Genomic DNA, 53,507 nt, shown 5'->3' with positions numbered 1-53,507 from the left:
TCCTCCAACTCCTGGAACGTCTGCGCCCGGTCCGTCGCATCCTTCAGCGCACCGCACGCGCGCACCACCGTGAGGAACGACTGCACGCCCACGTACGCCAGGAACACGGCGGCAATCACCGCCGCGGCCTTGGTGAACAGGGGCTCCGGCGCCGCCGCCAACACCACCCAGGACGCAATCGCTCCCGAGACCACGGACACGAAGAACTCCGGATTCAGCGTGTCCTGCAGCGCGGCCCCAATGCTCGCGCGCAAGGGGTCCAGCGACATGCCCACCGCGAGCGTCAGCCGGTCCAACTCACCGAAACCCGCCCCATCCTCCAGCAAGGACAGACAGTCCCCCGGAGCCTCATGCGCCCGGCACCACCGTCCGTACCCGTCCCGCAGCATGAACCCGAACCCCAGGTCCAGCTGCGCTCCCTTCTTCGCGACCGCGCGCACCACCCTCGGTGACCGCACCGTCAGCGGCACCTCCAGCACCAGCCGCGCCAGCGCCTCCTCGAACTCCCGAGCACTGACCGGCACGCGCCGGTCCCACGTGGCTGGGGCATACGTCCGCGTCCCCCGCTCCGTGCGCAACCGCACCGTGGGCCCGCTGGCGCAGCCCGTGAGCAGCACGACCAGCAGCCCCCACACCCCGGCCTTGCTCGTGCTCATCCGGTTCTGGCCCTGTGACACGCGTGACACTCCTCGACAGGTGCCTTCTCCGGCCCTTCCACCAATGCTATGCGCATCCCAGCAATTCATTTTTAACTTGAACATCTTGACTTCACTGGGAGCACATCTTGAAGCCTTCTTCCCTCCTCGTATCCCTGGCCCTGGCCAGCGTGCTGTCCGCCTGCGGCCCTGGCGAGGCGCCTGAACCCCAGTACCTGGGCAGCACCACGGCGGCGCTGGACTGCGCCGCGCTCAGCAAGCCCGTGTATCACCGGGTGCGTCCGTCCACGGGCGACAGCCTCCTCACCCTCAACGCGAACGAGGCCGCCAACGCGGCCACCACCTACGGCTACACAGACGACCGGGGCACGCCCTTCAAGGCCGCGAGTTCCTCCGGCACCGGCCTGTCCCCCGTCTACCGGCTCTACAGCCCCAGCCGGGGTGAGCACATCGTCACCATCGACGCCACCGAGCGCTCGAACCTCATCGCCTCCGGCTTCACCACCGACGAGGGCGTGGGCTTCTATGCCTCCAAGACGGCGGACGCGTGCCTCGTGCCCGTCTATCGCTTCGACAACCCGGGCCTGAAGAAACACCGCCACGCCGTCACCCAGGCGGAGCGCGACGCGCTCACCACCGCGGGCTGGACCAACGAGGGCATCCAGTTCTACGCCGCGCCCACCACGGTGGACACGAAGTTCACCTTCGTCGTCATCCCCGACACGCAGCAGGAGACGGTCTACGCCCCCACCCGGCTCACCCACCGCATGCAGTGGATCGCCGACAACAAGACGGCCCAGGACATCCGCTTCGTGATGCACACCGGCGACCTGATGGACTGGGACACGCCCGACCATCTCCACTACCAGCGCGCCAGTGATTCGTACCAGGTGCTCGACACCGCCCAGATTCCCTACGCCATCGCCCTGGGCAACCACGACACGGCGGCCGTGTGTCAGGGCGGCAGCGCGTGCCCCGGCAACGTCAACGCCAACCTGCGCAACACCACCACCTTCAACACGTACTTCCCGCTGTCCCGCTTCAAGGCCCTGGGCGGCGTGTTCGAGTCCGGCAAGTGCGACAACGCCTATCACACGTTCAACGCGGGCGGCCTGAACTGGCTGGTGTTGAACCTGGAACTGTGGGCCCGCACGAACGCCGTGAACTGGGCGAAGACCGTGCTGGCCCAGTTCCCCCAGCACAACGTCATCATCATCACCCACTCGCACCTGAACGGCAGCGGCGGCATCGAGCAGTCGAACGGCGGCTACGGCAACAACAGCCCCCAGTACGTGTTCGACAACCTCATCAAGCAGTACGCCAACGTGCGCTTCGTCTTCTCCGGCCACGTGGGCAACGCCGCCTACCGCACCGACACCGGCGTGAACGGCAACACCATCTACCAGATGCTCAACACGTTCCACGACGGCACCACCAATCCGACGCGGCTCGTGGAGGTGGACACCGCCGCCAACACCATCAGCACGCGCGTCTACGCGCCGCTGACGAACACGGAGCGGGCGGACGGTGCGAAGGCGTACAGCAACGTGAACTGGGTCCGCTGAGCGCGCCCTCTCGATGAGACACGCGAGCCCGCTTCCCCGTCGAGGAAGCGGGCTCCGTCATCGGACTCCTCCTCGCTCAGGGCTGGTTGGGATTGCCGATGTTCTGGAAGGGATTGAACGTGTACGTCGTGGAGAACTGCGACGACGGGCTGAAGTAGTACGCGGCCAGCTTCGCGGGGTCCTTGGCGATCTCCCCTCGCAGGATGGGGCCGTCGTTCTGGTCGTCCCAGCCCCAGGGCGCGTTCGCGGAGTTGGTGCCGCAGTTGCCCGCCACCAGCCCGCAGCCGCCACTGGTATCACCCCGGAACGTGCCGTCGGAAGAGAACAGCGTGGTCAGGTCGCGGCGCGTCCAAAGGCCGTCGGTCGGGCTGTAGATGTCGAGCAGCTTGTAGCGCACATCCGAATCCGTGGCGGACGACGGCTGCTCCGCCAGCGTGAGCGACGGGTAGTACTTCACGCCGTCTCCGACGATGTCGTAGTACGGCCAGGCTTTGAGGCCGTGGCCCTTGGCCTCCTGCGCGGTGATGGGGTGGGACTCCCCTTCGAAAGAGGCCATGGACAGCGTGCCGTCAATGGACTCCGACCCCGACCCGAGCGGACTGCCCGACGGCACGAACGAGTAGAAGTCCTTGTGCGCCACCGTCACCGCGCCCACGAGCGAGCCGTACTCACTGCCGTCGCGCTTCACGATGAGCAGCACGCCCTCGCCGTCGTTCTCGTGCTCGGTGTCGAAGATGGAGTCGGACCAGTCCCGGGGGTGGAAGAACGTGTAGAGCAGGTACCAGTGCGTGGAGGTCTCCACCACCGACTGGTAGGCGTGCGCGGTGAGCGCTCGCGAGTTGGTGTTGTCCCAGTTGTTCGTCCCGCTCCAGTCCCCGTCGAAGTCCACGCGGGTGATGAAGTCGGACTTGCCGCTGAGCGAGTGCGATCCCGTGACGTCCACGTCCTGGTAGTGGATGGGCGCCCACCGCTTCGTCAGCGCCGCCCGCGCCGCGGACGAACCCACGCCGTTCAACAGCGCCTGCCGGCCCTGTGCGAACACCTCCTCTTCTTCCAGCACGCCCTCACCGCAGGCGGAGAGCCACATCAAAGCCGTGGTGACGGCCGTGAACTTCAGGACAGGGGGAAGACGGCGCAGCGATGACCGCATGGGGGAACCGGCCTTTCCTTGCGAGGGGAAGGCGCTCATCAGACATCACCGTGAAATCTTTGTGAACGAAGGTTTGCTTGAACTTCCTGTCAAAGCCGTATGGCCTTGCGGGTGACCGTTCCGTCCGTGGGGCGGTCATTTCCAGGAAGGTGCTCCGTGATGAACATCCGTTCGTGGCTGGCGCTGTCGACGCTGGGATTGACCCTGTCCGCTCCGCTGGTGTTGGCGCAGCCGCGGTCCAGCCATGTCGATGCCACGTCCTACCTGTCGTCCCAGCCAGAGTATCTGGCGTGGCTGGAGCTGCGCTCGAACCTGAAGGACAACTTCGACGACATCTGTGGGGACACGTTCTGCGAAGGCGAGTACAGCAACATCCAGTCGCTGCGCTTCCAGTGTTCCGTCAACAGCGGGACGGGTGTCATTGGCCAGTGCGTCTGGGTGTTCGCCGCGAGCAACGAGGAGCTCAACCCGTCCACGGGTGAAATCTCCGTGCAGACGCAGACCTGGACCTGCCAGAGCCCGCTGGCCAGCGGCACCACGATGGCCTCGCTGCTGACGGCGCTCTCCGGGACCTCGCCCCTCTACGCCACGCTGCCCGGCACCAGCACGACGATCTACGACGGCCTGGTGGACTGCCTGTAGTCAACGGACGTCGTCAGACATCGCGACCGCGCGAGAGCGCTTCGAGCCTCCGCTCGACCTCCACATCCAGAGTGTGGAGGTCGCTTCAGGGCGGAGCGTCCTCGTGCTCACCGTGGGCGGCATCAGCGATTCCGTGCCGTACACCTTCGACGGGTGGGCAACACGACCCGCAAGATGGCGCAGGAGCGCTATGAGCTGCTGTTGCTGGAGCGTGCGCACAGCCGCCGTCGCTGGGAGAACCAGGAGGCCGATGAGGTGCTGCGCATCGTCGAGGCGGCTCGGTCCGCGGGGCGTCTCATGGGACCGGTGGGACGGGGCCTGCCCGAGCTGCTCGACCGCCTTGGTGTACGCCACAAGGGCAGGCTCCTGCGCGTGGCGCCAGGGACGCCAGGGGGCAGTGGCTCCGGACGATGTCGCCCCCCGGGGCCGCCGTTCGTCACCGCACGGTGGGGTCTCCGGCAGTGGACAACCGGGCGTCGGGCATGCCGGCGGAGCAATCCCTATCTTACCGGCGCCATCCGTCGGATACCGGACCGGCCTCCGTGGCAGGGGGTGAAACACAGGCCCTGTTTCTGGCAGAAAGAAAGACAACCCATGAGGGGGTGGGACCGCGTCCCCCCTGAAGGAGTCCCTGTCGCATGAGCACGATTCTCCGGACCCCACCCCTCGCTGGCGGCCGTCCCCCTCGTTGGGATTCGCGCCGCCGCGCCCCGCCAGCCTCCGCGTCCCTTCCCCCCGTGGAGAAGGTGAACCTGGCCCACGCCTCCACCGACCTGCCGGCGCCTGGCATTGCCCGGCCCGTGGGCACGCTCCACGGCCAGCCCGTGCACCTGGTACGGCTGATGGGCACCGGCCCCTGGTGCCGGCACGCCACCGGCGATGTCCTGTTCTTCGTCACCCGGGGCACCCTGCGTGTGGAGTTGCGCGAGCGCACCGTGGACCTGGAGGAAGGCGAACTGCTCATCGTCCCCCGCGGCGTCGAGCACCGTCCGGTCGCGGACGCGGAGGCGCTGGTGCTGATGTCGGCTCCATCGCCCGAAGGGGAGGCGGCCGGGCAGTCCCCCGCCCCCTGAGCGGCGTCCTGCCGCCCCCCGGCCAGGCGAGCCCCTGTCCTGCCCGGGCGCGGTGATTCCTCCCAGGGAACCCACGGCGCACTTTTGCCCTGAACGAACGGAAGGGGGCTTCCCGCGTCGGTTCACCCGCCGCTGGACGGCCGCCGCCTTTCACGAGGAGCGGGAGCCGCCATGCGCATCCACCACTTGAACTGCACCACGATGTGCCCGCCCGGCCGGCGGCTCATGGACGGGCGGCGCGGCTTCACCGGCCCGGCGGCGCTCACCTGCCACTGTCTGGCCTTGGAGACGCCGCGCGGCCTGGTGCTGGTGGACACCGGCTACGGCCTCAATGACGTGTACGCGCCCCGCGTGCGGCTCAACGGCCTGTTCCGGGACGTGCTCTGCCGCCCCGCCCTGGCGGAGGAGTCCACCGCCATCCGCCAACTGGAGCGCATGGGCTTCCAGGCCAGCGACGTGCGCGACATCGTCCTCACGCACCTGGACTTCGACCATGCGGGCGGCCTGGATGACTTCCCCCACGCGCGCGTGCACGTCCTGGCGGACGAGTACCGCGTGGCCACCGCGCAGAAGACCTGGCTGGACCGCGCGCGCTTCCGCCCGATGCAGTGGTCCAAGGAGACGCGCTGGGAGACCTACGTCCCCCACCGGGGTGAAGGCTGGTTCGGCTTCGACTGCGTGCGCGAGCTCACCGGACTGCCGCCGGAGATCCTGCTGGTACCGCTCGTGGGCCACACGCTGGGACACGCGGGCGTGGCCATCGACACCGGGGAGGGGTGGCTGCTGCACGCGGGCGACGCTTATTTCTACCATGGCGAGATGGACCTGGACCGCTACCGGTGCACCTCCGGCCTGCGCGCCTACCAGAAGCTGATGCAGAAGGACGGGTGGATGCGCTGGTACAACCTGCGCCGGCTGCGCGAGCTGGTGCAGCGCCACGGCGAACAGGTGACGGTGTTCTGCGCGCACGACTCGCTGGAGTTCGAGCGGCTGGAGGAGCGCGAGAAGCTGCCCGCGGACTTCCCCATCCAGCCCGGCCTCGTCGCCCCCGTGCCCTCGCTGCACCTCTAACGGGCGTCACTGGTGGAGCGGAGACGACTCCGCCACCGACGTCTCCTCCATCAGCCGGGGCACGCGCGGCAGGTCCACCGTGAAGGTGGCGCCCCGCCCCGGCACGCTCTCCACGCGGATGACGCCGCCGTGCGCCTCCACCAGCTGGCGGGCGATGTAGAGCCCCAGCCCGTAGCCGGCCTTCGTCCGCGCGGCGCGCTCCCGCTCGAAGCGCTCGAAGACGCGGCGCTGGGCCTCCGGCGCGATGCCCACGCCCTCGTCGCGCACCCGCAGCCGCGAGTGGTCCGCGTCCAGCGCGCATACCGACACCGTCACCGGGTGGCCCCGGCCGAACTTCAGCGCGTTGGACAAGAGGTTGGTCACCACCCGGTCCAGGCGGATGCGGTCCCACTGCCCCACCTGCCCCTCCTCCACCTCCAGCCGCAGGTCGCAGCCCGCCTCCACGGCGGCCTCCGCGAAGCGCTCCACCACCTCGCGCGCCAGCTCCCCCAGGTCCATGGGCGCCGCGTCCAGCAGCCGCTTGCCGGAGGACAGCCGCGACAGGTCCAGCAGGTTGTGGAGCAGCTGGCCCAGCCGCTGCGCCTGCCCGCGCGCCGCCACCAGTCCCTGGCGCACGTCCTCGTCGCTGCCGGCCGCCTGCGAGCGCTGCACCTTGCTGAGCAGCAATTGCAGCGCTTGCAAGGGATTGCCCAGGTCGTGCGCGGTGACGGCGATGAGGTCCACCGCCTCGCGCGCCTCGCGCAGGAGCCGCGTGTTCTCCAGGGCCAGCGCCGCGCGGCCGGCCAGCTCCTCCACCAGCACCTGGTCCGCCTGCGTGAAGCGGCGGTGGCCCCGGGCCGTCAGCAGCACGAAGGCGCCCAGCGTCTCGCTGCCCGCGCGCAGGGGCACCACCATGGAGGAGCCGATGGCGACGCGCTCGATGAGCAGCCGGTGCTCGTCGGTCTCCGCGGAGGCCGCCAGGTCGTCCATCTCCACCTCCACGTCCATCCGCGAGCGCCCGGTGCGCATCACCTCCCAGACGACCGGAGGCATGCCCGAGCGGGGCGGAAACCGCCGCAGCGCCTCCCACAGGCTCGCCTCGCGTTCGGGCTGCACGTGCGTCACCGCCCGGGGCCTCAGCTCGCCCGCGGGCGTGAGCAGGTAGAGGATGCAGCCGTCCGCCACCTCCGGCACCAGCAGCCGCGCCACCTCCGCCGCCGTCAGGTCGGGGTCCAGGGACTGGTGGAAGACGCGGCCGGCCTCCGCGAGCAGCTCCTGCACCCGCTCCTGGCGCCGCTGCTCGGTGATGTCGCGCGTCACCACGGAGAAGCCCTGGGGCCCGCCGTCCTCGTCGCGCAGCGCGGTGATGGACACCTCCGCCCAGAAGCGCGAGCCGTCCTTGCGCTGCCGCCAGCCCTCCGTGCGCAGCCGCCCCTCCTGGAGGGCCCGCGACAGGTCCCGCTCCGACCTGCCCGCCGAGGCCTCCTCGGACGTGTAGAAGACGGAGGTGGGCCGGCCTTGAATCTCCGCCTCGCTCCAGCCTTGGATGCGCTCGGCGCCCGGGTTCCAGCTGGCCACCCGTCCGCGCGCGTCCAGCAGCACCAGGGCGTAGTCGCGCACGCCCTCCACCAGCGCCTGGAAGCGGTGCGCGCTGGCCACCGCCTCGCGCCGGAGCGGGTGGAGCCGGCGGTGGAGCACCCACGCCAGCACCCCCGCCACCGCCAGCCCCAGCAGGGAGGCCAGGAGCAGCAGCGCCGTCTCCCACCGGTCCACCCGCACCGAGGACCGGTTCTCCACGGACAGCCGCTCCTGCACCCTGCGCTCCAGGTGGGCCTGCGCCTCGCGCACCCGCCCGTGGGCTTGGGCGAGCCGCTCGCGCGCCAGCTTCTGTTCCTGGGGCGTGGGCGTGTTCACGAGCGCGCGCAGGGCCGCTTCGTGCGCCTGCTCCGCGGCGCGCACCTCCCACACCAACGCCTCGTCCGCGGGAGTATCCAGCCGCGCGGCCAGCCGTTCCGCGGTGTCCAGGAAGCGCCGCCGTGCCTGCGCCGTGTCCCGGGAGAGCGACTGCCCGCCCGCCAGCAGCGAGCTGTTGGCCAGGGACACCTTGTCGCTGAAGGCCCGCCCCAGCAGCCCCACCTCCTGCAGGTCCAGGGAGCGCTCCATCACCCGCGACCGCACGGAGGCGCGCGTCAGCAGGAGCGCCACGACGGCCAGGACCAACAGGACGAGCGCCACCAGGAGGCTCGCCCCGAGCCCCCACCCCTCCTCCTGTCTCGCGCGCCTGGGACCTGCCGCCATGCGTCCCTTTCCCGCTGGACGCACATGTCCATTCGCGCCCCCGCGTCCATTCACGGTGGGGCCCTCCCTCCCTCGCGCCCACCCCCCTCCCTGGCCCGGCCGGTGTCCACCAGTGCGCGCCTTCCCGGCGGGCAGGGCGGGACAGTGACGCCTTTCCGACCGCCGGAGGCGCTCCGGGGCTTGCCGCCGCTTCGCGAGGACCGGACCGCTCCCCACCCTTGTCCCCAGGGCCCATGGCGGGTGGGTCCTTCACGGGCGGCGGGAACGGGGCATGGGGCGGACGGGCGGGTGGCCAGGCTGGGTGTTGCTCCTGGGGCTGTGGGCGGCGTGCGGCCGGACGCTGCCGGAGGACACGGTCTCCTCCAGGGTGGCCTCGCGGCCCCCGTCCCTCTGCGTGCCCATGACGTGTGAGTCCCAGGGGCTGGACTGCGGCTACGCCATCGACGGGTGCGGCGGCACGCTCCAGTGTGGCGAGTGCGCGGAAGACCAGGCCTGCGGCGGGGGCGGCGTGCCCAACGTCTGCGGCCCTTTGCCCTGCGTCCCCAGCAGCTGCGAGGCGCGCGGCGCCACCTGCGGGCCGCTCTCGGACGGCTGCGGCGGCGTGCTCGACTGCGGCACGTGCGCGCCCCCGGAGGTCTGCGGAGGCGCCGGCGTGCCCAACGCCTGCGGGCCTCCGGCCTGCGTGCCCACCACCTGCGAGGCCTCGGGCAAGAACTGCGGCCAGGTCGCGGATGGCTGCGGCGGCGTCCTGGACTGTGGCGCGTGCGGGCCGGACGAGACGTGCGGCGGAGGCGGCACCGCGAACGTGTGCGGCCGCGCGCCGTGCGTCCCCACCACCTGCGAGGCGTTAGGCAAGAACTGCGGCGCCGTGTCCGACGGTTGCGGCGGCGTCCTGGAGTGCGGCGCCTGCGGCGAGGGGCTCACCTGCGGCGCGGGCGGCGTGGCCAACGTCTGCGCCGCCCCGCTGTGCCAGGCGGCCACCTGCGCCGCGCTGGGGAAGAGCTGCGGCGAGGTGCTGGACGGCTGCGGCGGCGTCCTGGAGTGCGGCGCCTGCGCGGCCGACGCGACCTGCGGCGGCGCGGGTGAGGCCAACGTCTGTGGCGCCGGCACCTGCGTGCCCACGACCTGCGCGGCCCAGGGCGCGAACTGCGGCCGCGTGTCCGACGGCTGCGGCGCGGTGCTGGAGTGCGGAGGCTGCCTCGCGTCCAAGACCTGCGGCGGCGCGGGCGTGCCCAACGTCTGCGGCAAGGCCGCGTGCACGCCGTCCACCTGCGAGGCCCTGGGCAAGGACTGCGGCCAGGTCGCGGACGGCTGCGGCGGCACGCTCGACTGCGGCGCGTGCGGCGAGGGACTCACCTGTGGCGCGGGCGGCGTCCCCAACGTCTGCGCGGTCCCGGGCTGCCGGCCGGCCACCTGCGGCTTCCTGGGCGCGACGTGCGGCGCGGTGGTGGATGGCTGCGGCGGCACGCTCGACTGCGGCGCGTGCGCGGCGCCGGAGACCTGCGGCGGCACGGGCGTGCCCCACGTCTGCGCGCCTCCGGAGCCCGTGTGCGTGGACCGGGACCTGGGCAGCGCACTGCCGGTGTCGCTGAAGGGCTCCACCGTGGAGGCCCGGGACGACCATGCCGCCTCTTGCGGAGGCGCGGGCGCTCCGGACCGGGGCTACCTGTGGACGGCGCCCCGGGCGGGCACCTTCACCTTCGACACGGCCCGCTCGGCGGTGCGGTCCGTCATCGCCGTGTACGCGGACGGCTGCGGCGGCGAGGAGCTGGCGTGCGCCACGGGCGGCATCAGCTACGGCGGTGGGGCCCGGGTGGCGGTGACGCTGACGCAGGGCCAGCGGGTCCTGGTGACGGCGGACGCCGTGGCTGGCGGGTCCTTCACGCAAGGCGCCTTCGAGCTGCACATCGACGAATTGCGCGCCACCGAGGCCGGCGCCTCCTGCTTCGACGGCATGGACAACGACGGGGACCGCTGGGTGGACTGCGCCGACACCGAGTGCCGCGACGAGCCCCGCTGCAAGGGCCAGGGCTGCGCCCACCACGACCTGGGCAGCGCCCTGCCCGTCACCTTCCAGGGCGAGACGGCCCTCTCCGGCGACGGCTTCCAGGGCACCTGCGGCGCGCTGCTCCAGCAGGACCGCGCCCACCTATGGACGGCGCCCAGGGCCGGCACCTTCGTCTTCGACACCTCGCCCGGCAACGACCCGGACGCGGGCGGCCACGCCCTGTACCTCCTCGCCGGCTGCCGGGGCACGGAGCTGGGCTGCTCCGCGCACCCACATCCCACGACAAAGGGGGCCCCGGCGCTGAAGCTCACCCTGGCGCAGGGGCAGTCCGTGCTGGTGGTGGTGGACGGCATGGCCCGGCCGGACCGGGACACCCCCATCCGCTACACCCTCCACGTCACCGAATGGGTCCCGTCCGAGGCGGGCCACTGCCACGACGGCGCGGACAACGACGCGGATGGCCGGGCCGACGACGCGGACCCCGACTGCCGCTGACGCTGACGCTGACGCGCCGTGCCACAACCGGTGTCCCACACCTACCTTCTCAGCACATGTGAGGTGCTACGCAACTGATCGACGGCTGTTGCGATAATCCCCGCAAGACGTCAGCAGCCCTTCCAATCCATTCCTCGAACTCCGACGAGGGAGCCCCACATGAGCCTCATCAACCGCGCCCGCAATGCCGTCTCCAACACCATCCGCCAGGTGCAGCAGGACCCCATCAAGGCGGCGAAGGACATCGGGACGCAGGCGAAGAAGGGCTACGACACCTTCAACAAGGTGAAGACGGCCGTGAAGGACGGCTTCGACAACGTCAAGAGCCTGAAGACGGACGGCTTCAAGGCGACGCTGAAGGGCAACGTCGACAAGCTGGTCTCCAAGGCCACGGACCCGAAGACCAAGCTCGACCTCAAGGGCAAGCTGGGCATCGCGGGCGGCGCCGTGGGCACCATCACCAACGCCGCGAAGCTGGTGGGCCAGGCCGGCACGGCCATCTCCGACGTGCGCAACGCCGTGCGCTCCGGCTCCAGCGAGGACTGGAACAAGGCGCTGGGCTCCGTCGCCACCGCCGGCAAGACGGCGGTCAGCACCGTCAAGGGCGGCCTGGAGCTGGCCCGCGACGTGAACAAGTTCGGCAGCGCGTACAAGGCCGCCAGCGGCGCCTTCAAGGCCGCGGTCCCGGGCGCCGGCCCCAAGCTGGCCCGCGCCGCCGCCGGTGCCGCCGCCAAGGCCGCCTTCGAGGGTGGCGCTTCCTCCGCCATCAAGAACGGCGTGCGCACCGCCCTGAAGACCGCCGTCAGCGAGTCCGGCGTGGCCCTGAAGGCCGCCACGGGCACCGCGTCCCGCGCCGCCGCCCGCGCCGCGCTGTCCGAGGGTGGCAAGGCCGCCGCCAAGGCCGGTGCGACCGCCGCCGCCAAGGCCGCCGGGGGCACCCTGGCCAAGGCCGCCGGCCGCTTCGCCCCGGGCGCGAACATCGCCATCGCCGCCTTCGACACGGCGAACGCGGTCTCCACCCTGCGTGACCCGAACGCCAGCACCACCAAGAAGGTCACGGGCGTCATCACCGCCGTGGGCTCCATCGCCGCCGCCACCAACATCCCGGTGGTCAGCCAGGTGGGCGCCGCCGTCTCCGCCGTCTCCAGCTTCGTCGGCGGCCTGTTCGGCTAAGCCGGTGAAGTGACTGAAGGGCCCCGGGCGTTCGCCGCCCGGGGATGTCCCCGGGGGGGCGTTTTCTGGTAGGCACCGTGACCGAGTGAGACGCGCTCGTTTCAATCCCCTCTGGGACCACGGTCGATACCTGCCAGGAGGCCCTCCGGTGGCCACGAAGAAGAATCCTCCCGAGAAGCCGTCAGCCGCCCCCGCCGCCAAGGCACCCGGCCCGTCTTCCACCCCGGCGAAGCCGGCGAAGTCCGCCGCCGCCTCCTCCAGCCCCAAGCCCCCGGAAGCGCCCGCCGCCCCGGCGCAGGCCCCCGTGCAGCAGCTGGTGCAGCGGCTGCCCGTGGCGCCCGGCCTGGGCCACCAGGCGGACCTGCCGACGGTGAAGGCCCCGTCGCTGGAGAACCTGAACATCCGCGTGCCCGAGGGCGAGGACCTCACGGAAGAGGACCTGCTGGAGCGCTTCCACGAGCTGGCCCGCGCGAAGGCGCAGGTCCGCGAGCGCGCGGAAGGCGAAGCGCTGGCCATGGGCGACGACGTCCGGCTGGACATCCTGGGCTACGCCAACGGCCGCCTCATCCCGCTGAGCACCCGCATGGGCTACTGGATGGAGTTGGCCCCCCAGGTGATGCTGCCCGGCTTCGCGGAGGTCATCGCGGAAGCCAGCGTGGGCGACAGCGTGGAGGTGGGGCTGGTGCTGCCGGACAACTACCCGGCGGAGCAGCTGCGCGGCATGCCGGCGCGCTTCCTGGTGGACGTGCGCGGCGCGCGCGAGGTGAGCATGCCCGACACGGAGTCGGACGCGTTCCTCCAGCAGCTGGGCCGCGGCTCCACGCATGAAGAGGTCATGAGCTCCATCGTGGAGGAGATGGAGGGCGAGATGGCCGACATGCTCTGGGTGGACGCGCGCAACCGGGTGCTGGACGAAATCGTCGCCCGCGCGGACGTCACCGTGCCCAAGCCGCTGGTGGACGAGGAGATCCGCCGCCGCTGGCTGCAGGCGGAGGGCGAGGTGCTGGCGCAGAAGTTCTTCAGCCTGGAGGAGCAGCAGGAGGCGCTGGACGGCTGGCTGCACCACCCGGGCATCCGCGACGACGTGGAGCGCCGCCTCAAGATTGCCCTGGTGCTGCGCGCCATCGCGCAGCGGGACAAGCTCCAGCTCACGCCGCAGTATGCGCTGGAGCTGCTCAAGGAGTCCTCGGAGCCCTTCGGCATCACCGAGGCGCAGCTGCGCGAGTCCATGCTGGACCCGGCCGCGTCCGCGCAGATGACCGACGTCGCGTGGCACCTGCTCGCCGTGGAGCACGTGATGACGCAGGCGAAGGTGACCTTCGAGGGCGCCGAGGCGGGGCTCGCCCAGGGCTGACAGTCCCCCTGCCCTGCTCCGGAGCCCGGGTGGCTACCCCGCCGGGTTCTTGGGCGCGGGCGGCTCCTGCCCGGGCGCGATGAAGGCCCCCGTCGCGGGGTCTATCTGCCAGGCCGAGTACTGGTGCGTGAGCACGTCGCGCACCTGCCCCTGCTCGTAGCAGACCGAGTACACGACGAAGACCTCGTTCACGAAGTTGGGCCGGCCGTAGCGGTAGCAGTCCTGGTCGCCCTGCTTCTGGAGCGTGAGCGGGTGGCCCAGCAGGCCCCCGACCTCCTGGGTCGTCATCCCCGCGCGCAGCACCTTGATGCCGTGCGGCGTGACGACGGAGAAGGACGTTCCGTTTGCACGCCAAAGAGTGAAGAACCCCAGGGCGAGCACCACCGGCACCGCGGCGGCCACGAACCAGGTGAAGGTGAAGCGGTTGGACTTCTTCTTGGACCCTTCGCGGAAGGCCGTGAACAGGGCGTCCGGGGAGGTGTCCGCCGGGGCATCGTCCGGAGTGACCGGGAAGGAGGGATTGGGAGTACTCACCCTTCTTGAATGCCGTCAGTGCCCGCCGGATTCAAGCGATGGACTGCCGGGGAGTCCACAGGCCGTACGCCTCCCCGGCCACTGCAGGGGTCATCCGGGGTGGGATACGCCCGGATGTCCGGTTCCGGGCCAGGCGTGCGAGTTCACAATCGGCGCGGTGCGGGACTGCTACAGGGCACACCCTGAGAAACATCTCGAGGAGTCACACGTCATGGCGAAGCGCGCGGCCGCCAAAGGTACCCCCCAGAAGCTCGTGGACCGGGACGTCGTCCCCCCGGGCACGGAGGTGCCGGACAGCGACCTGTTCTTCAACCGGGAGCTGTCGTGGCTGGCCTTCAACGACCGGGTGCTGCAGCTGGCCGAGGCGCCGGATGTGCCGCTGATGGAGCGGCTGAAGTTCACCTCCATCTACGCGCGCAACCTGGATGAGTTCTTCATGATCCGCGTGGCGCGGCTGCACGAGCAGCTCACCGCGCGCGTGGGCCGCCTGGTGCCGGACGGCGCGTCCCCGGGCGACACGCTGGACAAGCTGCACACGGGCATCCTGGAGCAGGGCCGGCGCCACGCGGACTGCTTCGAGAAGGTCCTGCGCCCCGCGCTGGCGGAGAAGGGGCTGCGCATCCTGTCCATGAAGGAGCTGGACGCGGATCAACGCGCGCAGGTGGAGCAGCGCTTCCGAGATCAGATCTTCCCCGTGCTCACGCCGCTGGCCATCGGGCTGGGACGGCACTTCCCGTACATCTCCAACCTGTCCCTGAGCCTCGCGGTGCTCCTGCGTGACCCGGTGGCGGAGGAGGAGAGCGTGGCGCGGGTGAAGGTGCCCAAGGAGATTCTCCCCCGCTTCGTGCCGCTCAAGGGGGGCGCGCTCTTCGTGCCGCTGGAGGAGATCATCGCGCAGCACCTGGGGGACCTGTTCCCCGGGATGGAGGTCCTCAACTGGAGCCTGTTCCGCGTGACGCGCGACGCGGACTACACCGTGTCCGAGGACGCGGAGGACCTGCTCAAGGCGGTGGAGACGGAGCTCAGCCAGCGCCGCTTCGGGGACGTCATCCGCCTGGAAATCCAGGCGGGGATGAACGCGAAGCTGCTGGAGCCGCTGGTGGAGGCGCTGACGCTGGAGCCCCGGCAGGTGTACGAGGAGCACGGCCTCCTGGACCTGGCGGACGTGATGTCGCTGGCGATGACGCCGGGCTTCTCCGAGCTGCGCGACCCGCCCTGGACGCCGGTGACGCAGGCGCGGCTGCGCACGGACAACGAGTCCGCGGACGGAGGGGGCACGGTGATGTCCGCGATGCGCCGGGGCGACCTGCTGGTGCACCACCCCTACGAGTCCTTCACCTCCTCCGTGGAGCGCTTCGTGAGCGAGGCGGTGGAGGACCCGGACGTGCTGGCGCTGAAGCAGACGGTGTACCGCACGTCGGACAGCTCCCCGCTGGTGCCCGCGCTCATCCGCGCGACGGAGCACGGAAAGCAGGCGGTGTGCATGGTGGAGCTGAAGGCGCGCTTCGACGAGCGCACCAACATCCGCTGGGCGAACGCGCTGGAAGAGGCGGGCGTGCACGTCGTGTATGGGATTCCCAGCCTGAAGACGCACGCGAAGGCCATCCTCATCGTGCGGCGCGAGGGCGAGCGGGTGCGGCACTACGTGCACATCGGCACGGGCAACTACAACCCGAAGACGGCGCGGCTCTACACGGACCTGGGGTTGTTCACCACGGACCCGGACATTGGCGCGGACGTGGCGGACGTCTTCAACTTCCTCACCGGCTTTGGCCGGCCGCGCTCCTTCCGCAAGCTGCTGGTGGCGCCGCTGACCATGCGCGAAGGGCTGATGGAGGAGATCAAGAAGACCCAGGCGGCGCACACGCCGGAGGCGCCCGCGCGCATCATGATGAAGATGAACGCGCTGGTGGACCCGGGCATCATCCGCGCGCTCTACGACGCGTCCCGCGCGGGCGTGCGCGTGGACCTCAACGTGCGCGGCATCTGCTGCCTGAGGCCAGGGGTGCCGGGCGTGTCGGAGCACATCCGGGTGGTGTCCAACCTGGGCCGCTTCCTGGAGCACCCGCGCATCTACGCCTTCGAGCGGGGCGCGACGTCGCGGTGCTACATCGGGTCCGCGGACATGATGCCGCGCAACCTGGACCACCGGGTGGAGATATTGGCGCCGGTGGAGGACCCCACCCTGGCCGCGCAGGTGAAGGACGTGGTGGAGCGCTGCATGGTGGACACCAGCGGCGCGTGGGAGCTGGGCTCGGATGGCACGTGGCGGCGGCGCACCGCCACCATGTCCAACGACAAGCGCTCCGCCCAGGGTGAGCTCATGGAGCGCGCCATCCGCATGGTTCATATGCAGAGCGGGCGCCCCGTGGCCTGAGCGGGCCCCTACGGCTCAAATCTCGTGGTTCACCAGGTTGAACACCGCCACGCGGTGCGACTGGGGGAACAGCACGATGAACAGGTGGTTCCAGTCAGACGCGCCCGGGGCCACCAGGTACGAGCTGTAGAAGTAGCGGATCTGCACCTGCTCCGTGCCGTTGCCAATCTCCGTGAGCAGGTGCGGGTCCAGCGCGTCGAAGAAGAAGAGCGCGTCGGACAGCGTGCTGAACGGCACCGTGCCCCGGTCCTGCCAGGGGTAGTAGCTGTAGTCCTGCGACAGCGCGAACACCGACTCCACCGCGTCCGCCAGCGTGGGCGCCTGCGTCGAAGTCCACGGGAAGCCGTAGACGTCCAGCGTGCCGTCACACCAGTTGTTGTGCGTGTCGCACTCGTCGTTGCCGGCCTCCATGATGGACTCCAGCAGCGGCGTCGGGCCCTCCCACTCCAGCTCGATCTGGCTCAGCTTCGACTCCACCGTGCGCACGGACTGGGTGGACTCGGGCGCCGTCGGCGTGGGCTCCTCCGTCGGCGCGGGCGCGTTGTTGCACGCACCCAGGAACAGCGCGGAAGCCAGCACGGACCACTTCAGGGTGTTTCGCGACATGTGGACGACCTCGGGGGGATGAAGCGAGGGAGGCCCGCGTGTGCCACAGCCCCCTCCCCACCCTCAAGCCTCAACAGGTCTCCCGTGCACGTGTCACCGCGCCGTGACGCGCGGGGTTGGAAATCTTCAGCCCCGCTCGCCCAGGGCGCTCCGCGCGGCGTCCTCGCGGCGGTGGGCCTCCACCTCCGGGACCTCCTCCCAGCGGATCCACCCGGCGCGCGCCGCGTGCCTCGCGGCGGCCACCGTGTCGTCCACGACGACCAGCTCACTGCCCGCGTCGCGGATGTCCTTCGCGATGGCCTCCATCTCCTCGTCGCGCTTGGAGCCCCCCGGCACGTTGCGGATGTAGACGCAGCGGATGCGGTCCGGGTACTCGCGCACGATGGTGCGGTAGTGCTCCGCGTCCTCCTGGCCGCTGTCCCCAATCAGCACGAAGGGCAGATGCGACAGCGTCTCCAGCACGCCGCGAATCTTGTCCAGCTTGTGCCCGTGCCCCCCGCCCGGCGCGAAGCCGTGGCGAGACAGGCCCCAGTCGCGCAACAGCAGCGGACCAATGGGGATGCGGTGGATGGCGAGGAACTCGTCCAGGTGCTCGTAGAGGTTCCACGGGCTGCTGGACACGTAGAAGATGGGGTTGTCCGCCCCGCCGCTCGCGCCCGCCTGGAGCGCCGCGTAGAACGCGTCCACGCCCGGGAAGGGCAGCCGCACCCGGTGCTCCGTGAGGAACAGCGCCCACGCGCGCTTGAGCGGATCCGTCACCCCCGTGGCGATGACCGTGTCGTCGATGTCGCTGATGACGCCCAATTCCGCGCTCGTCCCCGCCACCCGCACCGGCGCGGTCACGCGCGGCACGCCTTCGGCCTCCGGCGACAGGAGCTCCAGCTCCACCATGTGCCAGCCGGAGCGCACGCCTTCAGGAGGCGGCACCCACAGCTCCAGGAAGCCCTCCTCGTCCGTCACGCCCTCCCAGCGCTTGTCCCCCCAGCGCACCGCCACGTGCGCGCTGGAAACCTCCCGCGTCATGTAGCGCTTGTAGGAGGCCACGGCGCTGCTCCACAGCGTGTGGCGCTGGCGCTGGGGCGTCACCTTGCGCTCCTCCAGCACGCGCGCCTTGATGACCACGCGCTCAGGGGTGCCGTAGCCCCGGTAGGGCAGGATGCGCAGCGGCGGGGCGATGCCCAGCCCCTTGCGCACGCGGCGGCTCAGCACGTCGTAGTGGGCATCCGCCTTGACGGCGAAACGGAACAGCAGCGGGTACAGGTCGGGCATGGCGGGTGCTCGCGAGTCTACCGTCCCCTCCGTCAATCGTGGCGGCCCAACGTCCGGTCCAGGTTGTATGCGGCGCTGATGAGCGACAGGTGCGTGAGCGCCTGCGGGAAGTTGCCCATCGCCTCGCCGGACATGCCCGTCTGCTCCGCGTACAGCCCCAGGTGGTTCGCGTAGCCCTGCATCCGCTCGAAGATGAGCCGCGCCTCGTCCAGCAGGTCCGGCCGCACGCTGCTCGCGCGTGTCATCGCCTCCACCAGCCAGAAGCTGCACAGGTTGAAGGTGCCTTCGCTGCCTTCAATCCCATCCAGCTTCTCGTCCGCCTCGTAGCGGAACACCAGGCCGTCCGACGTCAGGCCTCCCTCCTTCGGCGCCTTCCGGATGACGTCCAGCGTGGAGATCATCCGCGGATCCACCGGCGATAGGAAGAACACCAGCGGCATCAGGAGGTTCGCCGCGTCCAGCGATTCGTGCCCGTAGGCCTGGATGAAGGCGCCCTTCTCCTGGCACCAGCCCTTGTCCATGATCTCCTCGAAGATGGCGTCGCGCGTCTTCAGCCACTTCGCCCGGTCCGCCGGCAGGCTGCGCTTGTCCGCGAGCCGGATGGCCCGGTCCACCGCCACCCAGCACATCAGCTTCGAATAGACGAAGTGACGGCGCGAGCCGCGAATCTCCCAGATGCCCTCGTCCTCCATCTGCCAGTGGTCGCACAGCCAATCCACCAGCCGCCGCAGGTGCCGCCAGAAGTCATACGAGATGGGCGTGGCGTACTTGTTGGACAGGTACACGGAGTCCATCAGCTCCCCGTAGATGTCCAGTTGCAGCTGGTTCGCCGCGGCGTTGCCAATGCGCACCGGCCGCGCGCCGCCGTAGCCGCGCAGGTGATGCAACTGCTCCTCGTCCGGCACCCGGCTGCCGTCCAGGCGGAACATCAGCGGCAGCGGCCCGTCCCCGTTCTCCGCGCAGCGCTTCTCCACCCAGCGCATGAAGGCGGCGGCCTCCTCGTTGAAGCCGATGCGGATGAACGCGTAGATGGTGAAGGCCGCGTCGCGCAGCCAGCAGAAGCGGTAGTCCCAGTTGCGCGTGCCGCCGGGGGACTCCGGCAGGCTGCACGTGGGCGCCGCGATGATGGCCCCGGACGGCTCGAAGGTCATCAGCTTCAGGGCCAGCGCCGAGCGCTGCACCATCTCCCGCCACCGCCCCGTGTACTTGCACTTGGACACCCAGTGGCGCCAGTAGTCCACCGTGTCGCGGAAGAGCTTCTCCGCGGAGTCGTGCGTGTGCAGGTGGTGGTGGCAGCCCTCCACGCCGCCCTCGCGCAGGGTGAAGACCGCGGACTGGCTCTCCTTCAGCGTGAAGTGCGCGACGACGCCGTTCTTCTCCTGCTTCAGGGGAATGGGCGTCACCAGCTGCATGCTCAGGCCCTTGGAGATGAAGGCCGCGCCGCCCTTCACCACGTGCGTCTCATGCTCGTCCCGGGCGTAGTTGAACGCCGGGAAGCACTCCATGCGGAAGGACATCTCCCCGCGAACCACGCGGATGCGCCGCAGGACCTCGCGCCCCTCCGCCTTCGCCCCCTTCCCCAGGGGCATCAGGTCGATGAGCTCTCCCACGCCGTTCGGCGTGTAGAAGCGCGTCACCAGCACGTTGGTGTCCGGCCAGTAGAACTGCCGCTTCATCACCCCGTCCGGCTCCGGGGACACGCGCCAGTAGCCGCCCCTCTCCGGGTCCAGCAGCGCCGCGAAGATGCTGGGGCTGTCGAAGTGCGGATAACACAGCCAGTCGATGGTGCCCTCGTTGCCCACCAGCGCCACCGTGCGCAGGTCGCCGATGATGCCGTGGTCTTCAATGGCGATGCCGCCCCTCAGGTCCTCGTGGTGGGGATTCACCGGGCATGCTCCTGGAACGAGATGACGTGCTTGATGCCGCCCTTCGCCTCCGCCACCTTCGCGAACTCCGACGGCGGGTGGCGCTGGGTGATGAGCGCCTCCAATCTCCCCGGCCACTTCGCGCGGAAGCGGGCCAGGTCCTCCAGCGCTTCACGGAAGTCGCTGTCCGACGCGTTCACCGTGCCGAACATCACCCGGTTGCCCAGGACGAGCTGCCCCAGGACCTGGTCGCCTTGCAGCTCCAGCGGTTCCTCGCGCCCGGGCACGCCGGTGAAGATGAGCACGCCGTTCTCCTCCAGCACCTGGAGCGAGTCGAAGGCCACCTTCGACGCCCCCGTCGCCTCGTAGATGACGTCCACGCCGCCCAGCTGCTTCTTCAAGGCCTCCACCGTCACCTCCTTCGAGGAGAGGTACGGCGCGCCCACCGCTTCGGACGCGGCGGCCTTCTCGTTGGGCTTGGGGCTGCGCGAGTACACCGTCACGTCGAAGCCCGCGCGCATCAGCGCCATGGCCCCCAGCTGCGCCACCGGCCCCGCGCCCAGCACCAGCGCCTTGCCGGGGTTCAGCTTCCACGGCAGGCGGGACTGGATGTGCGCCACCTCGCGCAGGCCCTTCTCCGCGATGGTGAGCGGCTCGGTGAGCACGGCCACGCCGCGCAGGTCGTCGTCCGCCTTGTGCAGGTAGGCCGCGTCCTCCACGAAGTGCTCCGCGCAGAAGCCGTGCGCGCCCTGGATGCCGCGCTCCGTGTAGTCCCCCGTCACGCAGAAGTCCGGGTGGCCATGGCTGCACGCGGGGCAGCGCGTGTGCGGACAGGGCCTGCGCACCCGGGGCACCACCAGGTCCCCTGGCTTCAGGCCCTGCACGTGCGCGCCCACCTCCATCACCTCGCCCAGGCACTCGTGGCCCAGGATGAGGTGGTCCTCGCCCTTGGGCGCCGCGCCGTGGTTGCCCTTCAGGATGTCCTGGTCGGTGCCGCACACGCCCACCTCCAGCGTGCGCACCTTGACCTGGGTGGGCGAGTGCAGCCGCGGTTCGGGAACGTCGAGGACGCGCACCTCGCGCGAGGGGAACATGACGGCCACGGCCTTCATGGGTGGGGTGACTCCTTCCGGGCGAAGTGCTGAAGGTCCCAGGACAAGGGGTGCGGACTTGGGACCCATGTCGCAAGTGCCCGTCCGCCGCCCTGCGTTTCCCACCCGGCCCACCAGAGGGGACCGCCGCTGAACAGCCCGGGCCGCCCGCCTGCCTGGAGGGCGACACTCGCGGCCGCGTGAAAGCACTGCCCCCCTGGGGGCGCGCGGGTCTATAGAAACGGGCCGTGCGTGCGACCCCCGCCTCCCGACGCAGCCGCGCCACCGCCATCGGTGCCACGGCCTTCCTGATGCTCGCCCTGCCCTTCCTGGTGCTGGGGGTGTTCTTCCTCGGCCAGAAGGCGCGCATGGACCTGCGCTGTGAGCCCCAGGGCCCGTGCGTCCTCAGCCGCTCCAGCTGGCTGGACCAGGAGGAGGTGGGCCGCTACGCGCCCGGGGACATCCAGGGCGTGGAGGTGGCCCGCAGCCGCAGCACCCGCAAGGGCGCGGCGCCCATCTTCCGGGCCCAGCTGCAGACGACCTCCGGCGTCCAGCCGCTCGCCTACCAGTGGACGGAGTCCGAGCCGGAGGCCCAGGCCTTCGCGGACACCGTGCGGCGCTACCTCGCCGGTCCCCGCACGGACGCACTCGCGGTGTTCCAGGACGACCGCAAGGCGTCGCTGCGCGTGGGCGGCGCCTTCACCACCGTGGGCCTGGGCGTGCTCGCCCTGAGCCTGTGGCTGCTCTCCCGCACGCTGGCGCATCGCAAGGCGGAGCGGGCCGCCGTCTCCTGACGGACGACAATGCGCGCCGAAAAGCAGCCGACCGGGCGCCTTGGACTTCACTTCCTGTCCTACAGTGAAAGGCGCCTGCCCGCTTCCAGGCCCCTCCTGTGCGACCGCGGGGCAGGTGAATAGGTTGTGGCGAATGTTTCGACGCCTCATCGAGCGGATGCGGGGCCTGCGCCGGGCGGCGCCCTACCTCCTTCGGCCCGCGAATGTGGACGCGGACCGGGCGAAGATCTCCATCGCGCAGCTGGACCACCACTACTCCAACAAGGTCGTGGCGCTGAAGGACGTGAACCTCAACGTCCGCTCGGGTGAGTTCGTCTGCCTGCTCGGCCCTTCCGGCTGCGGCAAGTCCACGCTGCTCTACGCGCTCGCCGGTCACGTGGTGCCCACCGGCGGCCGCGTGGCCATTGACGGCAAGCCCATCCACGGGCCCGGTCCGGACCGGTTGCTCATGTTCCAGGAGGCGGCGCTGTTCCCGTGGCTCACCGTGCGCGGCAACATCACCTTCGCGCTGGCCGCCCGGGGCGTGCCCCGCACCGAGCGCCGCGAGCGGGCCAACGCCTTCATCCAGCGCGTGCGCCTGGAGGGCTTCGAGGACACGCTGCCCCACCAGCTCTCCGGCGGCATGAAGATGCGCGCCAGCCTGGCCCGGGCGCTCGCGGTGGACCCCACCGTGCTGCTGATGGACGAGCCCTTCGGCGCGCTGGACGCCCAGACGCGCGTGCACATGCAGGAGCTGTTGCAGTCCATCTGGCTGCGCTCCGGCAAGACCGTGGTGTTCGTCACCCACGACGTGCAGGAGGCGCTGATGCTGGGCACCCGCGTGGTGCTGATGGCGCCCCGGCCGGGCCGCGTGGTGGAGGACCTGGAGATTCACCTGCCCATGCCGCGCTCGCTGGAGGACCCATCCCTGGACGCGATGGCACGCGACATCCGCCACCGGCTGCGCGCCGCGGAAGAGCACGCCCCGGAGGCCCCGCCCGCGGAGCCCGTGCACCGCCGCACGCGCACGCCGTCCAGCCTGCCTCGCCCAAGCGTCGTGAGCAGCCGTTAGAGGGGACACCGCCATGCTGAAGTGGGCGCAGAAGCTGGGGATGATCGCGCTGCTCTTCGCGCTCTGGGAGGGGCTGTCCCGCTCGGGCATGTGGAACAAGCACCTGTTCCCCGGGCCGCTGGAAGTGATTCAGACGCTCATCGCCATGGCCCGCGACGGACAGCTGGGCGGCGCCACGCTGCGCTCGCTGGGCCGGCTGACGCACGCCTACCTCATGTCCGTGAGCATCGGCGTCCCGCTGGGGCTCTGCATCGCGCGGCTGTCCTTCTTCCGCAACGCGGTGAAGCCGGTGGTGATGGGCCTGCAGGCCCTGCCCTCCATCTGCTGGCTGCCCCTGGCCCTGCTGTGGTTCGGCCTCAACGACGCCGCCATCCTCTTCGTGGTGGTGATGGGCAGCGTGCTGGGCATCGCCATCGCCACCGAGGACGCGGTCAACGGCCTGGACCCGCAGCTGGCCCGCGTGGCCAGCACCCTGGGCGTGCGGGGCCTGCGCTTCTACTTCGGCGTGCTCCTGCCCGGCGCGCTGCCCGGCATCGTCACCGGCCTCAAGCTGGGGTGGAGCTTCGCGTGGCGCGCGCTGCTCGCGGGCGAGCTGCTCTTCGTCTCCGGCGGCCTGGGCCAGCTGCTCACCATGGGCCGTGAGCTGATGGACGTGTCGCAGGTGATGGCTGTGATGCTGGCCATCATCCTCATCGGAATCACGGTGGACCGCGTCCTCTTCCAGACGGTGGAGACGCGCCTCAGGCGCCGGTGGGGCCTGACGGCCTCCGTGTGAGCCTCAAGACGCTTGTGCACTCACGGGCATTGATAACAGGCGGGGAATCTCCATTAGCGTGACGCACCATGCATTCCGCGCGTCCGCTGTCCCTGCTCCTCGGTGTCTGCACCGTCCTCCTGGTGGGCGTCACGTCCTGCAAGAAGGACACGCCCTCCGGCGCCAACGCGCCCCTGCGCGTGGCCTTCTTCCCCAACATCACGCATGCGCAGGCGTTGGTGGCGAACTCGGAGGGGCTCTTCGGGTCGCAGCCCGGCATGGGCCACGTGGAGGTGCGGCAGTTCAACGCGGGCCCCGCGGCCATGGAGGCGCTGGTGGCGGGCTCCGTGGACGTGGCCTACGTGGGCCCGGGCCCCGCCATCAACACGTACCTCAAGGCCGGCAAGGAGCTGCGCATCATCGCGGGCGCGGTGAACGGCGGCGCGGTGCTGGTGGTGAAGAACGTGAAGACGGCCGCGGAGCTCAAGGGCAAGAAGCTGGCGACGCCGCAGCTGGGCAACACGCAGGACATCGCCCTGCGCACCTGGCTGAAGGCCCAGAAGCTGAGCATCACCACGGACGCGGGCGGCGACGTGCAGGTGATTCCCATCAGCAACCCGGACATCCTGGCGCAGTACCTCCAGGGCGCCATCGAGGGCGCGTGGGTGCCCGAGCCCTGGGGCGCGCGCATGCTCGCCGAAGGGGGCGGTCACATCCTGGTGGACGAGCGCGACCTGTGGCCGGACAAGCGCTTCCCCACCACGGTGGTGGTGACGACGAAGAAGGTGCTGGAGACGCAGCGCCCGCGCATCGCGGCGCTCCTGGGCATCCACGTGCGGCTCACCGAGCGCTGGCGCGCGGACCCGGCGGCCTTCGCCACGTCCGTCAACGCCGCCTTCGGCCAGCTCACGCGCAAGCCCCTGCCGGCGCCCGTGCTCCAGGACGCGTTCTCCCGCCTGGAGCCGAGCCTGGACCCGGTGCCCGCCGCGCTGAAGACGTCCGCCGAGCACGCGAAGTCACTGGGCTTCATCCCCAGTGACGACGTCGCGGGGCTCGTGGACCTGAGCGTCCTGGACGAGGTGCGCGGCGGCGCGAAGCCGAACTAGTCCTGCTTCTCCCCCAGGAGGGACAGGGCCACGTTGTCCGTCTCGTCCACCTGGTAGAGGGCCAGGACCTGCTGCCCCTTCTCCGGTTGCTTGTGGATGGTCAGGTTGGTCATGTCCAGTGGCACCACCGGACCGGTCACGTCCTTCACGTACAGGGTCATTCCGGATCGCTTCACCACCGGCCCGCTGACCTGACGCATCTTGTCCGGGTCCGCGGTGATCTGCCGCACGGGCAGGCCCGGGGAGACGATGCTCGGCGTCAGGGTGGGGACGGTGTCCCCGGCGTTGGACGGGCTGGTGCTCGCCCGCTCGGTGTAAATCCCCAGCATGTATCCGGATTGGTCGCCGTCCTTGGTGACCGTGGGTTCACTCGCCAGGGCGGGGCCCGCGCACAACAAGAGGCCGAGCGTTGGCGCGGTCCACGCCATGGCTCGCCAACGTCGGGGGAATCCGTGCATCATGGTGCCACCTCCGTGTCACGGGGGCGCTGCCCCCGGGGTCTGTCCCAACGTAGGGTGGGTGGCACTGAATGTTCAGCGGCGGAACACGGGCCGTGCGTGAGGCCGCTTCCCCACAGTAGGGTGGCGCGCACGCGAGCCAAGGACCGCTCGCATACAAATACGAGGCACCTTTGGCTGGACGTACCGACGAGCAGCACCGCATCGCTCTCTTCATCGACTTCGAGAACCTGGTCACCAACACCGGCATCAGCGCCAACAACTTCGACCTGCAGCCCGCCCTGGACCAGCTCCTGGAGCAGGGCAAGGTCGTCTTCCGCCGCGCGTACTGCAATTGGTCGCGCTTCGAGGACGCGAAGCAGCGCCTGCACGACGTGGGCGTGGAGCTGGTGGACGTGCCCCCCTCCACCCGCGCCGGCAAGAACAGCGCGGACATGCGCCTGGTCATCGACGCGCTGGAGCTGTGCTACGCGCGCGAGCAGATCGACACCTTCGTCATCGCCTCCGGCGACAGCGACTTCTGCCCGCTGGCGTACAAGCTGCGTGAGAACGGCCGCACCGTCATTGGCCTGGCCGTGCGCGAGGCCAGCTCCCAGATGTTCGTGCGGGCGTGCGACCAGTTCATCTACATGAAGCCCAAGAACCGGGGCGAGTCCTCGCACAAGGACAAGGACCACGGCGGCCGGGGCTCCAAGTCCGACGAGGGCAAGGGCGGCAAGCGGGGTGGGAAGGGCCACGACAAGGGCCACGACAAGGGCGGCAAGGAAGGCGCCGAGTCCAAGGGCGGCAAGCCCAAGGCGGAGGTGCCCGCCGTCGCGCGCGAGGTGGTGCAGAGCCTGCTGCGTCGAGCGACCGGCCCGCTCAACCCGTCACTCGTCAAGGAGACCATCGTCCGCAAGGAGCCCGACTTCGACGAGCGCGACCACGGCTTCTCCACCTTCGCGCGGCTGCTGGAGGCGCTGGAGCAGGAAGGGCTCCTGCGCCGCATCCAGCAGGGGCGCCAGGGTTACATCGTGGGCCCGGATTCGGACTTCGGCGCTCCGGCGCGCGAGACCAAGGGCGGCAAGGGGCGCCACGCCAAGGCGCCCACCCCGGTGGAGGAAGAGGAAGAGGAGCTGGAGTCCTATCCGGACCCGGACGACGAGGGGCTGTAGTCAGCCCTCCCGTCGTTGAAGCTCGGTGAAGCGAGCCTCCACTACGTCGCGCGCGGCGTGGTGGACTCGCAGAGGTGCTCCAGGAACTCCGGCAGCAGGCGGGCGGACATCACCCACAGCTTGCCGTCGCCCAGGTCCGCCAGGGACACGCGCTCCGCGTACTCCACGCAGGTGGCCTCCACGTAGTGGACGAACACCTTGCGGTCGCGCGCGCGGTACCACTCCGCCGCGCGGCCCAGCAGCGCCACGAACGCGTCCTGCACCTCCGGACGCGCGTCGTCCTCCAGCGGCACCAGGCGCACGCCGTCCAGCACGTTGAAGAGGTTCAAGCCCGGCTGCGCGGACTCGAACACCGCGAAGGCCACGGCGCGGCCTTCATGGCGGGCCACCACCAGCTCGCGCTCGCGGGACAGGCCCGCGTCACCCCAGCCGGTGCGCGTGGTCTCCAGGTCGAAGCGCTCCGGCACCAGGTCCAGCGCCTCCCGGTAGGCCTCCGGGCGGGTGCCGGCCACGCGGGCGAAGAAGCTGGCGCGCTCCTCCTGGGTGGGCGCGCCCAGGGTGATGTTCGCGGGCTGCGTCCAGGTGCTGTCCACCTCGCCCTCCATCAGGCGGAAGGGCACGAGGCACGTCTGGCCGGTGTGCGCGTACCAGCTGGCGAAGTCGAACTTCGTGTAGCGCACCCAGCGCACGTTCGCCTCGCAGTAGGCGAAGAACCACTTCACCTCCGGGTCCGCCTGGGTGGGCTCGTAGCCGCGCAGGTAGATGTCGCGCAGGGCCTCGCGCGCGGTGGAGCGGCTGCCCGGGGGCTGGTGCCGCGCCAGCTGGTGCGCCATCCAGCTGCCCGCGTAGGGCTTGAGCACGGACAGCGTGGCCTCCATGCCGTCCTCCGCGGGGCGCACCACGCGGTAGCCCAGCAGCGGCGCCTCCTGGAGCTTGTCCTGCGTGCGGGAGAACTGGTCGCGCAGGCTGGTGAACTTCTCCGGCTCCTTGCCCGGCAGGCGGAAGTAGCCGGAGCGCTCGAAGAGCTTCCAGGTGGCGTCGTTCCAGTCGCCCTCCACCTTGGTGGTGGGGTGGGCCTGGGCCTCCACCAGCGCGCGCCACGCGCGGGCCCCTTCGGCGTCCAGGGGCCGGACGCTCACGCCGCAGCGGCGGCCATGGGGCGTGCTGGAGATGTTGCGCACCTCCGCGCGCAGCCGCACCGGCGCGTGGCCCTCCAGCCCGACCTCCATCACCGGCAGGCGCAGGCCCGGGTACATCAGGTCCTCGCCGGGCTCGGTGAGGAAGGACAGGCCTTCGTAGGAGACATCCAGCAGGCCGCGGTGCACGTGCACCTGGGGCCAGAGCGGGTGGTCGAACTCCACCGTGCAGGACGCGTGGGCCTGCGTGCGGCGCAGCCAGCGGTGGCGGAAGCGCACCAGCGACGTGGGCGCCGGCATCAGGAGCAGTCCGCCCTCCACGCGCGCGGCGTCCGTCTGGAAGTGCACCACGCTGGAGTAGCCGAACGCCTCCAGGGTGAGGGGCCCGGGGGGGAGCACGCCTTGCAGGTTCCAGCCGAACGCGTCCTGGAGCGGCTCGAAGAAGGCGCAGGTGACTTCCGCCACGGCCTGCCCATCACGCGAGCGCAGCACGCCGCGGGCCTGGCGGGACGCGAGCGCTTCGCAGATGCGCGCGACGCGGTCCGCGTGGTCGATCTGCTCGCGCCACACGGGCCGCGTCTCCGGCGTGAGCAGCAGGCCGTTGTCACGCAGCGACTCCAGCAGGCCCACGATGCGGCGGCCCGCGTCCAGCGGCGGCGCGACGAAGCGCAGGCTCACCTCAGGGCGCATGGCGTTGACGCCAATCACCTCCGCGTCCAGCGCGGTGGCCCACCGCTCGCCTTCACCCACCACCACGGACGCGGCCTGTCCCTTGCGGGGCACCGCACGCGACTCCAGGTGGAGCGTCAGGTGCTCCAGCGACAACTGCACCAGACGGCCAGGAGAGAAGTCCGCGCCAAACGAGGCCGCCGCGCTGAGCTCGGTTCCCACCCGGTATCCGAGGAGGGCTTCGCGGCCGGCCGGCGCGTCGTGAGTGTCAGTGTGCATGCGGGGGCTCCCTGATGTCCTACGGGGCATGATCTTACGACGTCCGAAGAAACTGTGTTGTCCCCAGTTACGCGTGACCCGGGGAACTCGGATTCCCACAGAGTGGAGATCATTCATCCCTTCTGCACTGAGACCTTCGGGCCGGTGGGGCGGCCACGCGTTGGACTGTCGCGAATTGGTTTCTCACGAGTCGGGGATTTCCTTCACGGACAGACGCATGGCCTTCCGAGACAGGTTCAGCGCTGTCCCTCCCCTCGGGTCGTGCGGACCCCAGAAACACAGGGTGATTCCGACACATGGAACACGAGGGACATGTCGCATGTCTACTGGTGAGACATGACTAGCCTTGGGGGACGGAGGCCGGGGCGACACACGTCGGGGATGACTCGGCTCCCCGCGAGGCGTTATCCCGGGAGCACGCCATGTCCTCCGCCCTGTCCACCCTCTGTCTCCACTGCGGCATGTGCTGTGACGGCACCCTCTTCACCCAGGTGCCGCTGCGGCCCCCCGAAGCGGAAGCCCTGCGCCAGCGCGGCCTGTCGCTGGCGGTGAAGGAGGACGGCACGGCAGTGCTACCCCAGCGCTGCGCCGCGCTGGAGGGTCTGTGCTGCACCGTGTACGCGGAGCGTCCCGAGGCCTGCCGTCGCTACCGCTGCCAGCTGTTCAACGCGCTGGCGGAGGGAGAGGTGTCCCTGGAGGAGGCCAAGGGCGTAGTGGATACCGCGCACGCCAAGGTGGACGCGGTGGTGCGCGGTGTGGGTTCCGCTGAGGACGGAAGGGGTCCCGCGATGCGTCAGGCGCGGGTGGCCGCGGCCTCGCTGACCTTGGCTCCTGAGACACGAGAATCCCTGGCGCACGCGGAGGTGTACCTGGACCAGCACTTCCGGGGGCGCTTCCGCCGTTCGGGCGGTTAGCGTGGCGAGGTCCTGCTCTCCGACCGAGGTCCTGCTTCCATGAAGACATCCCTGCTGGCCGTGTTGTCGTCCGCCGCGCTGTTCACCGGTGTACCGGCGTTCGCGCAGAACAGTGAGTTCGTGAAGTCCGCGCAGGTGGACCTGGACGGGGACGGCAAGCCGGAGGCGGTGTCGCTCACGGCGGGGGAGGACGGGAAGTTCACGTTGAAGGTGGGCGGCGCGACGTTGAAGGGCGACGCGTCCGGCAACGAGGTCCCGGGATTCCAGGTGGTGGACCTGGACACGGGAGACAAGTGGAAGGAGCTGCTGGTCCAGACGCTGGGGGAGGTGGACGACGGCCACCGCTACCTCGTCTACGGCTACGACGGCCGGGCGGTGAGGCCGCTGGGGAACGTGCACGCGCTGACGGAGGCGAAGGGCAACGGCATCGTCCTGGTCGATAGGTGGATGGGCTTCTGGCAGAAGCGGGACAAGTACACGCTGGACCGCAAGGCGTGGAAGCTGGTGCACGTGCCGCAGGAGCTGTACGCGGTGACGTACGCGCCGGGCGAAGAGGTCACGGCCACGGTGAAGAAGTCCTTCCCGCTGACGCAGAGCCGCACGGGCTCCGCGGTGGTGGCCACGACGGCGCAGGGCACGAAGGTGAAGGTGCTGGCCGCGAGCGTCCCCGCGAAGGGAGAGGTCCTGTACCTGGTGAGGTCGTCGACCGGGCTGGTGGGCTGGGTGCCCGGCAACGTCCTGGTGGAGTCCACGGAGGGACTGCCGCTGGCGGGGTGAGTTGCCTCGCGGCAGCCGCTATTTCGACATGAGGTCAGCGGTCCGTCGCGCCCAATCCACCTTCTCCCTGACGAGGAACGCCGCGAAGTCGGAGACGCTTCGTTCCTGGAGGAGACGGTCAGCGGTTTGTTCAATGAGCTTCCCCAGGTCATTGGGTTCATTGACATACCTGACGCCGAGTGCCGGATAGGCGCCTTGATACTCCACCCGGATGAGGGAGATTTCCACGCCCCTCAGTTGATCCTTCAGCTCGGCTTGCAATCCCTGGACAAGCCACTGAAGCATCGCGACAGCGAACTCATGTTTGTCTGGACACGCTGTGAGCATTCCAAGACTTGAGGGTTCGATGATTTGGTAACCCTTGCTCTCGACGGACTCCGCTTGCATCTGGAACCTCCAGGGCCTGCTGGATTGGGACTTCGCGATGAAATGGACATCCGCGCGGACCTGCGTCATCCACTTGGAGCACGGATGCGAATCACATTGCGTGCTCCGCATCCGTCGCAGACCAGATACCTCTCGAACATTGCCGGGTCTCCGGGAAAAGGCACATCATGAACCCGCAGGATTCCGTCCCCCTTCTCCGGGCAGCGGACCTGGGCCCCTGGATTCTCCGCGAGGATCTTCCCCGCTTCAATCCAGGCCTTGCTCGTCTCAGAGATCATCGTGGCCTTGTCACTCTTTTCGGAGGCTTGACCAATCCAGCTGGATTGAATCGCCCAGGCGCAACACCAGCCGGGCATCGCTTCCTTTATATGAGAAGCGACATGTCATTGTCTGGCCCGCGACTGTCATTGACTCCGCTCCTTCATGGGAGACGGTGATCAGCGGCGAGTCCATGACCTGGAGGGCCGTTTGTACCGACCGCTCGAAGAGATTGAATGAGAGACGCAATCTGACGCCACGGCGGTCCGTGACCTCGTAGCACCAGTATCCATCCTCGACGGTTCGTTCGACCGGGTCCGCGCTGAAGAACTCCAGGAGCTCAAGCTCGTCAGGAATCGAAAACACGCCGCTCTGGCCCTCACTCATCCACGCCGCCCTTCTGGGCGCCGGTGGCGAGGTCGACCTCGAACGTCTGCATCATCTCCGTCCGCATGTCCCAGTACTCACCGATGATGGAGCGCTCCGTCACCTGGATGATCTTCAAGCCATCCCATGACAGCCGCTTCGTCCGCCACCGCAGGCCTTCCGCGCCGTAGGCCACCATTTCGGTGAAGTCCGCGAACACCACGACTCCAGCTGAAGGCACGGCGCGGACGTCCGTCACGGGCATTACCTGGACTGCTTCCCAGGCACTGGGGTCGCGCGCCGTGACGAGGTAGCCCGCGCCTCGCGACACGACACAGAGCTTCTCTGGGTCCGGCATGGCGAGGACGCTGCTGACTCCCGCACCCTTCGCGTTTCCGAACGCGAACATGCCCAGCCAGGGTGCACCGCCTGCTGGCGTGACCTGCACCAGCAAGCCGTTCTGTCCCCCTGCGGTGTTCCCGGGGAAGAAATGCCGCGGAGAGTTCTGCGCGCCGGGGCCTTCATCCAGCACCTCCCACGTATAGGCGCCATGAAAGCCAGGGTTCGTCAGTTCATTCATGGCTCATCCTCAAGGTGAAAGGCCTACTCGACCAGGGCGAACTCCACCCGGCCCAATTGCTCATCCGTGGAGACGACCCTCACGTTGATGGGCATGCCCACGGTGAAGGTCCGCGTCTTGCCCACCATGGACAGCTCTCGCGTGTCCGGACGGTAGGGACCGCCCGCGAGTCCTTCCGCCGGCACCATGCCCTCCACCCACATGCCATCCAGTTGCGCGACGAGGCCGAAGGGCTTCACTCGCACGATGCGCGCGGGGAACTGCTGTCCGATGCGGGTGGACATGAAGCGCGCTTCCAACTCGTGGTGGCGGTCCCCCTCCGCGCGGTTGGCGGAGCGGGCGCGCACGTTGATGTGCTGGGAGAGCTCTTCAATCTCCGGGTCCTCGTGCATGAAGTCACGCCGGCCGTGGAGGTACGCCTTGATGAGTCGATGCACGGCCAGGTCCGCGTACCGGCGGATGGGCGACGTGAAGTGCAGGTACAGCGGCGCCGCGAGCCCGAAGTGCGGGCCCGGCTTCACCGTGTAGCGGGACGGGCCCAGCGAACGGCGCAGCACCGAGCGCAGCGCGGCTTCCGCCTTCGCGCCGGAGATCTGCCGATCGAACGCGGCCAGGGCCAGCGGGGTGATCTGCGCGCCAAAGCCCGCCGCGAACCCCGAGTGCAACGCGAACGCATTCACATCCGCCACGCGCTGCGGATCCGGCTGTTCATGCACGCGGTACACGGTGGGCACGCCACGGGTCATCAACCAGGTGGCGATCGCTTCATTGGCCGCGACCATGAAGCGCTCAATCATGTTGTGCGCGGAGGTGTCCTTCTCCCCGGCGAGCCCGGACACGGCGCCAGTGGCGGTGTCGAAGGTGAAACGCGCCTCGTCGCGGGACATGGTCATGCCGCCCCGGGCCGCGCGGGACACGGCGAGCCGTGCGGATGCCAGACGGAACCAGGGCATGGCCTCACGCACGGGCTCCATCGCGGGAGAGATGGAGTTGTCGTCGAGGAAGGCCGCGACCTCGTCGTAGTTCAGCCGCGCCCAGGACCGGATGAGGCTTTCATAGACATCCGCGGCGGTGACACGGCCGTCGGGGTCGATGCGCAATTCAACGGTGAGACAGTGGCGCTCCTCGTTGGGCACGAGGCTGAGCCAGTGAGCGGACAGCTCCTCCGGGAGCATGGGGAGCACGCGGCCCGCCAGGTACACGCTGGTGGCTCGGGCGCGGGCCTCCAGGTCCAGGGGGGTGTTCTCCTTCACGGACTCGCTCACGTCCGCGATGGACACGAGCAGGCGCACGGCGCCGTCAGGGCCCGCGGGCAGCACGGAGATGGCGTCGTCGATGTCTCGGGTGGACGGCGCGTCCACGGTGACGGTGGGGATGGAGCGCAGGTCGCGCCGGGCGCCGCCCAGGGCGTGGGGGGTCTCCTTCGCGCGGAGGGCTTCCTGGACGACCTCCTGAGGGAAGTCCCGATGGAGGCCGTGGCGGGCGATGACTCGCTCCAGGGAACGGTCGGCGCCGGGCTCCAGGCGATAGAGGAGGACGACCTTGCCGTCCGCGATGCGGGCGACGACTGCGTCGTTGTGTTGGACGGGGGTGGTGCCCGGGTCCAGGGGCCAGTCGGTGTTGGAGACCTCCTTGTCGATGCGCAGGAAGAAGGCGCCCTTGCGCGACACGACCTCGCCGTAGACGACGGTGCGGGTGCGCTCCACGAGCGACAGGCCGGACGCGGTCCACCGGCCCTCGCCGGACGCGGTCACGGTGGCGGAGACGACGTCACCCGCGAACAGGGGGTTCAGGTCCGGAGGAGGAATGAAGGCGGACAGCACCTCCGGGGTGCCGGGCTTCTGCACGGTGAGGAAGCCGAAGCCACGGGGATGCACGTCGACGCGGCCGGTGACGGTGCGCGGGGAAGCGGAGGTGTCCATGTCGGTGCCGTCGTAGCCCACCTCACGGGTACGCGGGGAGATGTTGGGATGCATGTTGCGGCTACGACGACGGATTGAGTGACATCCTGACCTGACGTCAGTGGGCTCCTTGCGTTTGCGTCGAATATGGACCTGATTTCAGCAGAGCCAGGCCAGGAGGAACCCGTGACTTCGCCCACCCGTGACATGACGCTGGAGCAGGTGCGGAAGCTCGCGCAGCTCATCACCCGGGAGCTGGGCGACAAGGGCGGCGGACACCCACTCTTCTCGCTGCTCGGCCCGAACCATGAGTCCGTGCGGCTGCCGACGGAGGTGCTCGAGCTGATGCAGCAGCTGCTCGCCATCCTGGCGTCGGGGGATGCCGTCACCGTGGTCCCTGTCCACAAGGAGCTCACGACCCAGCAGGCCGCGAACCTGCTCAACGTCTCGCGGCAGCATCTGGTGCAGTTGCTCGACGAGGGCCGGATTCCCTTCCACCGCACGGGCACCCATCGTCGCGTCTACAGCAAGGACGTCCTTGAGTACCGCGCACGGCAGAAGGCCGACCGCCGCTCCCAACTCGACGCGATGATGCGCGAGAGCCAGGACGCCGGGGCTTATCCCGAACTCGACTGATGACTGTCACTGCATGGCACTCACAGTAGCGGCGCCCTTCCCTCGGTCCGTCCCTCCCAGAGGCAGCCCCTCCGGTGTCGGACAGTTCGCGCGCCTTCCGTTCCGGAAGCCCTGTCCTCGCCCGGACGGAGGCGCATCCTCGTAAACCCTGGCATCCGGCCAGAAACGGGGTCCCGGGCCTTTCGCGCTGGTACCCGCCCCGGTGTAGAGTCGGACCCCTTCAATGGCTGGGACGACGCTGACGCTCACCCCGGACGGGTTCCGCGGCCGGGTGCTGGGCAAGTACGAGGTGCTCTGCCGCCTGTCCACGGGCGGGATGGCGGAGATTTTCCTCGCGGCCCAGAAGGGCCTGGCCGGCTTCCGCAAGATGGTGGTGCTGAAGCAGATCCTCCCCGACATCCGCGGCGAGGAGGAGTTCGTCCGGATGTTCCTGGACGAGGCCAAGGTCACGGCCGCGTTCAACCACCCGCACATCGCCCACGTGTACGACCTGGACGTGGCGGACGGTGAGCTGTTCCTCGCCATGGAGTTCGTCCCGGGCGCCACGCTGGTGGAGGTGGCCCGCGCGTGCCGCACCGCCCATGAGCCCATCCCCATTGGCCTGAGCCTGATGGCCGTGCGCGACACGGCCGTGGCGCTCAACTACGCGCACAGCTTCACCGACCCGCTGGGCCGGCCCTCGCCCGTCGTCCACCGCGACGTCGCCGAGAAGAACATCATGGTGACGTACGAGGGCGTCACCAAGCTGCTCGACTTCGGCATCGCCAAGAGCCTGGCGCGCGCGGGCCGCACCGCCGTGGGCATGGTCAAGGGCACCAGCGGCTACATGTCCCCGGAACAGATCATGGGCGACCCGCTGGACGCCCGCAGCGACCTGTTCAGCCTGGGCGTGGTGCTGCACGAGTGCCTCACCGGCATGCGCCTCTTCTACGCGAAGAGCGCCGAAGCCATGATGAACGCCGTGCTGAGCGGCGACGTGCCCCCGCCCTCGCGCGTGAACAAGGAAGTGCCTCCGGAGCTGGACGCCATCGTCCTCAAGGCGCTCGCGAAGCGGCGCGAGGACCGCTACGGCACCACGCTGGAGTTCGCCCGCGCCATCGAGCGCGCCGTGGGACAGCGCATCTGGCACCCCGAACAGAGCAGCGAATTGATGCTGCGGCTGTTCGCCGAGCGCCGCGACCAGACCCGCCTGCTGCTCATGAGCGGGCAGTCGTCCGGGGACGGCACCTCCAGCGAGACGCAGGTGGCGCAGGTGCTCGCCCGGGGCGGGGATGTCCCGGAGCCGGCCACGCTTCCGCCCTCGAGTGCGCTGCCGCAGGTCTCCTCCACGCTGCCGCCTCGCGCGCCCGCGGCGCCTGCCAAGGCTCCCGCTCCGGCGAAGGCGCCGCCGGCTCCCGCTGCCGGGGTGGGGAGCCGCCGCAACACGACGGAGGAGCTGGCGGTCCGCAAGCCCGCGGCGCTGCCGCCCTCGCGCCGGGTGTCGCCTCCCACGGAGACGCTCCGGCCGCCTCCGCCTACGAATGAGATGTCCGCGCAGCCCGACGATTCCGAACCGGGCGTGCGCACCCAGCCGGCCCTGCCGCCGGTGATGCTGGATTCGTCGCTGCGCATCACTGCGCCCGTGACGGCGTCCCCCGGCTACGTCGAGGGAGAGACCATCCTCACGCCGATGTCGCGCATGGGCGCGCAGCCTGCCGAGGACCCGAAGTCGCGGCCTTCAAAGGAGCCTCCGGCCTTCGTGCCGCCGTCCAACGAGCCCCGCGCCCGGGGTGGACGGGAGTCCGAGGAAGGCCGTGCCCGGTCTGGATCCTCGGACGATGCACGGCAGCGCTCCGGGCGTGATGTGGCCCATGGATCCGCCGAGGACTCGCGTCCCCGTCCGCCTCGTGAAGCCCTCAACGCGCCTCCCGAGGAGGCTCGGCCCAAACCGCCGCGTGAAGCCTTCAGCGCGTCGGGTGAGGATGCGCGGTCCCGGTCCGCGCGGGATGCCGCGAATGGATCCGCTGAGGATTCCCGTCCCCGTCCTCCTCGCGATGCCGCGAATGGATCCGCCGACGATGCACGTGCTCGGTCTGGCCGCGATGCCGCGAACAGCTCCGCCGACGATGCACGTGCCCGATCTGGCCGCGATGCTTCGAACGGCTCCGACGATGCGCGTGCCCGGTCGGGCCGCGATGCCGCGAATGGATCCACCGACGATGCACGTGCTCGGTCTGGCCGTGATGCTTCGAACAGCTCCGCCGACGATGGGCGTGCCCGGTCGGCTCGCGGTGCCTCGAACAACGGTGCGGAAGACTCCCGTCCCCGCCCTCCTCGCGACGCCTCGAATTCCAGCGCCGAGGACTCCCGTCCCCGGCCCTCACGGTCCTCCACGCAGGACAGCTTCCGCGTCACCCAGCCCCACACCGCGCCGCAGGCCCTGCTGAACGACAACGAGACGGCCATCTCCCGCGTGCCGTCCCTGCCTCCCGACGAGGCCCCCGAGAAGACGCCCGCGGTCCGCCGCTCGCCGTCCTCCCGCAAGCAGTCCTCGCCTCCCGCACGCTCCACCCCGGCGCGCGCCTCCGGACGCCCCACCGAACCGCACGACTTCCTCGCCGATTCCCCCGCCCCCCGCCGTGGCAAGGGCGGGCTCATCGCGGCCGGCATCGTGTTCCTCGCCATCGCGGGGCTCGGCACCACCGTCGCCCTGGGACTCGACGGCGGCCGCGTGTCCGCGCTGTGGAGCTCCGCGACCTCGCGCAAGCCGGACACGAACTCATCCACAACTTCTCCACCGCCTCCTTCCGAACCCGAGGCCCAGAAGCCCGCCTCCACCGAACCCGCGCCGGAACCCTCCACCGCGGTCGCCCAGGCCACTCCTCCCGCCGAACCCGCTGCGCCCACGGACCCGCCTCCCAGCGACGACTCCGCCACCGCGCCCACCGACGACGCCCAGGCCCCGAAGGCGAAGACGCGCACCCCCGTCCGCAAGGCCAAGCGCGACGCCAGCGACCCGGCGGCCACCCCGGCCCGCGGCAAGTCCCGCACCGCCGCGCCCGCCGACGACTCGGAGGCCGACCTCCCCGCCCCGGATGACAGCGCCACCGAAGCGGCCGCGCCCCAGGGCTTCCTCACTCTGGTCACGGAACCTTCCGCCCGCGTGTCCCTGGCCGGCCGTTCCCTGGGCGAAACCCCGCTCACCAAGGTCGCCCTCCCGGTGGGCAGGCACACCCTGAAGCTCACGGACGGCACCGGCCGCCTCTTGAAGCTCCTGGTGGAGATCAAACCGGACGACACCACCTCCGTCCGCGTCCCCCTGGAGATGCTGGCCAATCCCTGAACCTGTCCGACTGTCGGACAGGTTCTCGCGACGCCACGCAATCACTCGCGGGGGTCCTCCGTACCCGAGGCATTCCGCCGGGACGTGCTCCCACGTCCTCGCGCCTCGCCCGGAGCCGCCCATGAGGATGTCCTCGCTGTCCCTGCTCGCCGCCTGCTGCCTCGCCACCACCGCCTGCACCGCTCACGCGGAGGACGCGGCCAGGCCCTCCCAGGGCTCCGGCGAGACTCGCCAGGTCGAGGACTTCCACGGCGTCTCCGTGAGTCACGGCATGCACGCGGAGGTGAAGGTGGGCCCGAAGTCCGTCCGCCTGGAGGGCTCGCCTGAAAACCTCGCCCGCCTCCAGTTGGAAGTGGAGGACGGCATCCTCACCACGCGCGTGGAGCGCAAGGGCTGGAGCGGCCTCAAAGGCAAGGTAAAGCTCATCGTGTCCTCGCCCCGCATCGACCACCTGGAGGCCAGCGGCGGCAGCCACATGAACGCGGACGTCACCGCGTCCGGCGAGCTCGACGCCGAGGCCAGCGGCGGCTCGGTCCTCACCGTGCGCGGCGTGGACGCCAGGCAGGTGGAGGCCGAGGCCAGCGGCGGCTCCGAAATCACGCTGACCGGCCGCGCGACACAGCTGGAGGCCGAGGCCAGCGGCGGCGCGCAGGTGCACGCCCAGAAGCTCCAGGGCATCAGCGAGCTGAAGGTGGAGGCCAGCGGCGGCTCCATCGTGGAGGCCGATGCCCCCGCCAGCGTCTCCGGTGACGCCTCAGGCGGCAGCATCATCCGCCTGTCGAAGCGGCCCCAGAGCTCCAACCTGGACGTCAGCGGCGGTTCGCGCCTCGACGCCTCGAACTAGCAGCGGTACCGGGAAAGGTTAGCCGGGCCCCGGGGAGTTCCCGGGGCCCGGATAGGCCCCCCACGAAGCAAAAAGAGACGCCGCACACCGGACCTCCAAGGTCATCCGGGCGACCGTCCTACCTTCCACGTGGATGCCGGCCGCACCGGAGTGCCGCCGGACAAGCGCGTGGGCTCCATGGAACGCGCTCGAGTGACCGAACGCTTCGCAGTCCCCAAGATATCGGGAACCCGTCCCAATCCCAAACACCCAGCGTCGCTTTCGCCACGAGACTCGCAGGGGAACGCGCACCTCGCCGCGCCTGCTGTCCCCGACGGACTGTAAAAACGAACGCACCGTGCTCACACGGTGCGTCGTTGAGACGCGTCAGGTCGGGTCCATCCAGCGATGATGGAAAACTCCGTACGCGTGGGACTCCGCGAGCAACCTGCTCAGCGGGCCGGCGGCAAGCGGTCCGCGTTCTGACGCTCCACCATCCAGCCCGGATACTCAGGGGGCAGCTTGGAGACGGCGTCCAGCTTCGAGAGCTGCTCGGGGCTGAGGCGCAGCTCGGACGCGGCCAGGTTGTCCTCCAGCTGGGCCTGCGTCTTCGCGCCGAGGATGACGGTGGTGACGTGCGGCTGGTGCAGCAGCCACGCGAGCGCCACGCGCGCCACGGTGGTGCCCGTCTCCTTCGCGACCTCATCCATCACGTCGATGGCGTTGTACGCGCGCTCGCGGTCCACGGGCGGGAAGTCGAAGGTGGTGCGGCGAGCGCCCTCGGGGCCTTCGGCATTGCGGCGGTACTTGCCGGAGAGGAAGCCGCCCGCGAGCGGGCTCCACACCATCAGGCCCACCTGCTGGTCCTTCATCAGCGGCACCAGCTCGCGCTCCAGGTCGCGGCCGGCGATGGAGTAGTAGGCCTGCAGCGATTCGAAGCGGGACAGGCCGCGGTGGTCGCTCAAGCCCAGCGCCTTCATCAACTGCCACGCGGCCAGGTTGGACGCGCCCAGGTAGCGCACCTTGCCCTGGCTCACGAGGTCGTCCAGCGCGCGCAGCGTCTCCTCCAGCGGCGTGGCCACGTCGTAGCCGTGGATCTGCAAGAGGTCGATGTGGTCCGTGCCCAGGCGCTTCAGGCTCGCGTGCACGGAGTCGAAGATGTGGTAGCGGGACAGGCCGGTCTCGTTCTGGCCCGGGCCCATGCGGCCACGCACCTTGGTGGCCAGCACCACCTGCGAGCGCTTCTCCGCCAACGCCTTGCCGAGCAGCTCCTCCGACTGCCCATACGAATACACGTTCGCGGTGTCGAAGAAGTTGATGCCCGCGTCCAGGCACCGGCCCACCAGCGCGTCGGCCTCCGACTGGCCCTGCTGCCCGATGTTCTTCCAGTAGCCCTCGCCACCGAAGGTCATGGCGCCGAAACACAGTTCAGAGACAAACAGGCCGGTGCGGCCCAGCGGACGGTAGTGCATGTGCGTGTCACCTTGGGTGGAAGTGAAGGCGGCCCCTCTTAACGTCCGGTGCACGGCCCCGCAGCAGGAAGGCACGCGATGACGGACGCACGCCGCTTCGTGGGCTGGGACCTGACGGACCCCTTCGCCCGAGCGCCCCGCCCCGTGGATGAAGCCACCGTGGACGGTGACGGCCGCGTGCGCTTCTCCCAGCGCGTCTGGCCCTCGGCACGGGAACGGCACGGGCTGGACCCGGAGGCACTCGCGGAGGCCTTCGCAACAAGGCCCGGCGACGTGGTGGTGGTGGACGGACCGCAGGCGCTGGCGAACCCCGGCGCGAAGGTGCGGGACGCGGAGCGGAAGCTGCGCGCTCCGGGCCGCACCCCGGACGTGCTGCCCCTGCCCGGTGCGCCCTTCGCGGGCTTCGTGCGCGGCAGCGTGCTGCTGTTCTCCGCGCTGCGGACCCATGCCCGGGTGCCGATGCTGGACCTGGACACGCCGTCGCTGTCACACGCGCGCCTGTTCGAAGCCTTCCCCGGCGCTACCTGGCGCGCGCTGGCTGTGGAGAAGTTGGGGGCAAAGTCCACGCCGGAGGGACGCGCCCGGAGACAGGCCCTGCTGGAGTCCTCCGGCCTGCGCTTCGGAGATTCGGGAACGTGCACGCACGACCAGCTGGATGCCGCGCTCTGCGCCTGGCTGGGATGGCTCACGCGCACCCGGCCCCGGGACGTCACCGCGGTGGGCCTGCCCCTCACGCACGACACGGATGGAACATTGCGCGAGGGGCGCATCCTGGACCTGACTCGACGGTAATCCACTATTGCTATTTTTACTGTTTAATCTGATTTAATCCCTCTCAACTCAAACCGGAGAGGGACAACACATGCGTGGAACATCGTGGAAGGCCGTGATGCACGTCATGACGACTCAGCGCCCGCGCACCGGGTCCTCATGATGGTCGTGCCCTGGCCCGCCGAACGTTCCGGGCCAGGGTTCCTCCGCGGGCTTCAGGCCGGGAATCGGGAAGCGCCGGAAGCGTGCCTGGCTGTAGGCGTAGGGCGGATCGCAATCGCCGCACGTCTTCGCCCCGTCCATCATCACGATGCTGTCCGGCCCCAGCTCCAGGAACTGCGCGGGCGTGGCCGCGTTCGACACCGGGCACTGGAACACCTGGCTGCCGTCCTTCGCGCTCACCGCGAACAGCACCGGCCCCGTCGTGTTCATGCCCGTGCCCACCACCACCGTCTCCGGCGGCTGGCCCGGCCAGGTCGTCCAGCTCGCCAGCCGCACCTCTGGCGCCACCGGCCCCGGCCACCCCTGGAACCCGTGCGTCCAGGACGGCGTGAGGTTCGGCAACGCGTAGCCCTCCAGCGTCCACCCGCCCGCGGTGTCGTCCTCGGACGGAGAGGGAATCACGTGCGCTGAGGTCGCCAGCGCGCGGCCCAGCCCCCGGGGGAAGGTCTGTGAACCCACTGGCTGCCCGTCCTGCGTGCGCAGCGCCTGCGTGGAGCGCTCGTTGAGCAGGACCCCGTTCACGATGGCCAGCTCCCCCGCGGCGAAGGCCTCCGTCTTGCGCCAGCGCGGCACCCCGTCCTGCGAGAACGCCATCAACAACGTCGGCGCTCCCGGATACAGCGGCGCCCCCACGTTCTGCGTCTGTCCAAACGCCAGGTACAAATCGCCCGCCGCGTCGGACGCCACGCCGTACGGGTGCGGGTGGTTGCACTCGGCGAGCAGCGGATCCTGCAACGCCTGCGCGGACACCATCCCGCCAAAGGCATCCAACACCACCAGGAAGTACTGCCGGCACAGCGTGTCGCGCGACATGCCCGCCGGGTACGCCTCGAAGAGGGCCGCCAGCCGGTCCGGCTGCATCACCCCCAGCCGCGCCATGAACAGCGTCGTCAGCCCCTGCGCGAAATCCGGCCTCGCCGTCGTCAGGTCGAACGTCCACCGGGGCGCGCCCGTCACCCGGTCCAACAGCGACACCTGCCCGGACAGCGGCAGGTCCATGCACAACAGCCGGTCGTTCCACAGCATGCACCGGCGCCCGGACGTGCTCGCGCGCACCGGCACCGGGCCCGCCGCGTCCAGCAGCGCCGGCACGAAGAAGCCCACCAGCGTCACGTCCCCCGTGGGCCCCACCAGCAGGTCATGCAGCGCCTCGCCGTTGGAGGCCGCGTCGTAGGTCCAGTCCGGCGCCAGCGCCGTCGCGGCGGGGCGCTCGCACACGGAGCCCTTGCACTTCCCGGGTCCCTGGCAGGGGCTGGCCGGCGCGCAGGTGAAGTTGTCCGGCGGGTCGCGGCGCTGGCACGTCCCGTCCAGGCACACGTCCGCCGCGTCACAGCCGCGCTCCGGGCCGCAGAACGTCCCGTCCGGCGCCTTCGCCAGCGTGCACCCCAGCTTCGGGTCGCACGCGCCCACCTGGCACTTCCCATCCCCCGGACACGGCGGCGCCGGCACCGACGTGCAGCCGTCCAGCGGGTTGCACACGTCCGTGGTGCACGCGTTGCCGTCGTCGCAGACGCGCTCCGCCCCCTTGCACCGCCCCGCCGTGCACGTGGCGTCCTGGAGGCACGCGTTGCCCGGGTCACACGCCGTGCCGTCCGGCTCCTCGGCCTCCACGCACTTCTCCGTCGCCACGTCGAACGTGGAGGTGTGGCAGGCCACCGGCGTGGGGCAATCCGGATACGGGTTCGACTCGCCGCGCAGCTCCATCCGCACCTCCCCGCCCCCCGGCGCCCGCCCCACCAGCGTGGCCGTCAGCACGCCCGTGGCCTCCGGCCGGTAGGACAGCCGGACCGGGACCTCGCCCGGCACCATCCGTGCGGGCAACCCGGACGCGGAGAAGGGGGCGGCCAGCGCCGTCCACTCCACGTCCAGCGTCGTCCGGCCCGCGTTCACCACCCGGAACTCCACCACCCGCTCCACCTGGGGGTAGCTGGCCGGGAACGTCACGGCCTCCTGGGAGACCCGTAGAAGGCTCCGGGCGCCCGTCAGCGGGGGTTCGTCCCGGCAGGCGCTTCCGAAGGCCACCAGGGCCGCCAGGGCCATTGCCAGGGCCATCGTCAGGCCCCCACTGCCCACCGTCCGCGTGCGCGCCATCGTGCCCTCCCTGCCCTGCCTTTACACCCCTCTCCATCCCCCTGTCCCACGGCACCCCACCCCCCGGGGTTTCAGGATTGGGCACTTCCATGCCTGAGTTTTTTTCAGCCCCAAGGGTTTCGAGCCCTTCCAACCCCCCGGAACGACAGGCCTGTCGCAGGGTACGGTTCTGGCAACGGGCGGGGGGATGACCCTGGCCGGCCCTCCGCAGGATTCTCCAGGATTGCAGGCATTCACGGTGCTCATCGCCCGGGGTGTACAATCCACCGTGGACCGGCTTTCTGCGGAGGTCCGGCGGGCGGTGCTGGCCGAGTTGTTCCGCATGGGCGCTCGCGCCTGTGAGGCCCACTCGGGGCAGGCGGCCTGTCCTCCCTACACCCTGCGCCTGGACGTGGCGGACTGCCGGATGCACGTGGAGCTGGACCCGATGCGCACCCGGCTGTCCCTGACGGGCCTCACCCGGCCCCGGCCGCACTAGAGGACCTGGTGAACGAGCGGTGGACGTATGGGCAGATGCTGCCCCGGCGCGCGGGCTACGAGGAGAGCTGGGAGCTCACCTACCGCGTGGAGCAGCTGCGGGAGCTGGTGGGCCAGGAGCTGCACCTGGACTCGGCGCTCGCGGAGGAGCTGGACGACACCCTGGCCCGCCTGGTCCAGCGCAACCAGCGCCTGCGCGGCCTGCAGCGCATGATGGCCGCGGACCGGGAGCCGGAGGACCTGGTCATGCACCGCGCCGCGCTGGAGGACCTGGACCGGCAGCTGCTCCAGGAACTGCCCGGGCTGCTGGAGCGGCTTCGCGCCACGATCCTGTAGCGTTCTGTCCCGCGCCGTTCGCTGTTCCGCGGATGCCTGTCGGTTTCCGACTTGTGCACCGGACCCGCTTCTTTTCACCAGTCTAATTGGAGTGTTGATCAACTGGTAGAAGAGGTAGGGGGAGCCGAGTTGGGGACAAGTCAGCAAGCTTCGGGAATCATTCACGAATCGGCGATCTGCTACATGTGGGTAAATTGCCGGTTTCCCCCGGGCATCCACAGGGGGGCTTCCGAGCCCCCGGTTGTCCACAGGGCCGTCCACACCATCCACAGGTGATCCACAGGGAACCTGGGGGCATGACACCGCCAAGGAAGGACCCTGGATGCAACAGCCCTGTTATGGTCCGGCCGGCTTTCTTCACGACGCGGGCGCCATTTTCCCAAGGCGCTGGAGGATGAGCTCATCGACTTCCATCGGGGCGAGCGCATCGGGAAGTACGAGGTGCTCACGCAGCTGACCGTGGGCGGCATGGCGGAGCTGTTCCTGGGCTACACGTCGGGCCCGGGCGGCTTCCGCAAGTACGTGGTCATCAAGCGCATCCTCCCGGACGCGCGCTCCAATGATCAGTTCGTCCGCATGTTCCTGGACGAGGCGCGCATCACCGCGGCCTTCAACCACCCGAACATCGCGCAGGTGTTCGACCTGGGGGAGGAGGACGACGGGCTCTACCTGGCCATGGAGTTCATCGGCGGGCAGAACCTGAACCAGGTGACCAGCGCGTGCATGAAGAAGCGCCAGCCGGTGCCGCTGGCCTTCACCCTGTCCGTGGCCCGCGACGTGTGCCTGGCGCTGCACTACGCGCACACCTTCACGTCCCCCGGCGGCGAAGCGAGCCCCGTCATCCACCGCGACGTGGCGCAGAAGAACATCATGGTGACGTACGACGGCACCGTGAAGCTGCTCGACTTCGGCATCGCCAAGGCGAAGAACAGCCTGGAGCGCACCAGCGTGGGCACGGTGAAGGGCACCACCGGGTACATGTCCCCGGAGCAGGTGCGCGGCGATGCGCTGGACGGTCGCAGCGACCTGTTCTCCGTGGGCGTGGTGATGCACGAGCTCATCACCGGCGAGCGGCTCTTCGCGGGCAAGACCGAGCGCGACGAGATGGTGAAGATCCTCGAGGACGCCATCCCGTGGCCGTCCGTGCTGCTGCCGCACATCTCCGAGGACATCTCCCGCGTGGTGATGCGCGCGCTGGAGCGCAACGTGGACCGCCGCTACCCGTCCGGGCGGGACATGGCGCGCGCCATCGAGAAGGCGGCCGGCGGCAAGCTGATGGACGCGGACCAGCGCGCCGCGCTCATGAAGAGCCTGTTCGCGGAGCGCATGGCGGCCACGCGGTCCCTGCTGGAGAGCGCGGACGTCACCACCAGCAGCCAGGTGCTGGCGTCGGCGAAGCGGGCGCTCCAGAAGGATGACGGCCCCTACCTGCCGGAGCGCAAGGCCACCGCGCTCAGTGTCGTGGAGGCGCGCAAGAAGGCGGAGATCGCGAAGCTGCGCGCGGAGGCGCCCGGCAGCGACGAGACCGCGCCTCCGGTGAAGCGCTCGAAGCTGGGCGCGGTGTGGGCGCTCCTGTCGTTGTCGCTCTTCCTGGGCCTGGCCTACGGCGCGTTCCGGCTCACCCAGCTGCTGGAGGCCGAGGAGAAGGCACCCCCACCCCCGCCCATGAGCCTGGGCGCCATGGTCCCCATCCTGCCGCCCAACGCCCCCGTGCCCGGCGGGGACGTGGCCGTCGTGGAGGCGGACAAGGACAAGGACACGAAGGACCGCGACACCAAGGACCGCGACACCAAGGACAAGGATCGCGACCGGGCAGGCACGAAGGACCGGGACAACGACCGGGAGGATGCCACCGCCAACCGGGGCAGCCGTGGCCGCAAGGGCAAGGGCGAGGTGACGCTCTTCCTGGACGAGCCCGCGGAGATCTTCCTCAACAACAAGTCCCTGGGCCGCGCGCCGCTGGTGAAGCGCTCCCTGCCGGTGGGACAAGCGGAGCTGATTCTGGTGGGCGAGGACAAGAAGCGCCGCGTGCTCGCCGTGCCGGTGGAGGCGGGCAAGCCCGTGCGCCTCAACCTCAAGCTGAGGGAGCTGCCGGGCCGCTAGACCCCCGTCCGTTCCAGCGTGGACGAAGGCACGTTCGAAGGAGCAGCACGGGCGGAGGGCGTCCGCTATCTTCCGCCCCTCATGGCCCTCTCCCTTGGCTTCCTGATGGACCCGCTCGAGAGCGTGCGGGTGGACCACGACACGACGTTCTCGCTGATGCTGGAGGCACAGCGGCGGGGGCACGACGTCTACTACTTCGAACAGGGCTGGCTGCGCTTCAACGGCCGGTGCTCGGAGGCGCGCATGCGCCGGGTCCGGGTGCGGCGTGAGGTGGGGCACCACTTCGACGTGCTGAGCGAGGACGTGCGGCCCCTGTCGAAGCTGGACGTGCTCTTCCTGCGCAAGGACCCGCCGGTGGACGCGGACTATCTGCACGCCACGCAGCTGGTGGAGCTGTGTCCGGACCGTTCGCCCATTTTCATCAACAACCCGTCCGGCATCCGCGACGCGAACGAGAAGCTCTTCACGCTGAACTTCCCGGACCTGATGCCGGAGACGCGCGTGACGCGCGAGCTGTCCGTGGTGCTGGAGTTCGCGGCGAAGAACTCGCAGGGCACCATCCTGAAGCCCATCGACGGGTTCGGGGGCAAGGGCATCCTGTTCCTCGCGCCGGGGGACCGCAACGCGCGATCCATGGTGGAGCTGCTCACGCAGGGCGGGAAGGAACCCATCCTCGCGCAGGCGTACGTGCCGGAGAGCCGCCTGGGCGACAAGCGCATCATCCTGGTGGACGGAGACCCGGTGGGCGCGGTGCTGCGCGTGCCGTCGGACGCGGACCACCGGGGCAACATGGCCGCGGGCGGCACGCCGATGAAGGCGGACATCACCGAGCGCGACCTGCTCATCTGCAAGCGCCTCAAGCCGTCGCTCCAGGAGAAGGGGCTGACGCTGGTGGGAATCGACGTGCTGGGCGACTACCTCACGGAGGTGAACGTCACCAGCCCCACGGGCCTGGTGGAGGCCAGCCACCTGGACGGCGTCTCCTGCGAGGCGCGCGTGCTGGACGTGGCCGAGCGGATGCACGGCGCGCGCTGACCGTGGGCCCCGTCAGTCTGGAGGACGGCGAGACGCTGGACTCCATTGGCACCGCGGACGTGCGCGTGTTCCAGCGCCGCACGGGCTACCGCTTCACGTTGGACGCGGTGCTGCTGGCGCACTTCGCTGCCACGGAAGGGCACGACCTGCCCGGGCCCGTGCTGGAGCTGGGCGCGGGCAGCGGCGTGGTGTCGCTGCTCTTGGTGAAGCAGTTCGGCTTCGCGGGCCCGGTGGATGCGCTGGAGCTCCAGCCCGCGGTGCACGAACGGCTGACGCGCGCGGTGGCGCTCAACGGATGCGAGGGCCGGGTGCGGCCGGTGCTCGGGGACCTGCGGCAGGCACGGTCGTTGTTCAGTTCCGGGGCCTACGGCCAGGTGGTGTCCAACCCGCCGTTCCGCCGGGCCGAGGCGGGCGTGATGAGCCCGGACGCGGAGCGGGCCGTGTCCAAGTCGGAGGTTGCGTGTGATGCGCCGTCCGTGGTCGCGGCGGCGCGGCATGCCCTGCGGCCCGGTGGTGGCGTGAGCCTGGTGTACCCGGCGGCGCGGCTGGCGGAGGTGCTGGGGGTGCTCGCGAGCGCGCGGTTGTTCCCCCGGGTGCTGCGCTCCGTGCATGCGCGGGTGGACGCGCCCGCCACGCGCTTCCTGGTGCAGGCGCTGAGGGACCAGGACCGGGGCCTGTCGGTGCGTGCGCCGCTCATCGTTCATGGCGAGGGACCCGGCGGCTACAGCGCGGAGGTGGCGGCGCTGATGGACGTGCCGCTGGCGGAGCGGAACGGGGGTTGAGTGTACGGCCGCCGGGCGTGGGTCCCTGCGAGCGTCGGGGCCGGATGGGCGGATGCGTCACAACGTAAGGGGCACTTCACCTACCGGACGTCCGCGTCCCGATGAGGAGAGCCCCATGAACGTGACGATGCTCAACGAACAACCATCGCTGCTGAAGTCGGCCGCGCTGCTGCCTCCGCGCCTGTCGCTGGGCGCGACGATGATTCATCACGGCCTGGCGAAGCTGAAGAAGGAAGGCCTCGAGGAGCAAGCGGGCATGTTCGAGCAGCTGGGCATCAAGCCCGGCAAGCCGTGGCTGCTGGCCACGGGCATCACGGAGCTGGTGGCCGGGGTGAGCTCCATCCTGGGCATCGCGACGCGCTTCACGGCGGTGTCGGTCATCGTCACGCAGGCGATGGCCATCGCGAAGGTGCACAGGAAGAACGGCTTCGACATCACCAAGGGCGGCTACGAGTTCAACGTGGCGCTCATCGCCATCGCGCTCGGGACGCTGATGCGCGGGCCCGGACGGCTGTCCCTGCACAGCGCGCTGGAGCGGCGGGTGAAGCGCCGGGAGCTGAGGCACTTCCGGCTGCTGCCGCGTCAGCGCCGGGGCTCGGTGCTGCTCGACGCGCTCGGGTAGCCAGGGCCTTCAAGGGGTGTGGGGGTGTCGCCTGCCCGGCTGCTACTGAACCGGGCCCGTGGGTAGCGCCCCTGCCCCCGCTTCATCCCGTAAGATGCGCGGGCCATGGCCCCCCCGTCCGTCCTGCTGATGCTGGCGCTCGCCGCGCCCGCCGCGTCTGTCCCCAACTTCTCCACAGCCGAGTCCTCCAGCACCGCGCGCCTCACCGCCGCGGGCATGGCCTCCGTGCGCTCCGTCATCCGGGATGCGGGCGCCGGACGGCTGGAAGCCGCGGGCATGGCCTCCGTGCGAGGGGCGATGGGGAGCTCGCGGGTGACGCGGCAGCTGGATGCGGCGGGCCTCGCGTCCGTGACGGCCGCCACGCGGAACCCCTCCACTGTCGCGAGCACCGCGGGCGTCGTGAAGACCGCGAGCTTCGCGTCGCAGGGCGCGTCCGCCGGTGTGACCTTCGCGGACGGCACGGCCTCCAGTGACTCCGGCACGCCTGTAACGGTGCGGATGCCCGCGGGCCTCGCCGAGTCCATTCCGTCGTCGCCTCCCGGGGCGAACACGGTGCCGGCCACGGGCGCCGCGCAAAGCCAGACAGAATCCCTCTCCGAAGCAGGCCGCATCGCCGTGGAGGCCAGCATCGGTGCCCTGCGCGCCGCGGGCCTCGTGATGCACGGCAAGGCCGGCGCGTCCGGCCTCGCCACCGTGGGCAACCCGGACGAGCACTACGTCCGGGGTGTCGCCGCCCTCCAGTCCAAGGACTCACGCACCGCCATCGCGGAGCTGTCCGCGTGCGTGCAGGCCGCGCCGTCCCGCGCCGACTGCCGCTGGGAGCTCGGCTGGGCCTACTCCGTCGAGGGCCGCTGGGCGGACTCCCTCACGCAGTGGACGCAGGTGCGCGCGCTCAATCCCAACCAGCCGGACCTGGAGGGCGCGCTCACGCAGGCCCGCAACCAGGCCGCGCTCCAGGCGAAGCTCGCGCAGCCCGTGGACAGCACGCCCCGCCCTCCCCCGCCCCCGGGCGCGAAGCTGCGCATCCGCGCCGCCGGTGACCTGATGCTCGGCACCACCGTGCCAGAGGGCTACCTGCCGCCCGAGGGCGGCGGCAGCGTCATCGCGGCCGTGCGTCCCCTGCTGGAGGACGCCGACCTCACCTTCGTGAACCTGGAAGGGCCGCTCTGCGACACCGGCCGCACCACCAAGTGCCGCTCGCCCGCGAACTGCTACGCGTTCCGCTCCCCCACGTCCTTCGGCGACTACCTGAAGCAGGCCGGCGTGGACGTGGTCTCCACCGCGAACAACCACTCCGGCGACTTCGGCGAGGAGTGCCGCCGCGCCACCGAGTCCACCCTGGACGCGCTGGGCATCGCCTGGAGCGGTCCGCCGGGCAGCGTGGCCACCGTGGAGCGCAACGGGCTGAAGATTGGACTCGTGGCCTTCCACACGTCCGCGGGCTGCAACCACCTCAACAACCTGCCCACCGCCACCGCGCTGGTGAAGCAGACCGCCGCCACGCACGACATCGTCATCGTCTCCTTCCACGGCGGCGCGGAGGGCGGCAAGGCCCTGCACGTCCCGGCCGGCAGGGAGATGTTCTTCGGCGAGGACCGCGGCGACCTGCGCGTCTTCACCCACGCGGTGGTGGACGCGGGCGCGCACCTGGTGCTCGGCCACGGCCCGCACGTCGCGCGCGCCATGGAGTTCTACCAGGGCCGCCTCATCGCCTACTCCATGGGCAACTTCGCCACCTACGGCCGCTTCAACCTCAAGGGTCCGCAGGGCCTGGGCATGATCCTGGAGGTGGAGCTGGACAGCCGTGGCGGCTTCTCCAACGGCCGCATCCTCCCCACCAAGCAGGTCGGTGAAGGCATCACCCAGCCGGACCCGGCCGCCAACGTCGTCTCGCTGGTGCGCAAGCTCACCACCGAGGACTTCCCGGACACGGGCGCCCGCATCGCGGACGACGGCCGCCTCTCTCCGCGCAAGTCGCCCGTCACGGCCTCCAGCACCGCGCCTTGACGCCGAGCCTTCACGACAACGCCACACCCGCACCCACGGAAGCAGCACCTCCGTGGGTGTTTTGTGTGTCACGCATCGCGCATCACCGTCAGGGAATGCGCGCTTGTTGAAGCCGGGCTGCTGCCTGGGCTGCCGTGCGCTTCATTGCGCCTCCAAGCGTGCCGCGCCGTGCAAGGCATGCGTGGGCGGCGTGCGCTAAGACAGCCATCGACGTGCCTGCCCATCGACTCCCACGACTGACTTCGCTGCGCCCGTTCGACTACCCCGGCTATTTCGCGGTGTGGGTGGGCGCGCTCATCTCCAACATCGGCACCTGGATGGAGACGGTGGCGATGGGCGTGTACGTCACGCAGACCACCGGCCGCGCGGAGTGGACGGGCGCCATCGTCGCGCTGTCGTTCCTGCCCGCGGTGGTGCTGGCGCCGGTGGGTGGCGCGCTGGCGGACCGCTTCGACCGGCGCGCGTACGCGGCGCTGGGCTCGCTGCTGCAGGCGGTGCTCGCGGCCGTGCTGACGGTGCTGGCGTTCCGCGGGCAGCTGTCGGTGTCCGTCATCGGTGTCATCTCGTTCCTCAACGGGTGCGTGAGCACGCTCACCTATCCGGCCTTCTCCGCGCTGCTGGCGGAGCTGGTGCCGCCGGAAGACCTGCACCTGTCCACCAGCCTCAACTCCGCGCAGTTCAACCTGGGCCGCATCCTGGGGCCCACGCTGGCCGCGGTGGTGTTGCAGGCGGGCGGGCCCGCGTGGGCGCTGCTCGCGAACACGCTGTCCTTCTTCGCGGTGCTGGTGGCGCTGTGGCGCGTGGTGCCGCCCGCGCGGGACCCGGCCGCGAAGCGTGAGCCGCTCTGGGATGGCATCCGGCGCGGCATCACCGTGGCGCGTGACGACGAGGACATCTCGCTGGTGCTGGTGGCCACCTTCTTCGTGGCCGCGCTGGTGGCGCCCTTCATCGGCCTGGTGCCGGTGTTCGCCATCCGCGAGCTGGGCCAGGGCGCGGCGGCCACGTCGCTGTTGGTGACGTGCCAGGGCGCGGGCGCGGTGACGGCGGCCCTGTGCGTGGGCACGCTCGCGGAGCTCTTCGGGCAGCGCAAGCTGCGCGGCTACTCGGCGACGACCATCGCGGTGCTGTCGGGCGTGTACTGGCTGGCGCCCACGCTCCAGGTGGCGGCGGTGTGCATCTTCTTCCTCGGCGCCAACTACCTCATCCTGATGAGCAGCCTGAGTGCGTCCTGCCAGGGCCGCGTGCCGCGTGAGCTGCAGGCGCGCATGGGCAGCCTCTACAGCATGGTGCTGGGCGCGGGTTATTCGCTGGGCGTCTGGTTCCAGGGCGCGCTGGCGGACCGCATGAACCTGCGCTTCGTGACCATCGGATCCAGCGCCATCTTCCTCGCGCTGGTGCTCACCACGCGCCTGCTCAAGCCCGCGCGCTTCGAGAACGAGCCCCTGGCCCTGGCCGAAGTGCAGCCGTTCTCCGACAGCGCGCACTGACCCATGGGGTCGTCGTCCGGCCGGGCCGTCTGCGTTTAGACTGGCCGGAAGCCATGTACCTGCACGACTTCCAGTGCCCCAGCTGCCTCTCCTATTTCAATGAAATCACCGAGTCGCCCTATCCCTCCGGGGACAAGTGGTGCTCGGGATGTGGCGTCTCCGCTCCACATGATTCGACGTATCTCCTGGTGTCGCGTGTGCCGGATACACCCCAGGTGCAGCAGCCCTTCGGCTTCACGCCCCCGCAGCAACAGCCGACGCAGCAGGTGCTTGCGCCGGTGAGCCGCTACGACCGGCAGCTCGTGGTGAAGTTCACCAATACGAGCAACTACAAGCCGGTGGACGACGCGGGAACGGCGCTCCACAACAAGGCCCAAAGCAAGGGCCTGCCTTCGGACATCATCGAGCTGGACCCCCAGGCAGGCAGCATCTCGCAGGAGCTCAATCAGAAGTTCGGAGCGCTGACGAACAAGAGCCGCCTGTACCTCGTCGGTCACGGGCAGGGCACCACCGTCCAGGGCGTGAATGCCTTCAACCTCGCCTACGCGGTCGTCCATACCTGGGGCGCCAAGGCTGCCCTGCGCGTCACCCTGGTGTCCTGCAAGGCGGGAGAGAAGGTGGATACCGAGTCCGTCAACTTCGCCAAGGACTTCCATAATTACCTGTGGAAGCCCTGCCGGCTGGCCACGGAGGTGGCTGCCTATACGCGCTCCGTGAGCGTGGCCACCGCCGAATTCGCGAAACACAAAGGGATGCCCCATCTGGAAGGCCGCAAGGCGTTCTACCTGGACAACGACAACATCGACTGGATGGTGAACGACGCGGATCAGGTGAAGGTCGTCTGGTATTGGAACTCCAACCGCACCCAGCAGCTGTCCAGGAACCGCTCGCAGGACCGCGCCGGCCGCAAGGATTGAGCGTCCATCCGCCTTTCCCCTTCACGAGGAGCCGTCCATGCCGCCAGTCAACCCGCACTTCCCCGTCCCCAACGCCGTGGCCGTGGGGGACTTCCTCCTGGACTCCTGGAGCAACGTCGCTCAGGACAACAACATCCGGTTCCTCCTGGTCCAGGTCACCAATGCCCAGGAGAACCGCTGCATCAAGCACCTGGACTCCTATAACGAGTACCAGCTCTGCATCCTGGCCCTGCTGAATGCCTTCAACACCGGGGCCGCGCCGACGAACGTGGCCAACAACCACCGGTACGAGCACGTGGTGCTGAATGGGACGCGCTACGAGTTCGTCTACCGGGTGGACGGCCAATACATCCCGCCGCCCGACAACGTGAACATCCGGGTGGCCAACCTGTGGGCCATCCACCGCTACGCGCCCGGCAAGAACAAGGCGGGGGCCGGGAGCAAGAACCTGCACCACCAGAAGATGATGGAGCGCTTCTTCCGCGACGGAGGCGGAGGTGGTGGCTCCACCGTGAAGTAGCCCGGGCCCGCCGTCAGTCCTCCTCCAGGTCCCGCTTCAGCTTCGTCAGCAGCTTCACCGCGTGGGTGGCGTAGGAGCTGATCCACCGCGCGTG

General features: G+C 70.0%; 45 protein-coding genes and 1 pseudogene (1 of these 46 only partly in view). 29 read left to right on the top strand and 17 right to left on the bottom strand.

What is annotated here, in order from left to right; translation table 11 throughout:
- A pseudogene (locus tag D7X30_RS41995) lies at positions 1-677 on the bottom strand (hypothetical protein); the annotation flags it as partial.
- A 107-nt stretch (positions 678-784) separates the two neighbouring features.
- Here D7X30_RS41995 and D7X30_RS21075 point away from each other — a divergent pair.
- A complete protein-coding gene (locus D7X30_RS21075; protein ID WP_120564730.1) occupies positions 785-2,221 on the top strand; it encodes a metallophosphoesterase in 1,437 nt (478 codons plus the stop codon).
- Positions 2,222-2,297: 76 nt separating this feature from the next.
- Here the strand turns inward: D7X30_RS21075 and D7X30_RS21070 are convergent, their stop codons facing one another.
- The gene (locus tag D7X30_RS21070) at positions 2,298-3,371 is read right to left on the bottom strand and encodes a hypothetical protein (protein ID WP_120564729.1); all 1,074 of its coding nucleotides are present in this window, start codon (positions 3,369-3,371) and stop codon (positions 2,298-2,300) included.
- 159 nt (positions 3,372-3,530) lie between these two features.
- Here D7X30_RS21070 and D7X30_RS21065 point away from each other — a divergent pair, with 159 nt between their 5' ends.
- The 3 genes from D7X30_RS21065 to D7X30_RS21050 all read left to right on the top strand — a co-directional run bounded on the left by D7X30_RS21065 (position 3,531) and on the right by D7X30_RS21050 (position 6,157).
- A complete protein-coding gene (locus tag D7X30_RS21065; RefSeq protein WP_120564728.1) occupies positions 3,531-4,013 on the top strand; it encodes a hypothetical protein in 483 nt (160 codons plus the stop codon).
- 638 nt (positions 4,014-4,651) lie between these two features.
- Positions 4,652-5,086: a cupin domain-containing protein gene (locus tag D7X30_RS21055; protein WP_120564726.1), complete on the top strand. Its 435-nt coding sequence runs from the start codon at positions 4,652-4,654 to the stop codon at positions 5,084-5,086.
- A 171-nt stretch (positions 5,087-5,257) separates the two neighbouring features.
- Positions 5,258-6,157 (top strand): MBL fold metallo-hydrolase, encoded by a 900-nt coding sequence (locus D7X30_RS21050; RefSeq protein WP_120564725.1) that lies wholly within the window; start codon positions 5,258-5,260, stop codon positions 6,155-6,157.
- Between the two features lie 6 nt (positions 6,158-6,163).
- Here the strand turns inward: D7X30_RS21050 and D7X30_RS21045 are convergent, their stop codons facing one another.
- Positions 6,164-8,434 carry an ATP-binding protein gene (locus tag D7X30_RS21045; RefSeq protein ID WP_120564724.1) on the bottom strand — a complete coding sequence of 757 codons (2,271 nt, stop codon included), beginning with the start codon at positions 8,432-8,434 and terminating at the stop codon, positions 6,164-6,166.
- Positions 8,435-8,705: 271 nt separating this feature from the next.
- Between D7X30_RS21045 and D7X30_RS21040 the strand changes: the two genes are divergently transcribed.
- The 3 genes from D7X30_RS21040 to D7X30_RS21030 all read left to right on the top strand — a co-directional run bounded on the left by D7X30_RS21040 (position 8,706) and on the right by D7X30_RS21030 (position 13,464).
- Positions 8,706-10,937: a tryptophan synthase alpha chain gene (locus D7X30_RS21040; RefSeq protein ID WP_120564723.1), complete on the top strand. Its 2,232-nt coding sequence runs from the start codon at positions 8,706-8,708 to the stop codon at positions 10,935-10,937.
- 159 nt (positions 10,938-11,096) lie between these two features.
- Positions 11,097-12,110, top strand: a complete 1,014-nt coding sequence (locus D7X30_RS21035; RefSeq protein WP_120564722.1) for a hypothetical protein — start codon at positions 11,097-11,099, stop codon at positions 12,108-12,110.
- A 148-nt stretch (positions 12,111-12,258) separates the two neighbouring features.
- Positions 12,259-13,464, top strand: coding sequence for a peptidylprolyl isomerase (locus tag D7X30_RS21030; RefSeq protein WP_120564721.1), 1,206 nt, complete (start codon positions 12,259-12,261; stop codon positions 13,462-13,464).
- 33 nt (positions 13,465-13,497) lie between these two features.
- Here D7X30_RS21030 and D7X30_RS21025 read toward each other — a convergent pair whose 3' ends face one another.
- Positions 13,498-13,998, bottom strand: coding sequence for a hypothetical protein (locus D7X30_RS21025; protein ID WP_120564720.1), 501 nt, complete (start codon positions 13,996-13,998; stop codon positions 13,498-13,500).
- A gap of 211 nt (positions 13,999-14,209) precedes the next feature.
- Between D7X30_RS21025 and ppk1 the strand changes: the two genes are divergently transcribed.
- Positions 14,210-16,375 (top strand): polyphosphate kinase 1, encoded by a 2,166-nt coding sequence (gene ppk1 / locus D7X30_RS21020; RefSeq protein WP_120564719.1) that lies wholly within the window; start codon positions 14,210-14,212, stop codon positions 16,373-16,375.
- Positions 16,376-16,390: 15 nt separating this feature from the next.
- Here ppk1 and D7X30_RS21015 read toward each other — a convergent pair whose 3' ends face one another.
- From D7X30_RS21015 to D7X30_RS21000, 4 genes are all read right to left on the bottom strand, one after another.
- Entirely contained in the window at positions 16,391-16,981 is a 591-nt protein-coding gene (locus tag D7X30_RS21015; RefSeq protein WP_120564718.1) for a hypothetical protein, read from the bottom strand.
- A gap of 126 nt (positions 16,982-17,107) precedes the next feature.
- Positions 17,108-18,250, bottom strand: a complete 1,143-nt coding sequence (locus D7X30_RS21010) for an App1 family protein (protein ID WP_120564717.1) — start codon at positions 18,248-18,250, stop codon at positions 17,108-17,110.
- Between the two features lie 32 nt (positions 18,251-18,282).
- Positions 18,283-20,136, bottom strand: coding sequence for a glycoside hydrolase family 15 protein (locus D7X30_RS21005; RefSeq protein ID WP_120564716.1), 1,854 nt, complete (start codon positions 20,134-20,136; stop codon positions 18,283-18,285).
- A complete protein-coding gene (locus D7X30_RS21000) occupies positions 20,133-21,227 on the bottom strand; it encodes a glucose 1-dehydrogenase (protein WP_120564715.1) in 1,095 nt (364 codons plus the stop codon). The genes D7X30_RS21005 and D7X30_RS21000 overlap by 4 nt, the downstream gene beginning before the upstream one ends.
- Positions 21,228-21,454: 227 nt before the next feature.
- Between D7X30_RS21000 and D7X30_RS20995 the strand changes: the two genes are divergently transcribed.
- The 4 genes from D7X30_RS20995 to D7X30_RS20980 all read left to right on the top strand — a co-directional run bounded on the left by D7X30_RS20995 (position 21,455) and on the right by D7X30_RS20980 (position 24,911).
- Positions 21,455-22,000, top strand: coding sequence for a hypothetical protein (locus tag D7X30_RS20995; RefSeq protein WP_120564714.1), 546 nt, complete (start codon positions 21,455-21,457; stop codon positions 21,998-22,000).
- Positions 22,001-22,133: 133 nt separating this feature from the next.
- Positions 22,134-23,051, top strand: coding sequence for an ABC transporter ATP-binding protein (locus D7X30_RS20990; RefSeq protein ID WP_120564713.1), 918 nt, complete (start codon positions 22,134-22,136; stop codon positions 23,049-23,051).
- A 13-nt stretch (positions 23,052-23,064) separates the two neighbouring features.
- Positions 23,065-23,826, top strand: coding sequence for an ABC transporter permease (locus D7X30_RS20985; RefSeq protein WP_120564712.1), 762 nt, complete (start codon positions 23,065-23,067; stop codon positions 23,824-23,826).
- A 68-nt stretch (positions 23,827-23,894) separates the two neighbouring features.
- The gene (locus D7X30_RS20980; protein WP_120564711.1) at positions 23,895-24,911 is read left to right on the top strand and encodes an ABC transporter substrate-binding protein; all 1,017 of its coding nucleotides are present in this window, start codon (positions 23,895-23,897) and stop codon (positions 24,909-24,911) included.
- On the opposite strand, the gene D7X30_RS20975 is transcribed toward D7X30_RS20980, so the two are convergent.
- A complete protein-coding gene (locus tag D7X30_RS20975; RefSeq protein ID WP_120564710.1) occupies positions 24,908-25,339 on the bottom strand; it encodes a hypothetical protein in 432 nt (143 codons plus the stop codon). The two genes, D7X30_RS20980 and D7X30_RS20975, sit on opposite strands and share 4 nt — an antisense overlap.
- A gap of 203 nt (positions 25,340-25,542) precedes the next feature.
- On the opposite strand from D7X30_RS20975, the gene D7X30_RS20970 reads away from it, so the two are divergent.
- Positions 25,543-26,523, top strand: a complete 981-nt coding sequence (locus D7X30_RS20970; RefSeq protein ID WP_120564709.1) for an NYN domain-containing protein — start codon at positions 25,543-25,545, stop codon at positions 26,521-26,523.
- Between the two features lie 41 nt (positions 26,524-26,564).
- Here the strand turns inward: D7X30_RS20970 and D7X30_RS20965 are convergent, their stop codons facing one another.
- Positions 26,565-28,607: a PilZ domain-containing protein gene (locus D7X30_RS20965; RefSeq protein WP_120564708.1), complete on the bottom strand. Its 2,043-nt coding sequence runs from the start codon at positions 28,605-28,607 to the stop codon at positions 26,565-26,567.
- Positions 28,608-29,029: 422 nt separating this feature from the next.
- Here D7X30_RS20965 and D7X30_RS20960 point away from each other — a divergent pair, with 422 nt between their 5' ends.
- Complete coding sequence (locus D7X30_RS20960; protein ID WP_120564707.1) at positions 29,030-29,521, top strand: YkgJ family cysteine cluster protein; 492 nt, start codon at positions 29,030-29,032, stop codon at positions 29,519-29,521.
- A 39-nt stretch (positions 29,522-29,560) separates the two neighbouring features.
- The gene (locus D7X30_RS20955) at positions 29,561-30,298 is read left to right on the top strand and encodes a hypothetical protein (protein WP_233591690.1); all 738 of its coding nucleotides are present in this window, start codon (positions 29,561-29,563) and stop codon (positions 30,296-30,298) included.
- A gap of 18 nt (positions 30,299-30,316) precedes the next feature.
- Here D7X30_RS20955 and D7X30_RS20950 read toward each other — a convergent pair whose 3' ends face one another.
- From D7X30_RS20950 to D7X30_RS20935, 4 genes are all read right to left on the bottom strand, one after another.
- On the bottom strand, positions 30,317-30,685 hold the full coding sequence (locus D7X30_RS20950) for a hypothetical protein (RefSeq protein WP_147443259.1): 369 nt from the start codon (positions 30,683-30,685) through the stop codon (positions 30,317-30,319).
- A gap of 288 nt (positions 30,686-30,973) precedes the next feature.
- Positions 30,974-31,330, bottom strand: coding sequence for a hypothetical protein (locus D7X30_RS20945; RefSeq protein ID WP_120564705.1), 357 nt, complete (start codon positions 31,328-31,330; stop codon positions 30,974-30,976).
- A complete protein-coding gene (locus D7X30_RS20940) occupies positions 31,323-31,889 on the bottom strand; it encodes a hypothetical protein (protein ID WP_120564704.1) in 567 nt (188 codons plus the stop codon). Before D7X30_RS20940 ends, D7X30_RS20945 begins: the two co-directional genes overlap by 8 nt.
- Before the next feature lie 23 nt (positions 31,890-31,912).
- On the bottom strand, positions 31,913-33,811 hold the full coding sequence (locus D7X30_RS20935; protein WP_120564786.1) for a ribonuclease R family protein: 1,899 nt from the start codon (positions 33,809-33,811) through the stop codon (positions 31,913-31,915).
- A 165-nt stretch (positions 33,812-33,976) separates the two neighbouring features.
- Here D7X30_RS20935 and D7X30_RS20930 point away from each other — a divergent pair, with 165 nt between their 5' ends.
- From D7X30_RS20930 to D7X30_RS20920, 3 genes are all read left to right on the top strand, one after another.
- Entirely contained in the window at positions 33,977-34,426 is a 450-nt protein-coding gene (locus D7X30_RS20930; RefSeq protein ID WP_120564703.1) for a helix-turn-helix domain-containing protein, read from the top strand.
- A 223-nt stretch (positions 34,427-34,649) separates the two neighbouring features.
- Positions 34,650-37,748: a protein kinase gene (locus tag D7X30_RS20925; protein ID WP_120564702.1), complete on the top strand. Its 3,099-nt coding sequence runs from the start codon at positions 34,650-34,652 to the stop codon at positions 37,746-37,748.
- A gap of 121 nt (positions 37,749-37,869) precedes the next feature.
- Positions 37,870-38,592, top strand: a complete 723-nt coding sequence (locus D7X30_RS20920; RefSeq protein ID WP_120564701.1) for a head GIN domain-containing protein — start codon at positions 37,870-37,872, stop codon at positions 38,590-38,592.
- A 431-nt stretch (positions 38,593-39,023) separates the two neighbouring features.
- Here the strand turns inward: D7X30_RS20920 and D7X30_RS20915 are convergent, their stop codons facing one another.
- Entirely contained in the window at positions 39,024-40,043 is a 1,020-nt protein-coding gene (locus tag D7X30_RS20915; RefSeq protein WP_120564700.1) for an aldo/keto reductase, read from the bottom strand.
- Between the two features lie 78 nt (positions 40,044-40,121).
- Between D7X30_RS20915 and D7X30_RS20910 the strand changes: the two genes are divergently transcribed.
- Positions 40,122-40,835 (top strand): DUF429 domain-containing protein, encoded by a 714-nt coding sequence (locus D7X30_RS20910; RefSeq protein WP_120564699.1) that lies wholly within the window; start codon positions 40,122-40,124, stop codon positions 40,833-40,835.
- A 114-nt stretch (positions 40,836-40,949) separates the two neighbouring features.
- Here D7X30_RS20910 and D7X30_RS20905 read toward each other — a convergent pair whose 3' ends face one another.
- Positions 40,950-43,127, bottom strand: coding sequence for a tenascin-X (locus tag D7X30_RS20905; protein WP_120564698.1), 2,178 nt, complete (start codon positions 43,125-43,127; stop codon positions 40,950-40,952).
- A gap of 223 nt (positions 43,128-43,350) precedes the next feature.
- On the opposite strand from D7X30_RS20905, the gene D7X30_RS20900 reads away from it, so the two are divergent.
- The 10 genes from D7X30_RS20900 (at position 43,351) to D7X30_RS20855 (ending at position 53,413) form a co-directional block, all read left to right on the top strand.
- Positions 43,351-43,605: a hypothetical protein gene (locus D7X30_RS20900; RefSeq protein ID WP_233591689.1), complete on the top strand. Its 255-nt coding sequence runs from the start codon at positions 43,351-43,353 to the stop codon at positions 43,603-43,605.
- Positions 43,606-43,613: 8 nt separating this feature from the next.
- Positions 43,614-43,940, top strand: a complete 327-nt coding sequence (locus tag D7X30_RS20895; RefSeq protein ID WP_233591688.1) for a hypothetical protein — start codon at positions 43,614-43,616, stop codon at positions 43,938-43,940.
- Positions 43,941-44,381: 441 nt separating this feature from the next.
- Positions 44,382-46,043, top strand: a complete 1,662-nt coding sequence (locus D7X30_RS20890) for a serine/threonine-protein kinase (RefSeq protein WP_120564696.1) — start codon at positions 44,382-44,384, stop codon at positions 46,041-46,043.
- Positions 46,044-46,124: 81 nt separating this feature from the next.
- Positions 46,125-47,078, top strand: coding sequence for a glutathione synthase (gene gshB / locus D7X30_RS20885; protein WP_120564695.1), 954 nt, complete (start codon positions 46,125-46,127; stop codon positions 47,076-47,078).
- Positions 47,079-47,080: 2 nt separating this feature from the next.
- On the top strand, positions 47,081-47,860 hold the full coding sequence (locus tag D7X30_RS20880; RefSeq protein WP_120564694.1) for a tRNA1(Val) (adenine(37)-N6)-methyltransferase: 780 nt from the start codon (positions 47,081-47,083) through the stop codon (positions 47,858-47,860).
- 115 nt (positions 47,861-47,975) lie between these two features.
- Positions 47,976-48,482: a DoxX family protein gene (locus D7X30_RS20875; RefSeq protein WP_120564693.1), complete on the top strand. Its 507-nt coding sequence runs from the start codon at positions 47,976-47,978 to the stop codon at positions 48,480-48,482.
- A 105-nt stretch (positions 48,483-48,587) separates the two neighbouring features.
- The gene (locus D7X30_RS20870) at positions 48,588-50,489 is read left to right on the top strand and encodes a CapA family protein (RefSeq protein ID WP_120564692.1); all 1,902 of its coding nucleotides are present in this window, start codon (positions 48,588-48,590) and stop codon (positions 50,487-50,489) included.
- Positions 50,490-50,701: 212 nt separating this feature from the next.
- A complete protein-coding gene (locus D7X30_RS20865; RefSeq protein ID WP_120564691.1) occupies positions 50,702-51,976 on the top strand; it encodes an MFS transporter in 1,275 nt (424 codons plus the stop codon).
- A gap of 53 nt (positions 51,977-52,029) precedes the next feature.
- On the top strand, positions 52,030-52,893 hold the full coding sequence (locus D7X30_RS20860) for a C80 family cysteine peptidase (protein ID WP_120564690.1): 864 nt from the start codon (positions 52,030-52,032) through the stop codon (positions 52,891-52,893).
- A gap of 37 nt (positions 52,894-52,930) precedes the next feature.
- The gene (locus D7X30_RS20855) at positions 52,931-53,413 is read left to right on the top strand and encodes a hypothetical protein (protein WP_120564689.1); all 483 of its coding nucleotides are present in this window, start codon (positions 52,931-52,933) and stop codon (positions 53,411-53,413) included.
- Between the two features lie 13 nt (positions 53,414-53,426).
- Here the strand turns inward: D7X30_RS20855 and D7X30_RS20850 are convergent, their stop codons facing one another.
- A protein-coding gene (locus tag D7X30_RS20850; RefSeq protein WP_120564688.1) for a metalloregulator ArsR/SmtB family transcription factor crosses the window boundary here: on the bottom strand, positions 53,427-53,507 show its final stretch. The gene runs 249 nt beyond the window's last position; 81 of the gene's 330 nt are visible here — the last part of the coding sequence; its start codon lies off the right edge, out of view — the gene reads right to left on this strand; its stop codon occupies positions 53,427-53,429.

Origin of the sequence: Corallococcus sp. AB011P, assembly GCF_003611605.1 — a bacterium.
Taxonomy (GTDB): Bacteria; Myxococcota; Myxococcia; order Myxococcales; family Myxococcaceae; genus Corallococcus; species Corallococcus coralloides.
Note: the sequence above shows the minus strand (reverse complement) of the source record. Positions and strands in the feature narration are given on the sequence as shown.

What these genes read in the sequence shown, in the direction of transcription:
- D7X30_RS20905 (WP_120564698.1), bottom strand. Translation starts at nt 43,127, where the DNA reads ATGGCGCGCACGCGGACGGTGGGCAGTGGGGGCCTGACGATGGCCCTG.
- D7X30_RS21045 (WP_120564724.1), bottom strand. Translation starts at nt 8,434, where the DNA reads ATGGCGGCAGGTCCCAGGCGCGCGAGACAGGAGGAGGGGTGGGGGCTC.
- D7X30_RS20940 (WP_120564704.1), bottom strand. Translation starts at nt 31,889, where the DNA reads ATGAATGAACTGACGAACCCTGGCTTTCATGGCGCCTATACGTGGGAG.
- D7X30_RS20875 (WP_120564693.1), top strand. Translation starts at nt 47,976, where the DNA reads ATGAACGTGACGATGCTCAACGAACAACCATCGCTGCTGAAGTCGGCC.
- D7X30_RS20960 (WP_120564707.1), top strand. Translation starts at nt 29,030, where the DNA reads ATGTCCTCCGCCCTGTCCACCCTCTGTCTCCACTGCGGCATGTGCTGT.
- D7X30_RS21000 (WP_120564715.1), bottom strand. Translation starts at nt 21,227, where the DNA reads ATGAAGGCCGTGGCCGTCATGTTCCCCTCGCGCGAGGTGCGCGTCCTC.
- D7X30_RS21015 (WP_120564718.1), bottom strand. Translation starts at nt 16,981, where the DNA reads ATGTCGCGAAACACCCTGAAGTGGTCCGTGCTGGCTTCCGCGCTGTTC.
- D7X30_RS20980 (WP_120564711.1), top strand. Translation starts at nt 23,895, where the DNA reads ATGCATTCCGCGCGTCCGCTGTCCCTGCTCCTCGGTGTCTGCACCGTC.
- D7X30_RS21035 (WP_120564722.1), top strand. Translation starts at nt 11,097, where the DNA reads ATGAGCCTCATCAACCGCGCCCGCAATGCCGTCTCCAACACCATCCGC.
- D7X30_RS21065 (WP_120564728.1), top strand. Translation starts at nt 3,531, where the DNA reads ATGAACATCCGTTCGTGGCTGGCGCTGTCGACGCTGGGATTGACCCTG.
- D7X30_RS21050 (WP_120564725.1), top strand. Translation starts at nt 5,258, where the DNA reads ATGCGCATCCACCACTTGAACTGCACCACGATGTGCCCGCCCGGCCGG.
- D7X30_RS20910 (WP_120564699.1), top strand. Translation starts at nt 40,122, where the DNA reads ATGACGGACGCACGCCGCTTCGTGGGCTGGGACCTGACGGACCCCTTC.
- D7X30_RS20935 (WP_120564786.1), bottom strand. Translation starts at nt 33,811, where the DNA reads ATGGACACCTCCGCTTCCCCGCGCACCGTCACCGGCCGCGTCGACGTG.
- ppk1 (WP_120564719.1), top strand. Translation starts at nt 14,210, where the DNA reads ATGGCGAAGCGCGCGGCCGCCAAAGGTACCCCCCAGAAGCTCGTGGAC.
- D7X30_RS20870 (WP_120564692.1), top strand. Translation starts at nt 48,588, where the DNA reads ATGGCCCCCCCGTCCGTCCTGCTGATGCTGGCGCTCGCCGCGCCCGCC.
- D7X30_RS21070 (WP_120564729.1), bottom strand. Translation starts at nt 3,371, where the DNA reads ATGCGGTCATCGCTGCGCCGTCTTCCCCCTGTCCTGAAGTTCACGGCC.
- D7X30_RS20945 (WP_120564705.1), bottom strand. Translation starts at nt 31,330, where the DNA reads ATGAGTGAGGGCCAGAGCGGCGTGTTTTCGATTCCTGACGAGCTTGAG.
- gshB (WP_120564695.1), top strand. Translation starts at nt 46,125, where the DNA reads ATGGCCCTCTCCCTTGGCTTCCTGATGGACCCGCTCGAGAGCGTGCGG.
- D7X30_RS20855 (WP_120564689.1), top strand. Translation starts at nt 52,931, where the DNA reads ATGCCGCCAGTCAACCCGCACTTCCCCGTCCCCAACGCCGTGGCCGTG.
- D7X30_RS20985 (WP_120564712.1), top strand. Translation starts at nt 23,065, where the DNA reads ATGCTGAAGTGGGCGCAGAAGCTGGGGATGATCGCGCTGCTCTTCGCG.
- D7X30_RS20990 (WP_120564713.1), top strand. Translation starts at nt 22,134, where the DNA reads ATGTTTCGACGCCTCATCGAGCGGATGCGGGGCCTGCGCCGGGCGGCG.
- D7X30_RS20915 (WP_120564700.1), bottom strand. Translation starts at nt 40,043, where the DNA reads ATGCACTACCGTCCGCTGGGCCGCACCGGCCTGTTTGTCTCTGAACTG.
- D7X30_RS21055 (WP_120564726.1), top strand. Translation starts at nt 4,652, where the DNA reads ATGAGCACGATTCTCCGGACCCCACCCCTCGCTGGCGGCCGTCCCCCT.
- D7X30_RS20860 (WP_120564690.1), top strand. Translation starts at nt 52,030, where the DNA reads ATGTACCTGCACGACTTCCAGTGCCCCAGCTGCCTCTCCTATTTCAAT.
- D7X30_RS20920 (WP_120564701.1), top strand. Translation starts at nt 37,870, where the DNA reads ATGAGGATGTCCTCGCTGTCCCTGCTCGCCGCCTGCTGCCTCGCCACC.
- D7X30_RS20950 (WP_147443259.1), bottom strand. Translation starts at nt 30,685, where the DNA reads ATGCAAGCGGAGTCCGTCGAGAGCAAGGGTTACCAAATCATCGAACCC.
- D7X30_RS20965 (WP_120564708.1), bottom strand. Translation starts at nt 28,607, where the DNA reads ATGCACACTGACACTCACGACGCGCCGGCCGGCCGCGAAGCCCTCCTC.
- D7X30_RS20925 (WP_120564702.1), top strand. Translation starts at nt 34,650, where the DNA reads ATGGCTGGGACGACGCTGACGCTCACCCCGGACGGGTTCCGCGGCCGG.
- D7X30_RS21010 (WP_120564717.1), bottom strand. Translation starts at nt 18,250, where the DNA reads ATGCCCGACCTGTACCCGCTGCTGTTCCGTTTCGCCGTCAAGGCGGAT.
- D7X30_RS20975 (WP_120564710.1), bottom strand. Translation starts at nt 25,339, where the DNA reads ATGGCGTGGACCGCGCCAACGCTCGGCCTCTTGTTGTGCGCGGGCCCC.
- D7X30_RS20955 (WP_233591690.1), top strand. Translation starts at nt 29,561, where the DNA reads ATGAAGACATCCCTGCTGGCCGTGTTGTCGTCCGCCGCGCTGTTCACC.
- D7X30_RS21040 (WP_120564723.1), top strand. Translation starts at nt 8,706, where the DNA reads ATGGGGCGGACGGGCGGGTGGCCAGGCTGGGTGTTGCTCCTGGGGCTG.